Origin of the sequence: Kocuria sp. p3-SID1428, assembly GCF_025149945.1 — a bacterium.
Taxonomy (GTDB): domain Bacteria; phylum Actinomycetota; class Actinomycetes; order Actinomycetales; family Micrococcaceae; genus Kocuria.
The window spans coordinates 1-46,828 of record NZ_JALXVH010000020.1 but is presented as its reverse complement, the minus strand read 5'-3'; the positions used below and the strand labels follow the sequence as shown (position 1 = coordinate 46,828).

The window sequence follows — 46,828 nt, the reverse complement described above, 5'->3', positions numbered from 1 at the left end:
GCGAGGCGGTCGGGGTGCTGGACTGCCCAGCCGAGTCGCCAGGTGGTGCGCAGCGCGGTCGAGTCGTTGCGGAAGGCCGCGTGCTCGCTGACGGCGACATCGACCTGCGAGACCACGGACGCGATGGAGTTCTTGTCGATGATGACCATCTGGTCTTCGGGCACTGCGGCGCTGGTGATGACCTCGATGCCGAACAGGCGCTTGCCCTGGTCCTCGGTGCCTGCTCCCAGCAGCGAGGTGTTCGCGTTGGTCGCGGTCTTGAGGTTGCGCAGTCGTCCCCACGCGATCGGATTGGCGAGGATCACGCTCGGGGCGCCGCCGTTGGCTTCGATCTGCGCGATGGAGTCAGCGAGCGGATCGAGGCTGGTGGTGATGTTCCCGCCCTCGATGATGCCCTCGGTGTTGGCGATGCCGACGAGCGGGTTGGCTGCGGTGGCGACGCCCTGCACGAACGCGGTGTTCGCGGCCTTGGTCACGGCGCGCATCGAGGAGGTGGACAGCACCTCGGGGTTGTTGGCTGCCTCGGCGTTCCACAGCTCGTTGGAGACGGTGAAGAACTGAGTGACCTTGCGGACGTTGATCTGCACCTGGGAGAGGCCGGGGGGTGTGAGGTCGAGCTCGGCGCCCTCGGCTGCCCAGGTGGCGGACTCTTCTCGGACCCAGGGGACCAGGACGGAGGGGGCGTCTCCGATGCCGGACTGCGAGACGACGGTGGATGCCTTGAGGATCAGGGCCTCGGGGACGGCCTCCTGGGGGGTGAAGGCGACCAGGTCGGGGGCGAACGCCTTGGCGGCGTCGCGGGTGGTGGTGGGATTCAGAGCCATGATCGGGCTCCTTCCTGGTGGCGCACGAAAGGCCACCGTTGAACGAGTGTTGCTTCGTTTCAGCGGTGGCCCTTGGCCTGCCGTTGCGCCCCCTGGGCGGTGTCATCGCCGGGAGTGGGAGCCCCTGGCCCCGGTCTCACGGCTACTCACCATGATACCGGGGCCAGGGGCGGCGGGCTACTAGTGCTCAGCCGTGCCGGGGGCGGAAGGCATCGGCCAGGGTCGTGCCGCCGCCGTACTTCTCGGGGCTCTTGCCCTGGCTGGGGATCACGGGGCGGGGCGGGGTGATCTTGTACTGCTCGGCGAGTGCCTGCGCGGCTGCCTGCACGGCGTCGTCGTCGGGCAGCCCGTCCTCGGTGAGCAGCGGGTCCAGGTCGGGGGTGAGTTCCCAGAACAGGTCCGCAGTGATGTGGGCGGGCAGCTGCCGGCTGATGGAGTCGCGCAGCACGGCATCGCGGCGTTCCTCCGAGGCGGCGAGGCGCTGCTGCAGCTCCTCGTTCTCGGCCCGCGCTTCACGGATCTTCTCCCGGTACTTGTGGCCCTCAGCGGCGAGCTTGGACTCCTGTGCGGTGTCCTGGGCGTCCGTGGTCTCCTGGGCATCCTGCGGGGCCTGTGCGGCGTCCTGCGGGTCGTCCGTGGGCTGCTGTTCGGTCTGCTGGTCGTTGGCGCTCATGGTGGGGTTCCTCAGTTCTGGTCGGTGGTCGGGAGGTGCTCGAGGTCTGCCGCGGCGTGGCCCACGACAATGAAGACGCTGTAGTCGTGCGCGGCCTCGGCGCACGCCTTGCAGGTGCGCGGCGGCTCGGAGGTGAGCGGTTCGGGCAGCTCGTGGGGCCAGTACCAACCGCACATGGCGGCGTGTTCGGTGCGGGTGTCGCCGCCGTCTGCGCTGTGGACGGTGGTCGCGATGATGTGCCGCACGGCGACGGGCCGATCGTTGGTGGTGGTCACGGTGGTGTCCTTCCGGTTCAGGCCGCGGTGTCGCGGCTGTCGAGTGGTTTGGGGGCGGTGGCTTTGCGGCGCTGGGCGTTGAGCTGCTTGCGCTGCGCGACGGTGAGCCCGCCCCACACTCCGGCGGGCTCGTCGGCAGCGAGGGCGTACCCGCCGCACGCCGCCTTGGCAGGGCACTTCTCGCAGTGCAATTGCGCGTACCACGTGTCCTTGGGGGTGCCGGTGATCCAGGCCGTCCCGTTGGCGCGTCGGCACGGGATCGCGGTGGGGTCGGCGCGCTGGATGTCCTCGAGCTCCCGCAGGAGCCGGTCATGGAGATCGATCACTGGCCGGCCTCCGAGTCGATGAAGTTCGCGAGGGCTTCGCAGAGGTCCCAAGCATCAGCATCGCTGATCCAGGTGGAGCCCTTCAGGGAACCGCCGATGAGGTACCCATCCCAGACGTGCTCGCCTTCGCGCCAGTAGTAGCGCCTGATGTTCGCGGTCACGATTCGTTCCTCCCGTTGTTGTCGATCTGATCGGCCATCGCTCGCAGCTCGGCGGCGATAGCGAGGGCGGTGTCCCCGTGGGGTGTCCCGCTGGATGCGATCTGCCTGAACTCGGCTGTGGCCTGCCGGGCGGCCCCGGCTGGGATCTGCCGGGACTGGCCGGCGATCGTGAACTGGATCCAGTCCGGGCGCCGTGGGGGTGCATCGGGCACCACCGCACCGGCGTGCACGAAGCTCGCGCGCCACGGAAGCGTCATGCGTCTGTCCTCGCGTCGTTCTCAATGCGGTCCGCGAGGTCGTGCAGCCGGTCAGCGATCGCTCGGGCATCAGCCGGTGAGAAGTCCCTGAAGCGATTGCCGAGCTTCACTCGGATCTGCGTGGGGTTCTCGGTGCCGCGGGCCGGCGCGAACCGGACCCTCCATGCGGGGGTGCTCATGATGTAGCTCCTTCTGTGGGGTGTTGTAGGACGACTAGAGCCGGCCCCCTGGTGGTGGCCGGCTCGTCGCATAGCGGGTGTAGGTCGCCGTGGTCTGGATGGGTTGGGTAGGAACAGGCGCGGCACCACGTCCCCGTGATGGGGATGGAGTGGCCGTCCTTGTCGGTCACGCGGGGCAGGTCGCCCCAAGGGAGCTGCGTCATGCCGCACCGATCCGCTCAGCCTGACAACGGATGCATCCGGCCGGATCGAAGCCGTGAGGACAGCCGATCGAAGGTGCCGAAGGTGCCGAAGGTGCCGAAGGTGCCAACACGTGGACACCTGGCTCCTTCGTGGCACCTTCGACCGAAGGTGCCGAAGGTGCCGTCCCTTCTCGTGTGCTGGCACCTTCGGCACCTTGGGCACCTTCGGGGGTTCCCGTGGCACCTTCGACATCCTCCGGGTCGATCTGCCAGATCCAACCCGCCTTGAACTTCGACTTCGCCGTGACGATCTGCGGATCGCGTGATCGTTTGCGCGCGTGCTTGATCTCGTCCTTCGAGAAGCCAGCAGCGATGCCGGCCTTGATCACGTCGCCAGCACTGGCCTCCTGTGCCTGGCACCCGCGCAGGTAGTCGAGGATGAACACCTGGGCGGCGTTGCGGTCCTCGGCGTCATCATCGGAGGCGGCTTCTCGGTTGATGATGTCGTTCACGCTGACTTCGGACAGGCCCAGGAACCGTGCTCGTCCGACTTCGGCGGTCTCGCCGTCGTCGGTCTGCACGGTCACGGATTCAAGGTCGAAGGTGTACGACTTGAGGCCCGTGCCGTAGTTGTTCTTGTCCTGGGAGAGCACCCGCTCCCCGGTCTCGGGGTCCAGCGCGAAGGCGAGATAGGAGCGCGTCAAGTCTCGCCAGGCCTGGGAGCCGGACAGCTTGTTGCGGACGCTGCCTGCGCCCTTGCCGAAGTGGTTGATCAGGATGACCGCGAGGTCCTTCTGCTGGGCCAGGGCCATGAGAGGTTCATAGGAGCGGCGCACGTCCTGGACCTTGTTCATGTCCCCGTCCATCAGCGACGGCGCGGGGTCGATGACGATCATGCGGGCATCGGTCTGCTCCACTGCGTCACGCAGCATTGCCACGTCGAGCGGGAACTTCAGCTCACGCTCCATCGTCGTGAAGTCCGTCCAGGTCTCCACCTGGACTTGGTACACGCGGTCGAGGTCGGCGCCGGCTCCCTTGAGCCGGGGGATGGTGACGGTGGCCCAATCGTCCTCCGGTCCCAGGAACAGGACGCTTCCGACGACGCCGGCGAGATCGCCCTCGAGCTCTCCGCGGGTGAGGTCGGCGGCGAGGCGCTGCGCGAAGGTGGTCTTGCCCTCACCCCCGTTGCCGGCGAACATCGTGCCGACACCGAGCGGGATGATCCCGGACCCGTCCGGTGCCCAGAACCACCGTTGCCGGCGAGACTTGATCTGAGAGGCGGCGGTGATCTTGAGCCGGGTCTCGATGTTCGGTGCGGTGGGATCGCTCATGCGGCCACCTCCGAGACGATCGCGCCGGAGGCGTACAGCTGCCGCCATGCGGCCACCGCGGCGTCACGGACAGCCCTCCCGGCCTCCGGAGAGCCCTGGTCCGGTACGGCGCGCAGGCGGGGCTGCAGGGCCGGCGAGGGGCCGAGGTCGGTCCCGAAGTCCGCAGCGAGAAGCTGAACGCGGGCGCGCTCAGCGGAGACACCGGCGCGGTGGCCGCACCACCAGATGTTCGTCGCCACGGGGTCGTCGGCCTCGAGCAGGTCTGCGGTCATCTGCGAGACAGAGCGCCCTGGTGCCGCTACGCTGGTCGTAGTCATTCAGATTTTCCTCTCAGTCGCCGTGGTGGGCGACGGGATGAAGCAGCCCCGCCGGTTGGTCCCTGGCGGGGCTGCTTGCTGTGGAAGTTGTGTTAGAAGGTGACGAGGGCGTGCGCGCCCAGCGTGTTCAGCCAGAAGATCGCGGCGAACGCGAGCACGGTCAGCGCAGAGTCACGGAGGTCGCTCACTTGCGGGCCTCCTGTCGGGCTGCGAGTTCGTGCTGCCGCTGGGCGCGGCGCAGCACGTCGTGGATCCGGAGCAGGCGGCACGCGTACCGCAGCAGCTGACCGGTGGGGATCATGTTGCCGTCGGCGTCATAGGCGTGCGGGCCGTGGTGAGCATCGGTGGCGGTGTAGATGTCGATGCCGGGTGCCCAGATCGACGGGCCCATGGCGAAGTGCTCGCCGGTCTCCGGGTCGTACTCTGGCGCCCACTCGGGCTCTGCGCGAAGGAAACGGGTAGGATTGGCGGTAACGCTCATGCTGTCCTCCTGGACGGTGTTGGGTGCTGCGGCGGTCTCCACGTTCTTCTGCCAGGAATGCGTGTGGAGGCCGTCGTTCTTCGTCTGCGGGCCGGTGATGTGGTCGCGCCCGGTGTCGAGCGTGTCGAACGGCTCCGGCGGGGTATCACCGCGGCGCCGGATCATCGGGTGAACTCCCGCAGGACGTTTCGGATCGCCTCGGCGGGGGTGGGGTCGGCGTAGGTGAGCGTGGTGCTCTCCCCGCTGCCCAGGTGCCTGCCGGCGTCCAGCAACAGCAGCTTCTTCGCGGCCTTGTCGAGCTTCCGATTGGACAGGTGGACCCCTTCCCGTTCGGCGTGCTCGAGCAGCTTGGTCTTGGCTTCCATGAATGGTGTTGCGGGCATGGTGATTCCTCTCCGGCCTCCCCGTGGTGGAGGGCCTTCTGCCCCTTGCGGGACGAGCCGTAGTGACTACGGGTTTCGGATCAGGCTGCGGAGCCCGTGATGGTCCGGGTCTGCGCCTGGACGTACTTCTCCACGGCCTCGGGCGTGTAAAAGACCTTCTTGCCGACGCGGAAGAACTCGGGGCCGGTGCCGCGGTAGCGCATCTGCGCCCAGGACCCTCGGGTGGTTCCGGGGAACATCTGGATCATGTCCTCGATGGTGTAGGGCTTGGTGCTCATGTCGCCTCCTTGGTCTCAGTCACCGAATCTCGGTAACTGATCTGAGACTACTTCAATCACGCCCGGTAGGCAACAGTTTCCGTAATCGGATGACTGAGGTGTCCCGTACGATGCCCGCATGACCGAGACAATCGCCACCGTCGTGGGAAAGAACGCACGCGCCATCCGGCTATCCGCGGGTCTCACCATCGAAGGTCTCGTGCAGGAAGCGCGTAAGAACGGGCTCCGGTGGTCGGCTGGACGGATCAGCCACATTGAACGCGGCGACCAGACTCTCTCGGTGGACACGTTGCTCATGCTCGCCAACCTGCTCACCGCTGCTACGGATCAGGAGGTTCGACCCGTCGATCTTCTGCGGACAGATGAAGATGTGCAGCTGTCGTGGGAGCCGGCTGTAACCGGGGCCGGCCTCCGAAAGATGTTCACGGGGGAGGACGGCGGCTTCAGCGTGCTCATGACGCCCGGGGGATCCAGCCGGGTTGCTCATATGCTCGAGGCGGTCAGAGCGAGCCCGGCCAGGATGTCGGCCGCTGCGGGTGGGTCGCTGACTTACGGGCAGATGGAGGATCTGTCGACGGCTGCATCTCCGGCTGATCGTCGGCATGCCGAGAAGCTCGGGCTGGATAGCAGCGAGTACCTGGGGTGGTGCTACAGGCTGTGGGGGCACCCGCTCTCCCAGGAGACGGAACGCCGCGCCCCTGCCGGTGCCACGCCGCAGAAGAAGGGGCGCATCACTCGGGAACTGCTGGACGAGCTGCGCCAGCGCATCGCCGAGGATCAGCGGCATGGCAACGATTGAGTCCTACGAGACGAAGGCGGGCCGTCGCTACCGGGTCCGCTACCGCACCCCGGATCGACGGCAGACAGACAAGAGGGGCTTCACCACCAAGCGCGACGCCGAGCGCTTCGCCCGTACCGTCGAAGTGTCGAAGGACAGAGGCGAGTGGATCGACCCCGCGGACACCCGCGTCACGATAGGGGCGCTGGGGGAGCGTTGGATCGCCAGCCGCTCGAGTTTGAAGCCGTCCACGCTGCGGACAGTGGAGTCCGCGTGGCGGAACCATGTGCAGCCGCGTTGGGGCACCACGGCGGTCACGGATGTGCGGTTCTCCGCCGTCGAGGAATGGGTCGCGGAGCTCGCCCGGGAGAAGTCGCCCACGACCGTGAAGCGCGCCCACGGAGTGCTGTCGTCCATCCTGGCCAGCGCAGTCCGGGACCGCCGCATCCTCGCCAACCCCGCCGAGGGTGTCGCGCTGCCCCGGAAAGTGGCGAAGGCTCACGTCTACCTGTCGCATGACCAGCTGCACGCCTTGGCCGCCGCCTCCGACCGGCCGGCACTCGTGCTCGTGCTTGGGTATGCCGGGCTGCGGTGGGGCGAGGCGATCGGGCTGCGCGTGAAGGACGTGGACACCACCCGCCGGCGCATCCGAGTCGAGCGGAACGCCGTGCAGATCACCGGCTCCAAGTTCGAGGTGGGCACCCCCAAGAGCCATAAGCAGCGCAGCGTCCCGTACCCGGCCTTCTTGGCCCCGCTGATCGTCCAGCAGCTCGAGGACAAGGCCGGGGACGATCTGGTGTTCCCAGGCCGTGACGGGGGATTCCAGCCGCGCCCCAACCTGTTCACCGGCGACGGCGGCACCCGCTCGTGGTTCACCGCGGCCTTGCAGCGCGCCGGCCTGCCCAAGATGACAGTGCACGATCTACGGCACACTGCGGCGTCGCTGGCGGTGGCCTCTGGGGCGAACGTGAAGGCCGTGCAGCGGATGCTCGGACACGCCTCAGCCGCAATGACCCTCGACATTTACGCCGACTTGTTCGACGACGACCTTGAGGCCGTGGCGACCTCGCTGGATCACGCGTTCTCGCAGACGAATGTGGGCAAAATGTGGGCAGACGGCCCAGCCTAGGCATGAAGAAGGCCCCTACTCCCGCGTGATTCCGGGGAAGTAGGGGCCGATCTGAGGGTGCCCAAGGTGGGACTCGAACCCACACTCCGAAGAACCGCATTTTGAGTGCGGCGCGTCTGCCGATTCCGCCACTTGGGCGCGCGAGGCGCAGGAAGAACCATACCGCAGGGATCCGGCACGCCGCGGCGCGGATGACTAGGCTGGGAGCATCGCCTGTCGGGGCGCTGCCCTGCGCCTCCGACACGTCCTCGAGGTCTCCGACGCACTGCTCGGAAGGCCTCCGCCCGAGCAGGCCTGCCTGCCGCCCACGCTGAAGGAGCCACCGCCGTGACCGAGAACCCCGAACCGCTGGATCTCCCCGTCTCGGGCAAGTCCGAGGCCCAGGCCGCAGCGCCGGAGGAAGCCGCTCAGCGCCGTCGCGTCGTGGTGGCCGAGGACGACTCCATGATCCGCATGGACGTGGTCGAGATGCTGTCAGCCGAGGGCTATGAGGTCGTCGGGGAGGCCGCGGACGGTCGTCGCGCCGTCGAGCTGGCCCGCGAGCATGAGCCCGACCTGGTGCTCATGGACGTGAAGATGCCGGTGCTCGACGGCATCTCGGCGGCGGAGGAGATCGCCGCCGAGCGCATCGCCCCGGTGGTGCTGCTGACGGCCTTCAGCCAGAAGGAGCTCGTGGAGCGAGCCCGCGAGGCCGGAGCCATGGCCTATGTGGTCAAGCCCTACACCGCCGCGGATCTGATCCCCGCGATCGAGATCGCCGTCTCGCGCTTCGATGAGATCGTGGCGCTCGAGGACGAGGTCACCGAGATGAAGGACCAGTTCGAGACCCGCAAGCTGGTCGAGCGTGCCAAGTCGCTGCTGATCTCGCGCATGGGCCTGTCCGAGCCCGAGGCCTTCCGCTGGATCCAGAAGACGTCCATGGACCGCCGCCTGTCCATGCGAGAGGTCGCCGAGGCGATCCTGAACCAGGTCGGCTGAGCGCTCAGCCGCCGCCCGTGCTCCGATCGAGGGCGCGGCTGCGAGACCTGCAGGGCGTCGTCGTGCTGTCCGGGCCCGCCCCTAGGATGGGCCCGTGAGCACGAAGCCCAGCACCGAGACCGCCGCCCCCGCCTCCGTCACGATCGGGGTCAAGACCGAGAATCCCGTCGAGATCCCGCTGCCGCAGCGGATCGAGCGCCCGGAGCGCCGCCTGCTGCTGATCGACGGCCACTCGCTGGCCTTCCGCGCGTTCTTCGCGCTGTCGCGGGCCGCCGAGTACGGCAGCGGTCCGTCGTTCGTGACCTCGGACGGCACGCACACGGAGGCCGTCTACGGCTTCCTGAACACCATGGCCAAGATGCTGCGCGAGCAGAAGCCCACGCACCTGGTGGTGACCTTCGACCTCGAGGGCCCCACGCACCGGTCCCAGGAGTACGGCGAGTACAAGGGTGGCCGCGATGAGACCCCCGAGGAGTTCCACGGCCAGGTCCCGCGCATCCAGGAGATCCTGCAGGCGCTGAACATCCCCATCGTGACCAAGGAGGGCTACGAGGCGGACGACCTCCTGGCCACCCTCTCAGCGGCCGGATCCGCCCAGGAGTTCGAGGTCCTCGTCTTCTCCGGGGACCGCGACGCCTTCCAGATGGTCGATGAGAACGTCACGATCGTCTACCCGGGCCGCACGCCGTCGGATCTGCGCCTCATGGACGCCGCGGCTGTCATGGACAAGTACAAGGTCGCCCCGCAGAACTACCCGGACCTCGCCGCGCTGACCGGCGAGCAGGCGGACAACCTCCCCGGCGTTCCGGGCGTGGGCCCCGGCTTCGCGGCCAAGTGGATCGAGGCCTACGGGCGCGTCGAGTCGATCATCGACAACGCGGAGAAGATCACCGGCAAGAAGGGCGAGGCCCTGCGCGGGAACCTGGATCTGGTTCGGCGCAACCGCAAGCTCAACCGCTTGGAGACGGACCTGGACCTGGGCTTCGATCTGGCGGATGCCGCCCTGCCCGCCCCGGATGTTGAGAAGGTCGACGAGCTGTTCGACACCCTCGAGTTCGGCTCGGGCCTTCGCGGACGCCTCTTGGACGCCCTGGCCGCAGACGATGACGCCCCCCGCGCCGCCGCGCCCACGATCGAGTCGGTCCAGGAGGCCGAGACCGCAGCCGAGCTCACCTCCTGGCTGGACGGCGTCGACGGCGAGGTCGTCGTGCACCCCATCCGCCACGACGACGACGCCCGCCTGCCCGGTGCCCGCGACATCACCGAGCTGCTGCTCGTGCGCGCCGGCTCCGAGGAGCAGGCCCCGTCCGCACTGCGCCTGGACCTCACGGCTTCGGACGCGGACCTGGACTCGGCCCTGGCCGCCTGGCTGGGCGACACCGAGCGGCCCAAGGTGGTCGTGGGCCTCAAGGAGCTGTGGAAGTCGCTGAGCGTGCGCGGGCTCGAGCTCGCCGGTGCGGTCGATGACGTCCAGCTCTCCGCCTACCTGCTGGAGCCCGCGCGGACCCACTACGACCTCGAGGGGCTGCTGGCCACCCACCTGGACGTCGAGGTCGAAGACGTCCAGGAGGATGCCTCCGCCGCCGCGGGTCAGACCGCGCTCGACGTCGCGGCGGGGGAGCCGGGCACTGCCGCCGGCACCTCTCCGGCGCGGCTGCTGCACGAGGCCTCGCTGGCGCTGTCGGCGCTCGAGCTTTCGCGCGTGCTGCGTCAGAAGCTGGAGGCCGATGACCAGCTCGGGCTGCTCACGGACATGGACCTCCCGCTGGCTCGGATCCTGGGGCAGATGGAGCTCACGGGCGTGGCCGTGGACGGGCAGCGCGTCACGGAGCTGATCGAGGACCTCGACGGCCCCATCCAGCAGGCCTGGGACACGGCGCAGGAGATCGTGCCCCGTGAGGACGGCGCCCCCGAGATCAACCTGGGCTCCACCAAGCAGCTGCAGAGCGTACTGTTCGAGACCCTGGGGCTGCCGCCGACCAAGAAGATCAAGACCGGATACACGACCTCCGCCTCGGCGGTGGCCGACCTGCTCGGGAAGGTCGACCCGGACTCCGAGGGCGCCCGCTTCCTGCTGGCGCTGATGCGCTGGCGCGACTTCACCAAGCTGCGACAGATCGTGCAGGGGCTGCGCCAGGCGGTGGCCGAGGACGGTCGCATCCACACCGACTACCAGCAGACGGTGGCCGCCACCGGCCGGCTCTCCTCGACCGATCCCAACCTGCAGAACATCCCGGTGCGCAGCCAGGAGGGGCGGCGCACCCGTGCGGTGTTCGTGGTGGGACAGGACGACCAGGGCCCGTTCGAGACCCTGGTGACCGCTGACTACTCCCAGATCGAGATGCGTGTGATGGCGCACCTGTCCGGCGACGAGGGCCTGATCCAGGCCTTCCGCCAGGGCGAGGATCTGCACCGCTACGTGGGCTCCAAGGTCTTCGGCGTCCAGCCGGAGGACGTGACGCCTGAGATGCGCTCCAAGGTCAAGGCCATGAGCTACGGCCTGGTCTACGGCCTGAGCTCCTACGGGCTCTCCCAGCAGCTGCAGATCTCCGTGGACGAGGCCCGGACCATGATGTCCGATTACTTCAAGCGCTTCGGCGGCGTGCGCGACTTCCTGCGCGGCGTGGTCGAAGAAGCCCGAGAGGTCGGCTACACCGCCACGATCGACGGCCGCCGCCGCTACCTCCCGGACCTGGCCAGCGACAACCGCCAGGCCCGCCAGGGAGCCGAGCGAGCCGCTCTGAACGCGCCCATCCAGGGCTCGGCCGCGGACATCATCAAGCGCGCCATGATCAATGTGGACGCCGAGCTGGCTCGGGAGGGCCTGCGCTCCAGGGTGCTGCTGCAGGTCCACGACGAGCTCGTGGTCGAGGCCGCCGCCGGGGAGGTGGACCGGGTCACCGAGATCCTGCGCGAGCAGATGGGCGCCGCCGCTGAGCTGACCGTGCCGCTGGAGGTCAATGTGGGCACCGGCCCGGACTGGAACGCGGCAGCGCACTGAGCGCCGCGGTGGGTGCCTGCGACTTGACACGATGGAGCGGATGCGTCCAGACGTGTTGAAGGCCGCAGGCCAGGCGGTTAGACTCCTTCGGGCGCGTAATGCGCACCTGTACGAACTGCAAGCCATCGGCGCATGCGCTCCACAGGCGAGCAGCAGCCCGAACAGACCATCATCAATTCCATCGGAGTCCCTACTACATGACCACCACCACCCCGCAGGTTGCCGTCAACGACATCGGAACCGAGGAGGACTTCCTCGCCGCCGTCGATGCGACCATCAAGTACTTCAACGACGGCGACCTGGTGGAAGGCACCGTCGTCAAGGTCGATCGTGACGAGGTCCTCCTCGACATCGGCTACAAGACCGAGGGTGTCATCCCGTCTCGCGAGCTGTCGATCAAGCACGACATCAACCCCGACTCCGTCGTGGCCGTCGGCGATGAGATCGAGGCCCTGGTCCTCACCAAGGAGGACAAGGAAGGCCGCCTGATCCTCTCCAAGAAGCGCGCGCAGTACGAGCGCGCCTGGGGCGACATCGAGAAGATCAAGGAGGAGGACGGCGTCGTCAACGGCACCGTCATCGAGGTCGTCAAGGGCGGCCTCATCCTCGACATCGGTCTCCGCGGCTTCCTGCCCGCCTCGCTCGTCGAGATGCGCCGCGTGCGCGATCTGGCTCCGTACATCGGTCAGCAGCTCGAGGCCAAGATCATCGAGCTCGACAAGAACCGCAACAACGTCGTGCTCTCGCGTCGTGCGTGGCTCGAGCAGACCCAGTCCGAGGTCCGCTCCGACTTCCTCAACAAGCTCCAGAAGGGCCAGGTCCGCACGGGCCACGTGTCGTCGATCGTCAACTTCGGCGCCTTCGTCGATCTCGGCGGCGTCGACGGCCTCGTGCACGTCTCGGAGCTGTCCTGGAAGCACATCGACCACCCGGGCGAGGTCGTCGAGGTCGGCCAGGAGGTCAAGGTCGAGGTCCTGGACGTCGACATGGACCGCGAGCGCGTCTCCCTGTCGCTGAAGGCCACCCAGGAGGATCCCTGGCAGCTCTTCGCCCGCACCCACGCCCTGGGCCAGGTCGTGCCGGGCAAGGTCACCAAGCTCGTCCCCTTCGGCGCGTTCGTGCGCGTCGAGGACGGCATCGAGGGCCTGGTGCACATCTCCGAGCTGGCTCAGCGCCACGTGGACATGGCCGAGCAGGTCGTCTCCGTCGGCGAGGAGCTGTTCGTCAAGGTCATCGACATCGATCTGGACCGCCGCCGCATCTCGCTGTCGCTCAAGCAGGCCAACGAGGGCGTGGATCCGGAGTCGACCGAGTTCGATCCGGCTCAGTACGGCATGGCCGCCGAGTACGACGAGCAGGGCAACTACAAGTACCCCGAGGGCTTCGATCCCGAGACCAACGAGTGGATCGAGGGCTTCGAGGAGCAGCGCGCGGCCTGGGAGCAGCAGTACGCCGAGGCCCAGTCGCGCTGGGAGGCTCACAAGGAGCAGGTGCGCCGCCACATCAACGAGGATGCCGAGGCTGCTGTCGCCGGCGCCGGTGTGGCCACCTCCTCCTCCTCGTCCAGCTCGCCCGCGTCCGCATCGTCGGCTCCGTCGTCCTACTCGTCGGATGCTCCGGCGGAGGATTCCGGCACGCTGGCTTCGGACGAGGCCCTCGCCGCACTGCGCGAGAAGCTCACCGGCAACTGATCACCCGCTGATCGGCATCGCCACCGGCCCGGGGCAGCGCCCCTGAGCTGAGCGGCACCACAGACGGCCCCCGTCATGATGACGGGGGCCTTCGTGCTGTCCGGGGCAGGCCTCACTGAGACACCTGGCATCATCAGATCACTGGGCATCGTGACGCTGCCCGATAGGGTGTTCTGCGGCCCCGTCCGAGATGCTTGCGCATCCTGCGCCTGCGGCCTCCCCCTGCCCATCCCACCGGGAGATCCCTCCATGCTCACCAGGCTCCACGACCGACTGGGGCTGCGGACCAGCCCGCAGATCTTCTTCGCCACCTCCGGATTCGTGGTGGTCTTCGCGATCATCATGGTGGCCTTCCCCGACGGCGTGGCCGGGGTCTTCGGCACCCTGGCCGCCTGGATCACCGCGAACCTGGGCTGGTTCTACGTCATGGCCATCACGTGCATGCTGATCTTCGCCTTCTACCTGGCGATGAGCCGGTACGGGCGGATCAAGCTGGGCGATGACGACGCCGAGCCCGAGCACTCCGGGCTGGCCTGGTTCGGGATGCTCTTCGCCGCCGGCGTCGGGGCGGTGCTGATGTTCTGGGGCGTGGCCGAGCCCGTGACCCACTACGCGCAGCCGCCCATGTACGGGGTTGAGCCGGAGTCGGTGCAGGCGGCCTCGGATGCCCTGGGCATCGCCAACTTCCACTTCGGGCTGCACATGTGGGGCATCTTCATCGTCCCGGGGCTGGCCTTCGCCTACTTCACGTACAAGCGCAAGCTGCCGCCGCGGGTCTCGTCGTCCTTCCAGCCGCTGCTCGGCGACGGCATCCACGGGCCGATCGGCAAGATCATCGACTCGGTGGCCGTGATCGCCACGATCTTCGGGCTGGCGGTCTCCATCGGCCAGGGCGCCATGCAGATCAACGGCGGCATGGGCGTCATGTACGGGATCCCCATGTCCGGGTGGCTGCAGGCGCTGATCGTCGCGGTGATCACCGCCGTGGCCCTCGTCTCGGTGGTCGCGGGCATGGACAAGGGCGTCAAGCGGCTGTCCTACGCCAACATCTTCCTGGCGATCGCGCTGCTGCTGTTCCTGCTGATGTTCGGCGCCACGACCGAGGTGCTCAAGGGCACGGTCGAGTCGGCCGGACGCTACCTGGCCATGCTGCCCACCCTGTCGTTCTTCAACACGGCCTGGGGCGGCAGCGACTGGACCGGCACCTGGACGGTGTTCTACTTCGCGTGGACGGCCACCTGGGCGCCGTACGTGGGCATGTTCATCGCCAAGATCTCGCGCGGGCGCACGATCCGCGAGTTCGTGATCGCCGTGCTGATCATCCCGTCGCTGTTCGTGCTGAGCTGGATCGGCATCATGGGCGTCAACGCCTTCCGGATCCAGCGCGAGGGCGGCGATCTGGTGGAGACCATCGTCGAGGAGGGGAACGTCCCCGCCTCGCTGTTCGAGTTCCTGGGGCACTTCCCGTTCCTGGAGCTCACGGCCGTCGTGGCGCTCGTGCTGATCACGGTCTTCTTCATCACCTCGCTGGACTCCGGCGCGCTGGTGCTGGATGCCATGGCCTCGGGGCACGAGGACGAGGCCCCGGTGCGCCAGCGCGTGTTCTGGACCCTGGCCGTGGGCGGGATCTGCGTGACCCTGCTGCTCGGCTCGGGCAAGGATGCGCTGGGTGCGCTGCAGGAGGTCATCAAGGTCATCGGCCTGCCGATCACCGCCATGATGTTCGTGCAGGCGCTGATGGTCATCCAGGCGGTGCGCGAGGACTTCGGCGGTGCCCGGCCGATCCGCACCCGGCAGTGGAAGCAGGTGCTCCCGCTGGAGGAGTACCACCGCCGCTCCCAGGAGGACGACGCGGACATGAGCGAGTACACGATGCGCCCGGACTTCGAGCCAGGGACCGAGCCCGAGTATGAGACGCATCAGCCCCGGACCTGGCGCACCGAGCGCGAGGCCACCGGCCGGATGCCCGTCGTGCAGCCCAGCGAGCCTCAGCAGAAGGCTTTCGGTTGGGACTGAGCCCAGGCCCGTCGGCGGGGACCGCGGGGCGCGGGTCCTCAGTCCAGGTCGATCCAGCCGGTCCCGCCGTCCTGGAGCCGGCCCTGACCCGAGGTGACCTCGGCGACCACGGCGCGCAGGTGCTCCACGGCCTCGTCGCGGTCGGGGACGCCCGCGTGCAGGACGGCCACGGAGGCTCCGTAGTCGGTGTCCATCACGACGATGCCCGAGGCCCGCAGCTCGTTGTCCACCTTGCCCGCGAAGGCGGGGGAGACGCTGACGCTGATGTGCCGCCGACGCTCCCGCACCAGGGTCGGCGCCGATTCCAGGGCCTCCGTCACGGCCTGGGAGTAGGCGCGGACCAGGCCGCCGGCTCCCAGCAGCGTGCCGCCGAACCAGCGCACGACGACCGCGCAGACATCCGAGAGATCCGCACCGTCCTGCCCGGGGTCCTCGGCCTCCTCCTGGGAGGACGCTGCGCCGAAGCGGTGCTGGGTCAGGGCCTCGAGCATGGGCGCTCCCGCGGTTCCCGAAGGCTCGCCATCGTCGTTCGAGCGCTGGATCATCCGATCCGGGCCCAGCACGAACGCGCTGCAGTGATGGCGGGCGTCGTGGTGGCGGCGGCGCAGCTCGGTGATCAGCTCGCGGGCCTCCTGCTCGGAGTGCACACGACGCAGCACGCACAGGAACCTGGAGCGCTTGATCTCGATCTCCGCGGAGATCTCGCGGTGATGGGCCAGGACGGTGTAGCGCTGGGGCATGCGACCGATCCTAGAGGCATGTGGAACCGGTGGGGCGGGGCTAGCCTGGAGCCATGACGACGATCGGGCTCACAGGAGGCATCGCCTCCGGCAAATCGACCGCGGCCGAGCGGCTTCAGGAGCACGGGGCAGTGCTGATCGACGCGGATGCGGTGGTGCGTGAGCTGCAGGCTCCCGGCGGTGCCGCGATCGCCCCCATGGTGGAGGCCTTCGGCCCGGGGATCCTTGACGACGACGGCGCCCTGGACCGCACCGCGCTGGGACGTCGGATCTTCGCGGAGTCGCAGGCGCGCGAGCGGCTCAACGCGATCGTGCATCCGCTGGTGCGCGAGCGCTCGGTCGAGCTCGTCGAGCAGGCACGGGCGCAGCACGGCCCCGATGTCGTGATCGTGCGGGATATCCCCCTGCTCGTGGAGACCGGGCAGGCGCGGGAGATGGATCTGGTGCTGGTGATCGAGGCCCCGAGGGAGCACCGGATCCGGCGCATGATCGAGAACCGGGGGATGACCGCTGAGGAAGCGGCAGCGCGCATCGATGCTCAGGCCAGCGATGAGCAGCGCCGTGAGGTCGCTGATGACGTGCTGGTCAACGACGGGTCCGTGGCCGAGCTCGAGGCCGCAGTGGACGCATGGTGGCAGAGGAGGATTGTGTGACGTGGACGAACCCCCAGGTCAGACCGGCGTTTTCCGTGCGGCCTGGGGTCCGCGCCGTCGTCGGCCTACTGTAGAAGTGCGCTCGAGGCGGCTAGAGTCCGTGCTTCATCGATGCTGGTGAGCACACATGGGCGACCTCCGCACTCGTCATCCACCACCCCCGCCGACGCAGCGGCGCATGCGAGTCGGCCCTGGACCCTCTCATGCTCGACAGACTCCACGACGCTCTGCGTCTGCGCACCAATCCGATCATCTTCTTCGCCACCGTCGTCATCGTGCTCGGCTTCGTCCTGTGCTCGCTGCTGTTCACGGAGACGCTGAACGCGGTCTTCGTCGCCGGAGCGGACTGGGTGATGTCCAACCTCGGCTGGTTCTACATCCTCGGCGTCTCCGTGTTCCTCATCTTCCTCATCTACGTGGGGATCAGCAGGTTCGGGGGGCTGCGATTGGGGACGCAGGACTCCCGCCCCGAGCATTCGACTCTTGCCTGGTTCGGCATGCTCTTCGCAGCCGGCATCGGCACGATCCTGATGTTCTGGGCGGTCGCCGAGCCGATCTCCCATTTCGCGGCCCCGCCCTTCCGCGGTGTGGAGCCGGAGTCCAAGGACGCCGCGCGCAGCGCGATGGCCATCACGCTGTATCACTTCGGCCTGCACACCTGGACGATCTTCGCCCTGCCGGCGCTGTGCTTCGGGTACTTCATGTACAAGCGCAACCTGCCCCCGCGCGTGTCCTCGATGTTCCAGCCCCTGCTGGGGGCCAGGATCCACGGTCCGATCGGCAAGACCATCGACATCATCGCTCTCGTGGGGACGCTGACCGGCGTGGCGGTCTCGATCGGCCTGGGCACGCTGCAGATCAATGCGGGTCTGGCCAGTCTATTCGGGCTCTCCGAATCCGCGCTGAGCCAGATCCTGATCATCGCCGCCGTGACGATCGTGGCCTCGGTCTCCGTGGCGCTGGGCCTCGACCGGGGGATCAAGGTGCTGTCGAACACCAACATCCTGCTGGCGATCGGACTGCTGGTCTTCATCCTGGTCTCGGGTCCCACCGTGCTGCTGCTGCGCGGCACCATCGAGTGGGTCGGCGTCTACCTGCAGGAGCTGCCGGGGCTCATGTTCTGGAACGACACCCTCGATGACACCGGCTGGCAGAACGGCTGGACGGTCTTCTACTGGGCCTGGACGATCACGTGGTCGCCCTTCGTGGGCATCTTCATCGCGCAGATCTCCAAGGGGCGCTCCCTGCGGCAGTTCATCGGCGGCGTCCTGGGGCTGCCGGTGCTGTTCTCCGTGATCTGGTTCGGGATCTTCGGCACCGCGGTGTTCGACATCGAGTTCCGTCAGGGCGGCGGCCTGGTGGAGACCGTCGTGGGGGAGGGCGACATCCCCGGGGCCATCTTCGCGTTCCTGGAGCACTTCCCGCTGACCGAGGTGTTCTCGGTGCTGGCCGTCGTCATCGTGACGCTGTTCTTCATCACCTCCATGGACTCGGCCGGACTGGTCATGGACAACATGGCCAGCGGGCACGACGACGTCGCCCCGGCGCACCAGAGGGTGTGGTGGGTCGTGGCCATCGGCCTGGTGGCCGCCACGATCCTCGTGGGCGCGGGCGAGACGGGCCTGAGCGCCCTGCAGAACGTCGCGATCCTGATCGGGCTGCCGTTCTTCGTGCTGGGCTACTTCCAGATGTGGGCGCTGCTGCGGGCCATGCGGGAGGACGCCGGCGAGGTGGCACCGCTGAAGAGCCGCCGCTGGCGCCGCACGCTGCCCCCGGAGGAGTACGAGCGCCGGGCCGAGACCGGGCAGCTGGATCCCGAGTACGTGATCGCTCCCGATCACTACGACGGCACGGAGCCGGAGCACTCGCCCGAGCTCGAGCACCCGGAGCAGCCCGACGTGGTGCAGGACTACCGGCGCCGGACGGGCGAGCTGCCCGTCGTCGACGACGGCGCAGCCGCCGAGGGCACCGAGGCCGAGCAGCACACGCCCTCCGGCCGGTGAGCCGATCCGGACGCCTCAGCGGGGACCCGTCGACACGGATTCCCGCTGAGGCGTCCTCTGCCGTGGCGGGGCCGCCTCAGCGGCACACGACGACACACCTCGACCCACTGTGCTGTCGGTGCCCGGCCGTATTCTGGCGGGCATGAGTCTTGCCCAGGAGATCCACCGCGTCGTCGCCCCGTTCGAGGTCATCTCGCAGTTCCAGCCTGCAGGCGATCAGCCCAAGGCGATCGCCGAGCTGACCCGGCGCGTGGAGGACGGGGAGAAGGACATCGTCCTGCTCGGTGCCACCGGCACGGGCAAGTCGGCCACTGCGGCATGGCTGATCGAGTCCGTGCAGCGCCCCACGCTGCTCATGGTGCAGAACAAGACCCTGGCCGCCCAGCTGGCCAGCGAGCTGCGCGAGCTGCTGCCGAACAACGCCGTCGAGTACTTCGTCTCGTACTACGACTACTACCAGCCGGAGGCCTACGTCCCGCAGACGGACACCTTCATCGAGAAGGACTCCTCGATCAACGAGGAGGTCGAGCGGCTGCGCCACTCCGCCACCAACGCGCTGCTGACCCGTCGGGATGTCGTGGTGGTCTCCACCGTGTCCTGCATCTACGGCCTGGGCACCCCGGAGGAGTACATTCAGCAGATGGTCACCCTGCGGGTGGGCGATGAGCTCGATCGCGACGACCTGCTGCGCCAGTTCGTGAACATGCAGTACGCCCGCAACGACATGGACTTCCACCGCGGTACTTTCCGGGTGCGCGGGGACACGGTGGAGATCATCCCCATGTACGAGGAGCACGCGATCCGCATCGAGTTCTTCGGCGATGAGATCGAGGCCATCTACACCCTGCATCCTGTCACCGGCGAGATCATCCGGGACGAGCAGGAGATGTACGTCTTCCCGGCCTCGCACTACGTCGCCGGTGCGGAGCGAATGGCCCGTGCCATCGGCCAGATCGAGGACGAGCTGCGCGACCGGCTGGAGGAGCTCGAGTCCCAGAACAAGCTCGTGGAGGCCCAGCGGCTGCGCATGCGCACCACCTACGACCTCGAGATGATGGAGCAGATGGGCTACTGCAACGGGATCGAGAACTACTCCCGCCACATCGACGGCCGCGATCCCGGCTCGGCACCGCACTGCCTGCTGGACTACTTCCCGGATGACTTCATGCTCATCGTGGACGAGTCGCACGTGACCATTCCGCAGATCGGCGGCATGTACGAAGGCGACATGTCCCGCAAGCGCACCCTGGTGGATCACGGCTTCCGGCTGCCGTCAGCCCTGGACAACCGGCCGCTGACCTGGGACGAGTTCCTGGAGCGGATCGGGCAGACGGTCTACATGTCCGCCACCCCCGGACCGTACGAGCTCGGTCAGGCGGACGGCTACGTCGAGCAGATCATCCGTCCCACGGGGCTGGTGGACCCGGAGATCGTCCTCAAGCCCACCAAGGGCCAGATCGACGACCTCATGGACGAGATCACCACCCGCACCGAGCGCGACGAGCGCGTGCTGGTGACCACGCTGACCAAGCGCATGGCCGAGGACCTCACCGACTACCTGCTCGAGCACGGGGTGAAGGTCCAGTACCTGCATTCGGACGTGGACACGCTGCGGCGGGTGGAGCTGCTCTCCGAGCTGCGCCAGGGCGTGTTCGACGTCCTCGTGGGCATTAACCTCCTGCGTGAGGGCCTGGACCTGCCGGAGGTCTCGCTGGTGGCCATCCTGGATGCGGACAAGGAGGGGTTCCTGCGCTCCACCACCTCGCTGATCCAGACCATCGGCCGCGCGGCGCGCAACATCGGCGGGCAGGTGCACATGTACGCGGACAAGGTCACGGACTCCATGCGCACCGCGATCGACGAGACCAACCGCCGCCGCGACGTACAGATCGCCTACAACAAGGAGCACGGGATCGACCCCACGCCGCTGCGCAAGCGGATCGGGGACATCACCGAGCAGCTGGCCCGCGAATCTGAGGACACGCACGAGCTGCTGGCGGCCCGCGCCGGGGCCAGCGGGAAGCTGGCGCCCACCAAGGGCCGTCGGGACGAGCGCACCAAGGAGGCCGATGCCGAGGCCGCCAAGCTGCGAGAGACCCGCTCCGAGGTCCCGGCGGACAGCCTGGAGGATCTGGCACAGCAGCTCACGGAGCAGATGAATCAGGCGGCCGCCGACCTCAAGTTCGAACTCGCCGCGCGCATCCGCGATGAGCTGCACGACGTCAAGCGGGAGATCCGCCACGTGCGGGAGGCCGGCGGCTCCTGAGCCGCCGCCACCACGGACGCCGTCGGTGAGGCGCGTGGTCGCATGAGCCGCATGCTGCGGCTCGGCACAGGCCGTATCCGCTGGTGCTTCCTGCCGTCTGACCAGCGGCGGAAGGGGAGCTTCGCAGTCTGCGGTGTACGATGCAGGTCAGCGTAGGGGAGTATCCGATCGCACTGTGCACGTCAGCACGCGGGGCGCCTAAGCCCCGCCGGGTGCAGTGATCGGGCCGCCGTCGACCAGCGTGCTCAGCGCGCAGGCCGGGCCGGACCGATGGAGAGACTTGCGTTTCCGCCCCGATCTGCCATCGAGAGGAACTCCCCATGGACGTCTCACCCCTGGTCTGGGGGCTGACCATCGCCGTGATCATCGGCATGCTCGCCTTCGACTACGTCTTCCACGTGCGCAAGGCGCACGAGCCCCACATCAAGGAAGCCGCCATCTGGTCGGCGATCTACGTGGGCGTCGCACTGCTGTTCGGCCTGTTCGTGCTGATCGAATGGGGCGGGGTCTACGCCACCGAGTACTACGCCGGGTACATCACGGAGAAGGCGCTGTCGGTCGACAACCTCTTCGTCTTCCTGATCATCATGGCCTCCTTCAAGGTGCCGCGTGAGGACCAGCAGAAGGTGCTGCTGTTCGGCATCACCTTCGCCCTGGTGGCTCGCACCGCGTTCATCTTCATCGGGGCGGCCGCGATCAATCAGCTCGCCTGGCTGTTCTACATCTTCGGCGCGTTCCTCATCTTCACGGCGGCAGGGCTCATCAAGGGCGAGCTCTCCGGCGAGGACGATGATGAGGCGGACAACTTCATCGTCCGCACCGCCAAGAAGTACATGCACACCACCGACTACTACGACGGCGACAAGCTGTTCACCTATGAGAACGGCAAGCGGGCCATGACGCCCATGCTGCTCGTGATGGTCTGCATCGGCGGCACGGACATCCTGTTCGCCTTCGACTCCATCCCGGCGATCTTCGGCCTCACGCAGGAGACCTACCTGGTCTTCACCGCTGTGGCCTTCTCGCTCATGGGCCTTCGCCAGCTCTACTTCCTGATCGACGGCATGCTCGACCGCCTCATCTACCTCTCGTGGGGCCTGGCGATCATCCTGGGCTTCATCGGCTACAAGCTGATCGTCCATGCCCTCCATGAGAACGACCTCCCCTTCATCAACGGCGGCGAGGCGGTGCACTTCCCGCCGGAGGTGACCATCGGGCAGTCGCTGGCGGTGATCGTGGGCGTCCTTCTGGTGACCGTCGTGGTCTCGCTGCTCAGTCCCAAGGGCCGGGCGCTGCGCGTGGTCGACGGCCTGCGCCGGGTGTCCAAGGAGTACGTGGCCCTGCCGGAGGACGCCTCGGACGAGCAGCGGCAGAAGCTCGCCGCCAAGGGCGCGGCGCTGGTCGAGAAGATGCCGAACATCCCGCAGAAGCACCGCGAGGAGCTCATCGACGATCACCGCGCCTACGAGGAGCTGGTGGAGCGCGCCCGCGGCGCCCACCAGCAGTACCAGAGCACCGGTCGCGCGCCGCAGCCGGTGTCCGTGCAGAAGGACAGCGACGTCGTCGTCGAGGCTCCTGCCCCGGACAGCGACTCGTCCAAGGCAGAGCGCGGCGCCGAGGACTGATCCCGTGGTGCTGCGGCTCTCGCCGCGGATCTGACAGGGCCCCATCCACCCATCGTGTCGCCCCGGACGGATCCGATGCGTGTCTCAGGCGGGGGCGGACAGCAGCAGGATCGCCCCGGCCGTTCCGGCGGCCCACAGCAGTGAGGCCAGCGTGCCGATGATGAACTGCTCGCGCTGCGCGGCGGTGGACAGCTCCCCGTATCGGGCAAGCCCCTTGATCGCCACGACCACGACGATCCCGGAGGCGTACCCGCTGACCACGGACACTGTCACGGCCAGGCGCTCCAGGACGCCGATCATGAGGCCTCCGCGCAGCGGAGGCGCCTCGTCCTCGTCGCGGATCGGCTGTTCGCGGGAGTTGCGACCGCTGGCTGCTGCTTCACGATCCGCCGTCTGCGGAGCCGTGAGCACGGTGTCCGCTCGGATCTGCTCCAGGTGAGCGTTCCGGGCGTGCTCTGCCGAGGCGGTGTCACGCGCGATGGCCAGCATGAGGCGCACGGCCGGGTCACCCAGCAGTGCTCCGGCAGCGGTGAGTGCGCCGGCGCTCCACCACAGGGGCACGGGCCCGTGTGCTGCGAACCAGACCATGGTGGTCACCAGCAGCAGGACCGGCAGCCAGACCGTCAGGCCGCCGCGCAGCCCGGTCAGGGAGCTGCGCAGCTCGGGGGCCCAGGTGCGGCGTGCCCCGGCGGTCCCGGTTCCGCTCGCAGCGCCACGGCGATGGAGGCTCATGCTGATCGCTTCTGCGGCGCATCCAGGGAGCGGGTATGGGCGAGCTCGAGCAGATCGACCAGCACCTTGCGCGCCTCCGACTCCTCCAGCCACATGGCGGTGCGCAGGCGTCGGGAGACGGAGGACTGATCGATCCCCAGTCGGTGGGAGATCTGCTCCTGGGTCAGGCCCTGATCGGCGAAGGCGGCGGCTTCCCGAGCGGCGTCGGTGCGGCGCTGGCGCATGACGGACAGCAGGGCCAGCAGGGCGTCGGCGTCGCGAGCGGCCCTGGCGGCCCGTCGGCCTCCGCGCACCGCTGTGCGGCAGGACAGCTTCTTGGCGGCCTCCACGGCTTCACGGGCGAGGACCAAGCTGGACCCGGTGGCCTCGGCGACCGTCTCCGGCAGCGGCTCCTCCACAGCTCCCAGGCCGATGCCCACGTGCCACCTTCCGGTCTCTGCCAGGGCCAGGGCAGCTTCAGCGACGGGCTCCGGATCCCGGAACAGGGCCTGGAGCTCGTCTCCGGCGGAGAGATGCCAGGCGAGCACGGCCTCCGGAAACTGCTGATTCAGCCGATCGCGGCTGCCCGCCATGTCCAGGGCGGGACCCTCATGGCGGGAGCGGCGACGATCGACCGTCAGTGCGTACATGCGATTCCCCTATGCGTTTCAGAGTGCATTAATGACGACCATGCACTCTTGAGTACATCATCTGCCGGTCTGGGTGATAGGTCCCACATTGTCCACCCGAACCACCGGGAAGCCGTCGGCATCCGAGGCGGCCAGGTCGATCCGCGCGTTGATGCCGAAGTCATGGTGCCCGGCGGGATCGTCGAAGACCTGCTGCACCGTCCAGAATCCGTCGAGGCCCTGGGGGGACTCGTCGATGCGGATCAGCGCGGGTCCGCGCGACTGTGCGTCAGTGTAGATGTCCTGGTACTCCCCGAAATAGGCGTCCATGGCCTCCGCCCAGCGATCCCGGTCCCAGCCGGTATCGCCGTCAAGGGCCCCGAGGACCTTCTCCTTCTCGTCAGCGAACAGCTCCACGCGCTGGAACATGGCATTGCGGACCATGACTCGGAAGGCTCGGGGGTTGCCGGTGATGGCCGGGGCCTGCTCCTCGAGCAGCTCCTCGACCGAGTCCTGCGGCGTGCCTGCGGGAGAGCCGCCCTCGGTGAGCTTCTCCCACTCGTCGAGCAGGGAGTTGTCCGTCTGGCGGATGGTCTCGCCGAGCCACTCGACGAGGTCGTCGAACGGCTCGGTGCGCATGTCCTGGGGCACGGTCTGGCGCAGCGCGCGGTAGGCGTCCGAGAGGTAGCGCAGCAGGATGCCCTCCGAGCGGGCCAGCCCGTAGTGCTGGACGTAGTCGCCGAAGGTCATGGCGCGCTCGAACATGTCGCGCACGACCGATTTGGGCGTCAGCTCGTGCTGGGCGACCCAGGGTGCGGAGGTGCGGTAGGTCTCGAACGCGTCCTCGAGCATCTCCCGCAGCGGCATGGGCCAGGTGATCTCATCGAGTTCGCGCATGCGCTCGTTGTACTCCAGGCCATCGGCCTTCATGGTGGCCAGGGCCTCGGTCTTGGCCTTCTTCTCCTGCATGATCAGCACCTGGCGCGGGCGATCCAGGGTGGCCTCGATGACCGAGACGATGTCCAGCGTGTACTCGGGCGACTCCGGATCCAGCAGGGTCAGTGCAGCGAGGGCGAAGGGCGACAGCGGGCTGTTGAGCGCGAAGTTCTCCTGGAGGTCGATCGTGAGCCGGTAGCGGCTGCCGTGCTCATCCGGCTCCGACAGCTTCTCGACGACCTCGGTGGCCAGCAGCTCGCGCAGGATCGAGAGGGCATCGCGGACCATCTGGCGCCGCTCGGGAGCGGGTGCGTCCGTGTGGGCGATCAGGTGCGCGGTGGCCTGGACCGGGTTGCCGGGGCGCTGCAGCAGATTCAGCAGCATGGCGTGCGTGATCTGGAACGACGCCCGCAGCGGCTCCGGCTGGGCCTCGATCAGGGTCTCGAAGGTCTTGCGGGACCAGGCCACGAAGCCCTGCGGGGGCTTCTTGCGGGGGATCTGACGCAGCTTCTTCTCGTCGTCGCCGTGCTTGCGCCGCGCCTTCTCGAGGGCGCGCTTGTTCTCGATGTCGTGCTCGGGCGCCTGGACGACGACGGTGCCCTGGGTGTCGAATCCCGCGCGACCGGCGCGGCCTGCGATCTGATGGAACTCGCGTGCGTTGAGTCGCCGCGTGCGGCTGCCGTCGAACTTGGACAGTGCCGTGATGAGCACCGTGCGGATGGGGACGTTGATGCCCACGCCGAGGGTGTCCGTGCCGCAGATGACCTTGAGCAACCCGCGCTGGGCCAGCTGCTCCACCAGGCGCCGGTACTTGGGCAGCATGCCCGCGTGATGCACACCGATGCCGTGGCGCACGAGCCGGTTGAGGGTCTTGCCGAAGCCGGCCGCGAAGCGGAAGCCGGCGATCATCTCGGCGACCTGCTCCTTCTCCTCCTTGGACAGCACGTTCACGCTCATCAGCGCCTGCGCCTGATCCATGGCCTGAAGCTGGGAGAAGTGGACCACGTAGACGGGGGCCTGATGGGTCGAGACGAGCTCGTCGATCTGCTCGTGGACGGGAACTTCCGAGTAGTAGTAGCTCAGGGGAACCGGGCGCTCGGCGTCATCGACGACCGCGGTCTCCCGTCCTGTGAGCTCGCGCATCCGGTCGTCGAAGCGGGTGACGTCGCCCAGGGTGGCGGACATGAGCAGGAACTGGGCCTGCGGCAGCTCGATCAGGGGGACCTGCCAGGCCCAGCCGCGCTGCGGGTCGGCGTAGAAGTGGAACTCATCCATCACCACGGGGCCGAGATCGGCGTCCGGACCCTCGCGCAGGGCGATGTTGGCCAGGATCTCGGCGGTGCAGCACACGATGGGCGCGTCCGCGTTCACGGCGGAATCGCCCGTGACCATGCCGACGTTCTCGGCCCCGAAGGCCTGGCACAGCGCGAAGAACTTCTCTGACACGAGTGCCTTGAGCGGAGCCGTGTAGTACGAGCGCTGCCCGCGCGCCATGGCCGCGAAGTGCGCGCCCATGGCCACGAGCGACTTCCCGGAGCCGGTGGGGGTGGCCAGGATGACATTGGCCCCGCCGGCGAACTCGAGCACCGCCTCGTCCTGATGCGGGTACAGCTCGATCCCGGACTCGGAGGCCCAGCCGTGGAATCCCTCGTAGATCTCATCCGAGGTCAGGGGATTGCGCGCGAAGTCTCCGCGCAGGTAGCGGGAGCCGGCGGCGGCGAGGTCGGGGGAGAGGGCGCTCAGCAGTGTCATCGTGGCCCAGCCTAGCCAGCGGCGGCGACAGCGCAGCGCTGTCGGCGGCCGGGGTCGTGCGGCTGCTCAGCCCTGCTGCGGTCGGTCCATCGCGTGGATCGTGCCGAGCTGGGCCCACTCGTTGCGCCCGAGCCGGCTCATGGGATCGAGCAGGCGCGCCTCGGGCAGCGTGCGCCCCCGGGAGTCGGTGCGCAGCACGGCCTCCGCAGCACTGAGGTGCACCACGCGCCCCAGGACGAGGAAGCTGTCCCCGACCGGGATGACCTGCTCGCAGCGGCACTCCATGACGGCGGGGGAGTCAGCGACTGCCGGGGCGGCGACGACAGCCGAGGACAGGGACTTCACCTGAGCGGCGTCGAACTCGCTGACCTCGGCGGCGTAGGGCGCAGAGGTCTGGTTCGCGGCCTCGCGCTGAGCGGCGCTGACGATCGAGACCGTGAACTCGCCTGTCTGCTCGACGGCCCGCACGGTGTCCTTGCGGCCGGTCGAGGTGAAGACCACGATGGGCGGGTCCTCGGAGGCCATGGTGAAGAACGAGTGCGGTGCGAGATTGTCGATGCCGTCGAGATCCCGCGTGCCGACCCACGCGATGGGGCGGGGGATCAGCATGGACTTGACCAGCAGCGTGGTCTCCCGCGCGCCGAGCTGCTGCGGGTCGAAGGACCTGCGACGGGCGTCCATCTCAGCGGGTCCGGACCGTGGCCTGTCGGCTCACCAGCCGCGCTCGCGCCACTCGTCCAGGGACGGGCGCTCCCGCCCCAGTGTGGTGGACTCGCCGTGGCCGGGATGGATGACGGTGTCGTCGTCGAAGCGCTCGAAGATCCGCTCGACGACCGCCGAGTACGCCTGCTGGAAGGCCTCCGGCGAACTGGTCTTGCCGACGCCGCCGGGGAAGAGGGCGTCTCCGGTGAAGATGCGCACCGGGCCCTGGGGATCGCGGTAGACGACCCCGATCGAGCCGGGGGTGTGCCCGGGCAGGCCGATGATCTCCAGATCGAAGCCCTCGAATTCGGCGACGTCGCCGTCATCGAGGGTCAGGTCCATCTCGACGTCGATGGCGTCCTCGTCATCGGTGCCGCAGGCCGTCACGGCCTCGGAGCGGGACTTGACCTCCTCCAGCGCACCGACGTGATCGTGGTGGGAGTGTGTGGTGATGATCATCTGCAGGCTGCCCGACAGGGAGCAGTCGCTGCAGCCTGCGCCCACGAGCCCGGCGATCGCACGGGCGTCGTCCGCGGCATCGATCAGCACCTGGGAGCCGTGCTCCTTGGAGGTGAGCAGGTACACGTTGTTCTGCATCTCGCCCACCACGATGCGGCGGATGGTGATCTCCGCCAGTTCGATGGTGTCGGTCTCGGTGACGTTCATGGCGCCCACTGTAGAGATTCCTGCGCCCTGCGGCACCCCGGCGTGTCTCGTGACGGCGACGGTGTGAGGCCCCTCTCACCTTCACGGCCTGCGAGTGCCGGGGCATCCGCAGATACGCTGGCCGGGAGCGCCCGACGCCTGCTGCGTCCTGCCGGGCGCATGACCGCCGAGCTCAGGAGCCCACCGTGCGCCAGATCCTCCCGCCCGCCGACGAGGCCTGGGAGGCCCGGCGGCCGCCGCGGCTGATCGTCCTGAGCCTCGCCTCGCTGCTCAGCTTCCTGGCCATGATCTACGTCCAGAGCCACGACGCCGAGATCGTCGAGGCCTCCTCCCTGCCAGAGGTGCAGGGGACCGAGCCGGGCCCCTCGCTGACCACAGCCCTGGGCCTGACGATCCTCTACGTCGTGCCGCTGCTGATCTGGCTGTGGGGCCAGCACTGGATGCTGCACGTCATGGCGGTGCTGTGCTTCCTGGGGCTGGTGGTTTTCGCGCTGTCGGCGGCCACGGGCCTGCTGTGGAGCTTCGGGGTCGCGCTGCCGGCGATCATCGGGATCTTCGTGAACGTGGGCTGGCTGCTGGTGGCCTACCGGCGCGGCCTGCACTGAGTCGCCTCGAGGAGGCTTCGCCGTGGGCTGACGCATGCCTGCGGTGTCGGGGCCGGCCGATAGCATTCGGGGCGTGTCCGAACGAGTCCTCACCCCCAGCCAGCCCGCACCTGTCAGCCCCCGCGGCACCGTGCAGGGAGCCGATCTGAAGGAGATCGTGATCCGCGGCGCACGCGAGCACAATCTCCAGGACGTCGACCTCACCATCCCGCGCAACTCCATGGTCGTGTTCACCGGCCTGTCCGGGTCCGGGAAGTCGTCCCTGGCGTTCGACACCATCTTCGCCGAGGGCCAGCGCCGCTACGTCGAGTCGCTGTCCTCCTACGCCCGCATGTTCCTGGGGCGGGTGGACAAGCCGGATGTCGACTTCATCGAGGGCTTGTCTCCGGCGGTGTCGATCGACCAGAAGTCGACCTCGCGCAATCCCCGCTCCACGGTCGGCACGATCACCGAGATCTACGACTACATGCGTCTGCTCTGGGCGCGCGTGGGCCACCCCCACTGCCCGCAGTGCGGAGAGCCGATCACGCGACAGACCCCGCAGCAGATCGTGGACCGCGTCATGCAGCTGCCGGAGCGCACCCGCTTCCAGGTGCTGGCCCCCGTCGTCCGCCGTCGCAAGGGCGAGTTCGAGGACCTGCTGTCCTCCCTGACCACGTCCGGCTACTCGCGCGCCGTGATCGACGGCGAGCAGATCTCGCTGGACGATCCGCCCAAGCTCAAGAAGCAGATCAAGCACGACATCGAGGTCGTCGTCGACCGCCTGGTCATCAAGGAGGGCGCCGAGCGCCGCCTCACCGACTCCGTCGAGACCGCGCTGGGGCTGGCCGACGGCCGCGTCGTCATCGAGATCGTCACCCGCGAGGGGGAGGAGCTGCCGGAGGGCGTGGAGCGTCGGCACACGTTCTCGGAGCACCTGGCCTGCCCCAACGACCACCCCATCGGGGCCGCGGAGATCGAGCCCCGGTCGTTCTCCTTCAACGCTCCGTTCGGCGCGTGCCCGGAGTGCGACGGCATCGGCTCGCGCCTGGAGGCGGACGAGACCCTGGTCGTGCCGGACGAGGACCTCACGCTGGTCGAGGGCGCCATCCAGCCGTGGTCGCAGGGCAAGGCCCATAGCGACTACTGGAACCGCCTCATGGCGGGACTGGGCGAGGAGATGGGCTTCGATCTCGTCACTCCGTGGAAGGACCTGCCCAAGGCGGCGCGCAAGGCGCTGCTCGAGGGCAAGGACTTCCAGGTCACCGTCTCCTACAAGAACCGCTGGGGCCGCGAGCGCCGCTACACCCAGGGCTTCGAGGGCGTCTACGGCTACATCCGCCGCAAGCGGGAGGAGACCGAGTCGGACTCGGCCAAGGAGCGCTACGAGCAGTACATGCGCGTGGTGCCCTGCCCGGCCTGCGACGGCAAGCGACTGAATCCCACCATGCTCAGCGTGACCGTGGGCGGGCTGTCCATCGCCGATGCCACGCGCCTGCCCATGCGCGAGGCCCTCGAGTTCTTCCAGTCGCTGGATCTCTCCACCCGGGAGGCGCAGATCGGCGACCAGGTGCTCAAGGAGATCCACGCCAGGCTGAACTTCCTGCTGGACGTCGGACTGGACTACCTGGACCTCGAGCGCCCGGCCGCCACGCTCTCCGGCGGCGAAGCGCAGCGCATCCGCCTGGCCACGCAGATCGGCGCCGGCTTGGTGGGAGTGCTCTACGTCCTCGACGAGCCCTCGATCGGGCTGCACCAGCGCGACAACCGCCGGCTGATCCAGACCCTGATCAAGCTGCGGGACATGGGCAACACGCTGATCGTCGTCGAGCACGACGAGGACACCATCCGGGAGGCCGACTGGATCGTCGACGTCGGCCCGGGCGCCGGCGAGCGCGGCGGCAGGATCGTGCACACCGGCGGCTATGACGAGCTGCTCGAGAACCGCGAGTCGATCACCGCCGACTACCTGGCCGGTCGCCGGGAGATCGCGGTGCCCGCTCAGCGCCGTCCCATCGATCGGAAGCGGATGCTCAAGGTTGTCGACGCCAAGGAGAACAACCTGCGCGGCGTGGACGTGGAGTTCCCGCTGGGAGTGCTCACCGCGGTGACCGGGGTGTCCGGATCGGGCAAGTCCTCGCTGGTCAACGACATCCTTTACACCCGCCTGGCCAATGAGCTCAACGGCGCCAAGCAGGTTCCCGGGCGGCACAAGCGCATCGAGGGCATGGACCGGCTCAAGAAGATCGTCCACGTGGATCAGTCGCCTATCGGGCGCACGCCGCGGTCCAACCCGGCCACCTACTCCGGTGTCTTCGACCGGATCCGCAAGCTGTTCGCGGACACGCAGGAGGCCAAGATCCGCGGCTACCAGCCCGGCCGGTTCTCGTTCAACATCAAGGGCGGACGCTGCGAGGCCTGCGCCGGCGACGGCACCCTGAAGATCGAGATGAACTTCCTGCCGGACGTCTACGTCCCATGCGAGGTCTGCAAGGGGGCCCGCTTCAACCGCGAGACCCTCGAGGTCCAGTACAAGGGCAAGAACATCGCCGAGGTCCTGGACATGCCGATCGAGGAGGCGGCCGAGTTCTTCTCCGCCTACACCGCGATCGCCCGGCACCTGAACACGCTCGTGGACGTCGGGCTGGGCTATGTCCGCCTGGGCCAGCCGGCCACCACGCTCTCGGGCGGCGAGGCCCAGCGCGTCAAGCTGGCCGCGGAGCTGCAGCGCCAGTCCAGGGGCCAGTCGATCTACGTGCTCGACGAGCCCACCACCGGCCTGCACTTCGAGGACATCTCCAAGCTGCTGCAGGTCCTGCACGCGCTGGTGGACAAGGGCAACACGGTCATGGTGATCGAGCACAACCTGGACGTCATCAAGACGGCGGACTGGGTGGTCGACATGGGGCCCACCGGCGGCTCCGGCGGCGGCACGGTCGTGGCCCAGGGCACCCCGGAGGACGTCGCCGCGTCGCCGGACAGCTTCACGGGCGAGTTCCTGCGGGAGATCCTGGACGGCGCCGTTATCGAGGGCCAGGCCGAGGCCGTCGGGGCGGGGGCCGCACGATGAGCGCGCTGGACAGGCTGCGTGCGGTCCCCTCGCAGATTGGGCTCTACCGCACTACGCAGCGCGCCGTGGCCGCCGCCTTCATGGTCCTGTGCCGCGCGCAGATCCGCGGCAAGGAGAACTTCCCGGCCGAGGGGCCGGTGATCGTGGCCTCGAACCACCGCGCGCTGATCGACAGCATCATCCTCTCCGCGATCTTCCCGCGACGGGTCTCCTTCATCGCCAAGGCCTCGCCGCTGAACACGCCGGGGATCCGCGGCTGGGCCATGCGCCAGGTCTACGAGCTGCTGGGCATCATCCCGGTGGACCGCTCGTCGCGTCGCGATGCGGCGGCCGCCATGGATCCGGCGATCGAGCTGCTCGAGGCCGGGGGAGTCTTCGGCGTCTTCCCGGAGGGCACCCGCTCCCGCGACGGACGCCTCTACCGCGGCCGCACCGGTGTGGCGCACGCCGCGCTGAGCACGGGGGCTCCTATCCTCCCCGTCGCCCTGGAGGGCACGCAGGACGTCCAGCCGCTGGGGACCACGTGGCCGCGCCCGCGCCGGTTCACCGTGACTCTGGGCGAGCTGATCCAGGTCCCGTGCGCCGAGGGCCGCCAGACCGGCAGGCAGCGCCGTGAGCTGACCGACCGGGTCATGGAGGCGATCGGGCAGCTGTCGGGCCAGGAGCGCGCGGAGACCTTCAACACCTCCACGACCTTGGAGGGGGATGCCCGGCGTGGCTGATCCGGTCTCCTACCGCCCCCAGCGATCCGAGATACCGCAGGACCCCGGCGTCTACCGCTTCCGCGACGAGACCGGGCGCGTCATCTACGTCGGCAAGGCCAAGAACCTGCGCAACCGGCTGTGGTCCTACTTCGCCCCGCCGTCCACGCTGGCCCCCAAGACCCGAGCCATGGTCACCACGGCCGCCGGCGTGGAGTGGGTCGTGGTCGGCTCGGAGATGGAGTCCCTGCAGCTCGAGTACACCTGGATCAAGCAGTTCCGCCCGCGCTTCAACATCGCCTACCGGGACGACAAGTCCTACCCCTACCTGGCCGTCACGCTGGGGGAGGAGGTGCCCCGGGCCATGGTGACCCGAGGCGCCAAGCAGAAGGGCACCCGCTACTTCGGCCCCTACTCCCAGGCCTGGGCCATCCGCGAGACCCTCGACGCCGTGCTGCGCGTCTTCCCGGTGCGCTCGTGCTCCAAGGGCGTCTACCGCCGCGCCGAGTCCTCCGGGCGGCCCTGCCTGCTGGGCTACATCGGCAAGTGCGCAGCACCGTGCGTGGGGCAGATCTCGGTGGAGGACCACCGCGATCTGGTCGATGACCTCTGCCGCTTCATGGCCGGTCACGCCGAGCCCTTCATCCGCGAGCAGGAGCGGCTGATGAAGCAGGCGGCGGCCGAGATGGACTTCGAGACCGCCGCCGCACGCCGCGATGACGTCGAGGCCCTGCGCAAGGCCTTCGAGCGCAACGCGGTCGTGCTCTCCGACGCTGTCGATGCCGACTTCTTCGCCCTGGCCGACGACGAGCTCGAGGCGGCCGTGCAGGTCTTCCACGTGCGCGGCGGGCGCATCCGCGGGCAGCGCGGCTGGGTCACGGAGAAGGTCGAGGAGACCGACGCCGGGCACCTGCTGCAGGTGCTGCTGCAGCAGGTCTACGGCGAGACGGAGTCAGCGGCCGCGGAGCAGCGCGAGGTGCAGCAGGCTCGCGAGGCCGCTGAGGGCAGCCACCATCGCCCCCGCAGCGCCGAGCTCGACTACCGGGAGGACGCGGTGCCGCGCACCGTGCTGGTCTCCCAGGAGCCGGAGGACCGGGAGCAGATGGAGCAGTGGCTCACGCAGCTGCGCGGTTCCCGAGTGAGCGTGTCCACCCCGCAGCGCGGTGAGAAGGCCCAGCTCATGCAGACGGTGCAGGAGAACGCCCGTCAGGCCCTGGCCCTGCACAAGTCCCGCCGGGCTGGGGACATCACCACGCGCTCGGCCTCGCTGCAGCAGCTGCAGGAGGCCCTGGACCTGCCCGATGCCCTCATGCGCATCGAGTGCTACGACATCTCCCACGTGCAGGGAAGCAACGTGGTGGCCTCCATGGTCGTGTTCGAGGACGGGCTGCCGCGCAAGGCCGAGTACCGCAAGTTCTCCATCACGGGGGAGGCCGCCCGCGATGACACCGCCTCCATGTACGACGTCATCCACCGCCGCTTCCGCCGCCACCTGGAGCAGCAGCAGGAGCAGGAGCAGGAGGCCCCGCGCACCGGCGAGCTCGACCAGGACGACCTGGCCGAGGACCCCGCCCAGCGCAAGCGCTTCGCGTACCCGCCGAACCTCGTCATCGTCGACGGCGGCCCGCCCCAGGTCGCCGCGGCTGCACGGGCGCTGGCGGATCTGGGGATCTCGGACATCGCCGTCGTGGGCCTGGCCAAGCGCCTCGAGGAGGTCTGGGTCCCGGACGACGACTTCCCCGTGATTCTCCCGCGCGCCTCAGAGGCCCTCTACCTGGTCCAGCGCGTGCGCGACGAGGCCCACCGGTTCGCGATCACCTTCCACCGCGCCAAGCGCGGCCGAGCCATGACGGCCTCCGTGCTGGACGATCTGCCGGGCGTGGGTCCGGCCAAGCAGAAGGCCCTGCTCAAGCACTTCGGCTCCGTCAAGAAGATCAAGCAGGCCAGGGTCGAGCAGCTCGAGGAGGTCCCGGGCTTCGGCAGCGCCCTGGCGCTGAAGGTCTTCGCCGGGCTGCACGGGCAGCAGGACGAGGCCGAGACATCGCTTCCCGCCGTCGATATGGACACCGGCGAGATCCTCGACTGACAGGCCCGAGCCTCGGGATAGGCTCTGGAGAAAGGAGGCGGATCATGACGGAGAACACTCACTCGATTCCGGGCGCCGATCACGCGCGACCGGAGCGTCCGCGCACGGCCGAGCTGCTCGTCGTCACCGGCCTGTCCGGGGCGGGGCGCTCCACGGCGGCGAACGCCTTGGAGGACCAGGGGTGGTACGTCGTCGACAACCTGCCGCCGCAGATGCTGCAGACGCTGGCGGATGTGGTCTCCCGCTCGCCGGAGGCCATCCCGCGCCTGGCCGTCGTGATCGATGTCCGCGGCAAGGCCCTGTTCGATGACATGCACGACACGCTCTCGGCCCTGGAGGCCAACGGCGTGGAGTTCTCGATCCTGTTCCTCGAGGCCTCGGACGAGGTCCTGGTCGCGCGCTACGAGCATCAGCGCCGCCCGCACCCGCTGCAGGCGGGCGGGCGGATCCTGGACGGCATCGCCGCCGAGCGTCGGCTGCTCGCCGCGCTGCGGGAATCCGCCGACGTCGTGCTGGACACGTCGTCGTTCAACGTCCACGGTCTGTCCAAGGCCGTTGCGGACCTGTACTCCACGAACGGGCCGGTGGTCCTGCGCCTGACCGTCATGAGCTTCGGCTTCAAGTACGGCGTGCCGGCCGATGCCAACTACGTCGCCGACGTCCGCTTCATCCCCAACCCGCACTGGGTGCCGGCGCTGCGTCCGCGCACAGGCCGGGACAAGGAGGTGCGCGACTACGTCTTCCAGGGGGAGGGCGCCCGCACCTTCCTGGAGCGCTTCACCTCCATGCTCGAGCCGGTCTTCGAGGGCTACCGCACGGAGAACAAGCACTACGCGACCATCGCGATCGGCTGCACGGGCGGCAAGCACCGCTCGGTGGCCATGACCGAGGAGGTCGCCAAGCGGCTGTCCAAGCTGCCGCGCGTCGTGGTCAACGTCGAGCACCGGGACGTGAGCCGCGAGTAGCACCTCGCCGAGCCACGATCGCCACGAACACCTGGACCGCACCATGACCGAGAATCCCCTCTCCGCCGTCCCGCCGCTGGGACGCTCGCCGCACAGCCCCCGCATCGCCGGTGCCGCGCCCCGCCCGCGGAGTCAGACCGGCCGCTCCGTCGTCGCGCTGGGCGGCGGCCACGGCCTCTCCGCCTCCCTGTCCGCGCTGCGACTGCTGACCAAGCAGCTCACCGCAGTGGTCACCGTCGCCGACGACGGCGGCTCCTCGGGCCGTCTGCGCCAGGAGCTCGACGTCCTGCCGCCCGGAGACCTCCGGATGGCGCTGTCCGCGCTGTGCGATGACTCCGACTGGGGGATGACCTGGCGCGACGTCATGCAGCACCGCTTCGACTCAGGGCCGGAGCGGCTCAGTTCACTCGACGGCCACGCGCTGGGCAACCTGCTGATCGTGACCCTGTGGGAGCTGCTCGGCGATCCCGTCGAGGGTCTGCGCTGGGCCGGTGCCCTGCTCGAGGCCGAGGGCACGGTGCTGCCCATGTCGCTGACTCCGCTGGTGATCGAGGGCGACGTCCCTGATGAGAACGCCCCCGACGGACTGCGCACCGTGACCGGTCAGGTGGATCTGGCGCGGGAGCCGTACATCCGCGACGTCCGCCTCCTGCCGGTCGATGCCGAGCCGTGCCTGCAGGCCCTGAGCGCGATCGAGGCCGCGGACTGCGTGATCCTGGGGCCGGGCTCGTGGCACACCTCGGTGCTGCCGCACCTGCTCCTGCCGGAGATGCGACAGGCGATCCGTGCGACTGAGGGCATGAAGATCGTGACCATGAACCTCTCCCGCGATTCGGAGACCCAGGGCAAGACGAGCGCCCAGGAGCTCGAGATCCTGCGCCACTACGCATCGGATATCGGCATCGACGCCGTCGTGGCCGATCCCACCTCGGTGGAGGACCGCCAGGCCCTGGAGCGAGCGGCGGCGCGGATGGGCGCGATCGTGCACTTCGCGGATCTGCGCAGGGCCGAGGGCCTGGCGATCCACTCCCCGCTGAAGCTCGCGGCCGCGTACCAGGAGGTCATGGAGCGCTGAGCGGACAGCCTGCTCGCGCGGTCAGCGGGCTCCGTGCGAAATGGGCGGTGTCCAGGGGCTGCGGCTATGGTGTCTCGGTGCCTCCGGCGCCGGTGAGGCGCTTGGGGAGCACCCCGACACCTTCCGCACCGAAAGGAATCTGATGTCCCTCACGGCATCGGTCAAGGACGAGCTCGCCCGCACCGAGGTCACCAAGGCCTCGGAGCGCCGCGCCGAGCTCTCCGCCGTCCTGCGCTTCTGCGGCGGTCTGCACATCGTCTCCGGGCGCATCGTCATCGAGATCGAGCTGGACACGGCGGCGGTCGCCCGGCGCATGAGGGCCATCGTCATCGAGGAGTTCGGCCACGCCTGCGAGCTCGGCGTGATCTCGGGCGGCGGGGGTCTGCGCCGCGGCAGCAACTATGTCCTGCGCGTGGTGCGCGACGGCGAGGCGCTGGCACGTCGCACCGGTCTGCTTGATGCGCATGGACGCCCGGTGCGCGGACTGCCGCCGATCGTGGTCAACGGCTCGGTCGGCGATGCAGCCGCCGTCCTGCGCGGCGCGTTCCTGTCCCACGGCTCGCTCACCGAGCCCGGGCGCTCCGGAGCCATGGAGTTCACCTGCCCCGGCCCCGAGGCTGCGCTCGCCCTCGTGGGCGCGGCGCGTCGGCTGGACGTCATCGCCAAGGCGCGGGAGGTCCGCGGCGGGGACCGCGTGGTGATCCGCGACGGCGACGCGATCGCCGCCGTGCTGACTCGCATGGGCGCCCACGACTGCCTCATGACCTGGGAGGAGCGGCGCATGCGCAAGGAGGTCCGTGCGACCGCCAATCGTCTGGCCAACTTCGACGACGCCAACCTGCGGCGCTCGGCGCAGGCCGCCGTGGCGGCAGGAGCGCGCGTGGAGCGGGCCATGGAGATCCTGGGCGAGGACATCCCCGAGCATCTGCGCATGGCCGGTGAGCTGCGCCTGGCCAACAAGCAGGCTTCCCTGGATGAGCTGGGGCGGCTCTCGGAGCCCGTGCTGACCAAGGACGCGATCGCCGGTCGCATCCGCCGTCTGCTGGCCATGGCAGACCGACGGGCCGAAGAGCTCGGGATCGCCGGCACCGAGGGCGGGGGGCCCGAGGAGCACGCCCGCGGCTGAGGCATGCCGGTAGCGACCAGCCGCCGACGGTGATGTTGCTTCGTGTGGGTTTGTCTGCCGCAGTGGCCTCAGGAACCCGCGCATTTCTCTGCGACCCTCTGGGATTCTGCGTCCTATGCCATTAGACTGAAAGGGACGAGAGGCTGGAGGGCCCGGAGCGGCACGATGGATCCGGGAGCACCGATCGGAACGTGTGATCAGTTGCGTTCCCTCGGAAACCCACTCAGCCTCGAACGATCAGACGAATGCCCCGCTCTCAGCGCCGGGACGGACTGGTCGGGGCCTCGTCGCACGACGTCACCTCAGAAAAGGAGATCGATCGCAGTGACCATCAAGGTTGGCATCAACGGCTTCGGCCGCATCGGACGCAGCTTCTTCCGCGCAGTCCGCGAGCAGGGCGAGAACATCGAGATCGTCGCCGTGAACGACCTCACCGAGGCGCAGACGCTGGTTCACCTGCTGAAGTACGACTCCATCAACGGCCGCTTCCCGGGTGAGGTCTCGCTCGAGAACGACACCCTCACCGTGGACGGACACGAGGTCAAGCTGCTGGCCGAGAAGGATCCGGCGAACCTGCCCTGGGGCGAGCTCGGCGTGGACATCGTCGTGGAGTCCACCGGCTTCTTCACCAACGGCGACGCTGCCAAGGCCCACCTGGAGGCCGGCGCCAAGAAGGTCGTCCTGTCCGCTCCGGGCAAGAACATCGACGGCACCTTCGTGTTCGGCGTCAACGCGGACTCCTACGATCCCGCCACGCAGAACATCGTCTCCGGCGCGTCCTGCACCACGAACTGCCTGGCTCCCATGGCCAAGGTCCTCAACGACGAGTTCGGCATCGAGCGCGGCCTGATGACCACCATCCACGCCTACACCTCGGATCAGCGACTGCAGGACGCCCCCCACAAGGACCTGCGCCGCGCCCGCGCCGCCGCCCTGAACATGGTCCCCACCACCACCGGTGCGGCCGCGGCCGTCGGCCTGGTGCTGCCGGAGCTGCAGGGCAAGCTGGACGGCTTCGCCGTGCGCGTTCCCACCCCCACCGGTTCGCTGGTGGACCTGACCATCGACGTCGAGAAGGACGTCACGGTCGAGTCGGTCAACGCCGCCATGAAGAAGGCGGCCGAGGGCTCCATGAAGGGCATCATCGAGTACAGCGAGGATCCCATCGTGTCCAAGGACATCGAGGGCTACCCGGTCTCGACCGTGTTCGACGCCCCGCTGACCAAGGTCATCGACAACCAGGTCAAGGTCATCGCCTGGTACGACAACGAGTGGGGCTACACCTCCCGCCTGGTCTCCCTGACGAACCTGGTCGCCTCCAAGTTCTGATCCGGCCTCGGCACGACCGCCTGCTCGGCCCCGGCCGGCACCTGGTCGTGAGGCACCTCGCGCGCGGGGCACTGCAGCTGATCGCTGCGGCGCCCCGCGCGCTGTCGTCTGCGTCTTCGCGCGGCGACTTCCGATCCGCTGCGCCATTCGGCCCCGCACACGGGATACTGGAGGCAGTCCGCGTCACGGACCCGCCGAACCCCGTGCGGGGGCCGCACCTGAAGCCACAAGAAGGGAACACCGCCATGGCCAAGTCACTGGATGATCTGCTCGCCGAGGGCGTCTCCGGACGCCGCGTCCTGGTCCGCTCCGATCTCAACGTGCCGCTCGACGGCTCGACCGTCACCGACGACGGCCGCGTCCGGGCCTCGCTGCCCGTGATCACCAAGCTTTCCCAGGCTGGCGCCCGTGTCATCGTCTGCGCCCATCTGGGCCGTCCCAAGGGCCAAGTCGACCCGCAGTACTCGATCGCCCCGGCCGCGAAGAAGCTGGCCGAGCTCTCTGATCTCGACGTCAAGGTCGCCTCCGATGTCGTGGGCGAGGGCGCCCGGGCCAAGGCGGAGGCTCTGACCGACGGTCAGGTCCTGGTCATCGAGAACGTGCGCTTCGACCCGCGCGAGACCTCCAAGGACGAGGCCGAGCGCCAGCAGTTCGCGCAGGAGCTCGCTGCGCTCACCGGGCAGGACGGCGCCTTCGTGGGCGATGCCTTCGGCGCCGTGCACCGCAAGCACGCCTCCGTCTACGACATCGCCAAGATCCTGCCCTCCTACCTGGGCGATCTGGTCAAGACCGAGGTCGATGTCCTGACCAAGGTCGTCTCCAACCCGGACCACCCGTTCGTCGTGGTCATGGGCGGGTCCAAGGTCTCGGACAAGCTCGCCGTGATCGAGAACCTCATCGGCCGAGCCGATCAGCTGCTGATCGGCGGCGGCATGGTCTTCACCTTCCTCAAGGCGCAGGGCTACTCGATCGGCTCCTCGCTCGTGGAGGACGATCAGCTCGACACCGTGAAGGGTTACCTCGATCGCGCGGCGGGGGAGGGCACGGAGATCGTGCTGCCCACCGACATCGTCTACTCGGCCTCGTTCAGCGCCGACGCCGAGCACGAGGTCCGTCCCGTCGAGGACATCGAGGGCGGCTCCATCGGCGACTCCGGCATGGGCCTGGACATCGGACCGGACTCCGCCAAGGCCTTCGCGGAGGCCATCCGCGCCGCCAAGACGATCTTCTGGAACGGGCCCGCGGGCGTGTTCGAGATGGAGGCGTTCTCCGGCGGCACCCGGGCGATCGCCGAGGCGCTGGCCGAGGGCTCGGGCATGTCCGTCATCGGCGGCGGCGACTCCGCAGCCGCCGTGCGCACGCTCGGCTTCTCGGATGACCAGTTCGGACATATCTCCACCGGCGGCGGCGCACCCCCGCACCGACAGGCCCCGTGGGCCGCACACGAAGGAGACTCCCATGACCTCGCAGACCAATGGCGCATTCGATCGCACTCCGCTGATCGCCGGCAACTGGAAGATGAACCTCGACCACCAGCAGGGCGTGGCCCTGCTGCAGAAGCTGGCCTGGACGCTGCAGGACGCCAAGCACGACTTCGACCGCGTGGAGGTCGCCGTGTTCCCGCCCTTCACGCACCTGCGTTCCGTGCAGACCGTCGTGACCGGCGATGACCTGCCCGTGCGCTTCGGCGGCCAGGACCTCTCGGATCAGGACTCCGGCGCCTACACCGGCGACATCTCCGGTGAGATGCTGACCAAGCTCGGCTGCACCTACGTGCTGGTCGGGCACTCCGAGCGCCGCACGATCCACGGCGAGACCGATGAGCAGTGCCTGGCCAAGATCGAGGCCGCCCACCGCCACGGCCTGACCCCGGTACTGTGCGTCGGCGAGGGCCTGGAGGTCCGGGAGGCCGGCCAGCACGTGGAGCACACCCTCGAGCAGGTCCGCGGCTCGATCAAGGGCCTGTCGGCCGAGAAGGTCGCCGAGCTGGTCATCGCCTACGAGCCCGTGTGGGCCATCGGCACCGGCAAGGTCGCCGGCCCGGAGGACGCCCAGGAGATGTCCGCGGCCATCCGCGCCGAGCTCGGGAAGCTCTATGACGAGCAGACGGCCCAGTCGACCCGCATCCTCTACGGCGGCTCCGTGAAGTCCAAGAACGTGGCGGAGATCCTGCGCGGCAAGGATGTCGACGGCGCCCTGGTCGGCGGCGCCAGCCTCGATGCGGACGAGTTTGCTAGCATTGCGAAGTTCGAGCAGCACCTCACGACCGACTGATCCGACTCGGTCGGCTGCACGGATCACGACTTCAGAGGGAGATCCATGGAGATCCTGCAAGACATCCTGCTGGGGATCATCGTCCTCACCAGCGTCCTGGCGGTCGTCCTGGTCCTGCTCAACAAGGGCAAGGGCGGCGGACTGTCGGACATGTTCGGCGGCGGCATGACCCAGTCGCTGAACACCTCGGGCGTCGCGCAGAAGAACCTCGTGCGGCTGACCACCACGGTGATCATCGTCTGGGCCCTGTGCATCGCCGCCTACGGCATCTCGATGCGATTCGTGGACTCCGCCTCCGGCGTCCCCGGTCTCTGAATCAGCGGTCACCGGCAGAAGAAGCCCCGCCTCCCCGTGAAGGGGAGGCGGGGCTTCTGCCATGTCCGGACGCGGCCCGGAAGCTCTCAGCTGTCGGGAAGGGCGTCCGCCGTTCCGTAGAGCCGCGTGCTCACGGTGCCCGTGGCACCACAGGCCGGGGTCTGCTCGCGCGGACCGCCTGCCAGCAGACGACCCACGGCCTCGGCCTTGTCCGCACCGGCCACCACGAACCACACATGCTCCGCGGTGCGGATCAGCGGCAGCGTCATGGACACCCGCAGCGGAGGGGGCTTGGGGGAGTCGTGGACGGCGACGACAGTGGCCTCCTCGATCTCCAGCTCCGGGTGGCCGGGGAAGACCGAAGCCACGTGGCCGTCCGGGCCGACGCCCAGCAGGGCCACGTCGATCGGCGGCAGCTCGGCGGTGCCCTGATCGGCGGCCGCGGCGCGCAGCTCCTCGAGATAGTCCAGGGCCGAGGCCTCCGGGGTGGCGAACTCACTGGAGCTGCCGATCACGTGGACGTTCTCCGGCGGCAGCTGCAGCTCGGGGGCTGCGGAGGTCACGGCATCCATGGCCTGCTGGACATTGCGCTCGGAGTCGCCGCGCGGCACGAAGCGCTCGTCCGACCACCAGAAGTCGATCCGGGACCAGTCGAGCTGCTCCTGCGTGATCCGCGACGCGGCGGCCAGGGCGGCGATCGTCTTGGTGCCCATGGTTCCGCCGGTGAGCGCGATCGAGGCGCGCCCGCGCTGGGCCTGGGCCTGCGCCAGGACGCCGATTACCTCACGGGTCACCAGCTCGGCGAGCTCGTCCTTGGATGCGCAGACGCGGATCTCGGGTGCGCTCATGACTGCTCCTCCTCGCTGTGCTCCTGCTCGGAGTCCTCCGCGCCGTCGGTCTCGGTGTCCGAGTCCTGTGCGCCGTGCTGCTCGGCGCGCGTCAGAGCCTCGAAGTCGACCACGGAGCACAGGACATCGCCGTAGACCTCATCCGGGTCCAAGCGGCGCAGCTCCTCGGCCAGGCAGGCGCTGAGGGTGCGGTGCGGCAGTGCGACCTTCTGGTCCCGCTGCCCCGGCTGGCTCAGCGTGGCCAGGGTGTCGCCGGGGCGGTCCAGGACGATCTCGCCGTCCTCGCGGACCAGGCGGACCGTGTCCAGGCCGTGCTCGGAGTGCTCCGTGTGCTCCAGGCGCACCGGGCAGTCCAGCCGAGAACCCAGCCAGGACCCCAGCAGCCGGACGCGGGAGGAGTCCTCGGCGCCGGTGATGACGACCTCGACCATGGGGCTGGCCGGGGCCTGCTCGTAGGCCGCCGAGAGCTGGACGCGCCACATGGTCAGCCGCGTCCAGGAGATGTCGGTGTCGCCGGGACGGTAGTTGGCCGCCAGGTCCGCCAGCGTCTGCACGACGTCCTCCGCGGTGGTGGAGTCGGTGATGCGGCGGTGGGCGATCCGGCCGATCGATGACTCGGCCGGGCAGACCGGCACGCGGTGCGGCCACCAGACCACGATGGGGGCGTCCGGCAGCAGCAGCGCCGAGACCAGGGTCTCGGTGGGCTCGGCGAGCTCGCCGTAGCCGTGCAGCACGACGACCTCCGAGGCGCCGGCGTCGCCGCCGGCGCGGACCTGGGCGTCCAGGCGCGTGGAGTCGTTCACGGAGTGCGCCACGTGCATGATGATGCGGCACGGGTGCTCGTGGGAGGCCTCGATCGCAGCATCCAGGGCCTTCTCGGAGTGCCCGGCTTCGGCCACGATCACGAGCGTGAGGACGCGGCCCAGGGTGACGACCCCGCTCTCCTCGCGCAGGCGCTGCAGGGTCTTGTCGACGTCTGTGGTGGTGGTGTTCTCGAGGGTGATGATCACGGTCGCCTCCAGGTCCTTCCTTCTCGCTGCATCAGCCGGTCCGCCGATGCGGGTCCCCAGGAGCCGGGGGCGTAGGTCTCGGGGCGGACGTCGTGGTCGGCCCAGTACTGCTCGAACGGGTCGAGGATCTTCCAGGACAGCTCGACCTCCTCGTGATCCGGGAACAGCGGCGGCTCGCCGAGCAGCACGTCCAGGATCAGACGCTCATAGGCCTCGGGGGAGGACTCGGTGAAGGCGTGGCCGTAGCCGAAGTCCATGGTGACGTCGCGGATCTCCGACTGCGTGCCCGGGACCTTCGAGCCGAAGCGGATCGTGACGCCCTCGTCCGGCTGGATGCGGATCACGACAGCGTTCTGGCCGAACTGCTCGGTGTCGTGCGGGGTGAACAGGCGATTGGGGGTGCGCTTGAAGATCACCGCGATCTCCGTGACGCGCCGGCCCAGGCGCTTGCCGGCGCGCAGGTAGAACGGCACCCCCTGCCAGCGGCGGTTGTCGACCTCCAGACGCAGCGCAGCGAAGGTCTCCGTGCGCGAGTCGGCCGGGATGTCCTGCTCCTCGAGGAAGCCCTTGACCTCCCCGCCGCCCTGCAGTCCTTCGCCGTACTGGCCGATGGCCGAGGACTCGCCGAGGTCGTCTCCCAGCACGACCGCCGAGAGCACCTTGGCCTTCTCGTAGCGCAGCGCGCGCGCGGTGAAGCTGCCGGGCTCCTCCATGGCGGTCAGCGCCAGCAGCTGCAGCAGGTGGTTCTGGATGACGTCGCGGGCGGCGCCCACGCCGTCGTAGTACCCGGCTCGGGTCCCGATGCCGATCGACTCCGCCATGGTGATCTGCACATGATCGATGTGATCGGCGTTCCACAGGGGCTCGTACATGGCGTTGGCGAAGCGCATGGCCAGGATGTTCTGGACCGTCTCCTTGCCGAGGTAGTGGTCGATCCGGAAGATCGCGTCGTGGGAGAACACGGACTCCACGATCGAGTTGAGCTCCTTGGCGGATTCGAGATCGTGGCCGAAGGGCTTCTCGATGACCACGCGGCGCCAGCCCTCGGCCTCGGGGTTCTCCGCCAGGCCGTGCTCGGCCAGCTGCTGGCACACGAGCTCGAAGGCTTTGGGCGGGATCGAGAGGTAGAAGGCGTGGTTGCCCCGGGTGCCGCGGTCCTCGTCGAGCTCGGCGAGGACCTCGGCCAAGCGGTCGTAGGCGGCGGAGTCGTCGAACTCGCCCTGCACGAAGCGCAGGCCAGCGGCGAACTGCTGCCACACGGTCTCCTGGAACTCGGTGCGGGCGTTGGCCTCCACCGACTTGCGGGCGTAGGCGGCGAAGTCCTCATGGCTCCACTCGCGGCGTCCGAAGCCGACCAGCGAGAACGACGGCGGCAGCAGGCCCCGGTTCACGAGGTCGTACATGGCGGGCAGCAGCTTCTTGCGGGCGAGATCGCCCGTCACGCCGAAGAGCACGAGGGCCGACGGTGCGGCAACGCGGGCCAGGCGGCGATCGCGGGGATCGCGCAGCGGATTGGTCGAAGGAGGTGCGGAATGCGGCACGGGGCTCCTCTGGAGAGCAGGCGGTGGAGTGCGGGCACGTCGCTGGGTGCGCGCGGCACCCGGGCGTCGGGCAATGACGAGACTACTCCTGCCCGACGACGGCCGAGACGCGACGGCGGGAGAGGAGTCTCGGGGCGAGAGCCGGGCCTGGAATCAGGCAGGCACGATGGCCGGACTCCCGATAGAGACGTCCCGCTGCGCCATCGGCGACAGGGCCTGCCGGCGCAGCGGGACGAGTGTGATTCAGCCCGGCCGATCAGCGGCCGAGGATCGCGTGCAGGACGTCGAGGATCTGGCTCACACCGGTCTCGCGATCGGTGAGTCGCAGCTGCAGAACCGGCCGATCGTGCTCGCGCAGGACCTGGGCGTCGCCGTCTGCCTGCGCGGAGATCAGCTCGCCGAAGGTGAAGTCGCCTCCCGGGATGTCCAGGTCGGTGTCCGAGGCCGCGGTGATCTGCAGGAACGATCCGACCGGGGTGCCGCCCTTGTGGAACTGACCGGTCGAGTGCAGGAAGCGCGGGCCCCAGCCGAACGTGGTGGGACGGTGGGTGATGCTGGCCAGCAGCGGACGCGCGTCCTCGAGCTCGGTCCAGGTCAGGCGGTCGAAGTACGCCTGCACGGCCAGATAGCCGGACTCCGGCAGGGTCTTCAGCAGCGCCTGGATGGCACCGCGCAGATCCTGAGCCCCGCCCAGCAGATCGGCTGCCCCGCGGATCTCCACGGAGCCGTCGACCAGATCGGCCTGCGTGGGCTCGGGCTTGTCGGCCAGCAGGGCGCGGGTGGCGATCTTGGCGGACTCCACGTCCGGCTGATCGAACGGGTTGATGCCCAGCAGGGCACCGGCGACCGAGGTGGCGGCCTCCCACAGCAGCATCTGGGCGCCGAGCGACCCGGCGACGGCAACTGCGTCGACGTCCCCGGTGAGCACGGACTCGTCATCGGAGCCGACCAGCAGCGCGGGCAGGACGTCGGCGGCCACGGGAGCCTCGAGCTCGGGGGCATCCTGGCCCACGACGACCGGAAGGATCCCGGTGCCCAGCTTGCCCGTGGACTCGGCGATCAGCTGCTCGGCCCAGTCGGCGAATCCGACGATGCCCGAGCCGCGGTCCTGCAGCACGATCTTGTCGCGCAGCGGAGAGGTGCCGCCCAGCGCTGAACCCAGGCGCAGGGCCAGGTTGTCGTCGGCGTCCTCGCGCAGCATCTCGGCGGCGGCCTCGGCGTCATCCAGCAGACCGGCGATGTCCGCACCGGCCAGACCCGAGGGGACCAGGCCGAAGGCCGTCAGCGCCGAGAAGCGCCCGCCCACGGTGGGATCGGCGTTGAACACGGCGCGGTAGCCGGCCTCGCGAGCGGTGCTGTCGAAGGGGGAGCCCGGGTCGGTCACGACCACCAGTCGGCGTGCGGGGTCGATCCCGGCGTCCGAGAACGCCTTCTCGAAGGCCCGGCGGGCAGAGTCGGTCTCCACCGTGGAGCCGGACTTGGAGGAGATGATCGCGGCGGTGCGCCCGATGCGATCGGACAGCGCCGCCTGGACCATCACAGGATCAGTGGAGTCGAGCACGAACAGCTCGACGCCTGCCGTGCGTGTGATGACCTCCGGTGCCAGGGAGGACCCGCCCATGCCAGCGAGCACGAAGCGGTCGACGCCCTCGGCCTCGAAGGAGGAGCGCAGGGAGAGGATCTCCTCCACGAGCGGGCGGGAGACGTCGTGGGCATCGACCCAGCCGAGGCGCTTCGAGGCCTCGTCCTCGGCCTCAGCACCCCACAGCGTGTGGTCCTTGGCGAAGAGCCGGGACGCGAAGCGGTCCTCGACGAGCTGCGGGATGTGACGGTCGATGGCCTCGCGGGCAGCGCCCGCGGCGGTGACGGAAAGAGTGCTCATGATGTCCTCTCGCTGAGCGGGGCTTCCGGGGCGGCCACCGGGGCCGTCCTGCCTCGCGGTCCAGTGCTTGAAGTCCTGC

At 68.8% G+C, this 46,828-nt stretch carries 42 protein-coding genes, 1 tRNA gene and 1 pseudogene; 21 read left to right on the top strand and 23 right to left on the bottom strand.

Features of this window, described 5'->3' with window-relative positions; all coding sequences use genetic code 11:
• The 12 genes from M3E84_RS06205 to M3E84_RS06150 form a co-directional block, all read right to left on the bottom strand.
• Positions 1-824 (bottom strand): phage major capsid protein (locus M3E84_RS06205; protein ID WP_259895354.1); only part of this gene is annotated, 824 nt, incomplete at its 3' end.
• Between the two features lie 187 nt (positions 825-1,011).
• Complete coding sequence (locus tag M3E84_RS06200) at positions 1,012-1,497, bottom strand: hypothetical protein (protein WP_259895353.1); 486 nt, start codon at positions 1,495-1,497, stop codon at positions 1,012-1,014.
• An 11-nt stretch (positions 1,498-1,508) separates the two neighbouring features.
• Positions 1,509-1,772 carry a hypothetical protein gene (locus M3E84_RS06195; protein ID WP_259895352.1) on the bottom strand — a complete coding sequence of 88 codons (264 nt, stop codon included), beginning with the start codon at positions 1,770-1,772 and terminating at the stop codon, positions 1,509-1,511.
• Between the two features lie 17 nt (positions 1,773-1,789).
• Complete coding sequence (locus M3E84_RS06190) at positions 1,790-2,098, bottom strand: WhiB family transcriptional regulator (protein WP_259895351.1); 309 nt, start codon at positions 2,096-2,098, stop codon at positions 1,790-1,792.
• On the bottom strand, positions 2,095-2,259 hold the full coding sequence (locus M3E84_RS06185) for a hypothetical protein (RefSeq protein WP_259895350.1): 165 nt from the start codon (positions 2,257-2,259) through the stop codon (positions 2,095-2,097). Before M3E84_RS06185 ends, M3E84_RS06190 begins: the two co-directional genes overlap by 4 nt.
• Positions 2,256-2,516, bottom strand: coding sequence for a hypothetical protein (locus tag M3E84_RS06180; RefSeq protein ID WP_259895349.1), 261 nt, complete (start codon positions 2,514-2,516; stop codon positions 2,256-2,258). The genes M3E84_RS06185 and M3E84_RS06180 overlap by 4 nt, the downstream gene beginning before the upstream one ends.
• The gene (locus M3E84_RS06175; RefSeq protein WP_259895348.1) at positions 2,513-2,695 is read right to left on the bottom strand and encodes a hypothetical protein; all 183 of its coding nucleotides are present in this window, start codon (positions 2,693-2,695) and stop codon (positions 2,513-2,515) included. The genes M3E84_RS06180 and M3E84_RS06175 overlap by 4 nt, the downstream gene beginning before the upstream one ends.
• Positions 2,696-2,894: 199 nt before the next feature.
• Complete coding sequence (locus M3E84_RS06170; protein WP_259895347.1) at positions 2,895-4,208, bottom strand: AAA family ATPase; 1,314 nt, start codon at positions 4,206-4,208, stop codon at positions 2,895-2,897.
• Positions 4,205-4,525, bottom strand: coding sequence for a hypothetical protein (locus tag M3E84_RS06165; RefSeq protein ID WP_259895346.1), 321 nt, complete (start codon positions 4,523-4,525; stop codon positions 4,205-4,207). Before M3E84_RS06165 ends, M3E84_RS06170 begins: the two co-directional genes overlap by 4 nt.
• Positions 4,526-4,709: 184 nt before the next feature.
• Positions 4,710-5,171, bottom strand: a complete 462-nt coding sequence (locus M3E84_RS06160) for a hypothetical protein (RefSeq protein ID WP_259895345.1) — start codon at positions 5,169-5,171, stop codon at positions 4,710-4,712.
• Positions 5,168-5,389: a hypothetical protein gene (locus M3E84_RS06155; RefSeq protein WP_259895344.1), complete on the bottom strand. Its 222-nt coding sequence runs from the start codon at positions 5,387-5,389 to the stop codon at positions 5,168-5,170. Before M3E84_RS06155 ends, M3E84_RS06160 begins: the two co-directional genes overlap by 4 nt.
• A gap of 80 nt (positions 5,390-5,469) precedes the next feature.
• On the bottom strand, positions 5,470-5,667 hold the full coding sequence (locus M3E84_RS06150; RefSeq protein WP_259895343.1) for a DNA-binding protein: 198 nt from the start codon (positions 5,665-5,667) through the stop codon (positions 5,470-5,472).
• Between the two features lie 118 nt (positions 5,668-5,785).
• On the opposite strand from M3E84_RS06150, the gene M3E84_RS06145 reads away from it, so the two are divergent.
• The gene (locus M3E84_RS06145) at positions 5,786-6,466 is read left to right on the top strand and encodes a helix-turn-helix domain-containing protein (protein ID WP_259895342.1); all 681 of its coding nucleotides are present in this window, start codon (positions 5,786-5,788) and stop codon (positions 6,464-6,466) included.
• Positions 6,453-7,574 carry a site-specific integrase gene (locus M3E84_RS06140; protein WP_259895341.1) on the top strand — a complete coding sequence of 374 codons (1,122 nt, stop codon included), beginning with the start codon at positions 6,453-6,455 and terminating at the stop codon, positions 7,572-7,574. The genes M3E84_RS06145 and M3E84_RS06140 overlap by 14 nt, the downstream gene beginning before the upstream one ends.
• Positions 7,575-7,632: 58 nt before the next feature.
• On the opposite strand, the gene M3E84_RS06135 is transcribed toward M3E84_RS06140, so the two are convergent.
• Positions 7,633-7,712 (bottom strand) — tRNA-Leu (locus tag M3E84_RS06135).
• Between the two features lie 189 nt (positions 7,713-7,901).
• Between M3E84_RS06135 and M3E84_RS06130 the strand changes: the two genes are divergently transcribed.
• The 4 genes from M3E84_RS06130 to M3E84_RS06115 all read left to right on the top strand — a co-directional run bounded on the left by M3E84_RS06130 (position 7,902) and on the right by M3E84_RS06115 (position 15,260).
• Entirely contained in the window at positions 7,902-8,552 is a 651-nt protein-coding gene (locus M3E84_RS06130) for an ANTAR domain-containing response regulator (RefSeq protein WP_396415574.1), read from the top strand.
• 94 nt (positions 8,553-8,646) lie between these two features.
• Complete coding sequence (gene polA, locus M3E84_RS06125; protein WP_259895340.1) at positions 8,647-11,553, top strand: DNA polymerase I; 2,907 nt, start codon at positions 8,647-8,649, stop codon at positions 11,551-11,553.
• A gap of 197 nt (positions 11,554-11,750) precedes the next feature.
• On the top strand, positions 11,751-13,244 hold the full coding sequence (gene rpsA / locus M3E84_RS06120) for a 30S ribosomal protein S1 (RefSeq protein ID WP_259895339.1): 1,494 nt from the start codon (positions 11,751-11,753) through the stop codon (positions 13,242-13,244).
• Between the two features lie 249 nt (positions 13,245-13,493).
• Complete coding sequence (locus M3E84_RS06115) at positions 13,494-15,260, top strand: BCCT family transporter (RefSeq protein WP_259895338.1); 1,767 nt, start codon at positions 13,494-13,496, stop codon at positions 15,258-15,260.
• 38 nt (positions 15,261-15,298) lie between these two features.
• On the opposite strand, the gene M3E84_RS06110 is transcribed toward M3E84_RS06115, so the two are convergent.
• On the bottom strand, positions 15,299-16,000 hold the full coding sequence (locus M3E84_RS06110; RefSeq protein ID WP_259895337.1) for a YigZ family protein: 702 nt from the start codon (positions 15,998-16,000) through the stop codon (positions 15,299-15,301).
• A 53-nt stretch (positions 16,001-16,053) separates the two neighbouring features.
• Here M3E84_RS06110 and coaE point away from each other — a divergent pair, with 53 nt between their 5' ends.
• The 4 genes from coaE (at position 16,054) to M3E84_RS06090 (ending at position 22,547) form a co-directional block, all read left to right on the top strand.
• Complete coding sequence (gene coaE / locus M3E84_RS06105) at positions 16,054-16,653, top strand: dephospho-CoA kinase (RefSeq protein WP_259895336.1); 600 nt, start codon at positions 16,054-16,056, stop codon at positions 16,651-16,653.
• Between the two features lie 203 nt (positions 16,654-16,856).
• Positions 16,857-18,656, top strand: a complete 1,800-nt coding sequence (locus tag M3E84_RS06100) for a BCCT family transporter (RefSeq protein ID WP_259895335.1) — start codon at positions 16,857-16,859, stop codon at positions 18,654-18,656.
• Positions 18,657-18,798: 142 nt separating this feature from the next.
• Positions 18,799-20,922 (top strand): excinuclease ABC subunit UvrB, encoded by a 2,124-nt coding sequence (uvrB, locus tag M3E84_RS06095; RefSeq protein WP_259895334.1) that lies wholly within the window; start codon positions 18,799-18,801, stop codon positions 20,920-20,922.
• A 320-nt stretch (positions 20,923-21,242) separates the two neighbouring features.
• The gene (locus M3E84_RS06090) at positions 21,243-22,547 is read left to right on the top strand and encodes a TerC family protein (protein ID WP_259895333.1); all 1,305 of its coding nucleotides are present in this window, start codon (positions 21,243-21,245) and stop codon (positions 22,545-22,547) included.
• Positions 22,548-22,631: 84 nt separating this feature from the next.
• Here M3E84_RS06090 and M3E84_RS06085 read toward each other — a convergent pair whose 3' ends face one another.
• The 5 genes from M3E84_RS06085 to M3E84_RS06065 form a co-directional block, all read right to left on the bottom strand.
• Entirely contained in the window at positions 22,632-23,279 is a 648-nt protein-coding gene (locus M3E84_RS06085) for a hypothetical protein (RefSeq protein ID WP_259895332.1), read from the bottom strand.
• Entirely contained in the window at positions 23,276-23,908 is a 633-nt protein-coding gene (locus tag M3E84_RS06080; RefSeq protein ID WP_259895331.1) for a transcriptional regulator, read from the bottom strand. The genes M3E84_RS06085 and M3E84_RS06080 overlap by 4 nt, the downstream gene beginning before the upstream one ends.
• Positions 23,909-23,965: 57 nt before the next feature.
• Positions 23,966-26,575, bottom strand: coding sequence for an RNA helicase (locus M3E84_RS06075; protein ID WP_259895330.1), 2,610 nt, complete (start codon positions 26,573-26,575; stop codon positions 23,966-23,968).
• Between the two features lie 66 nt (positions 26,576-26,641).
• A complete protein-coding gene (locus tag M3E84_RS06070; protein WP_259895329.1) occupies positions 26,642-27,256 on the bottom strand; it encodes a flavin reductase family protein in 615 nt (204 codons plus the stop codon).
• A gap of 30 nt (positions 27,257-27,286) precedes the next feature.
• Complete coding sequence (locus M3E84_RS06065; protein WP_259895328.1) at positions 27,287-27,943, bottom strand: MBL fold metallo-hydrolase; 657 nt, start codon at positions 27,941-27,943, stop codon at positions 27,287-27,289.
• Between the two features lie 185 nt (positions 27,944-28,128).
• On the opposite strand from M3E84_RS06065, the gene M3E84_RS06060 reads away from it, so the two are divergent.
• From M3E84_RS06060 to secG, 11 genes and pseudogenes are all read left to right on the top strand, one after another.
• On the top strand, positions 28,129-28,548 hold the full coding sequence (locus M3E84_RS06060) for a hypothetical protein (RefSeq protein WP_259895327.1): 420 nt from the start codon (positions 28,129-28,131) through the stop codon (positions 28,546-28,548).
• A gap of 34 nt (positions 28,549-28,582) precedes the next feature.
• A complete protein-coding gene (gene uvrA, locus M3E84_RS06055; RefSeq protein ID WP_396415573.1) occupies positions 28,583-31,597 on the top strand; it encodes an excinuclease ABC subunit UvrA in 3,015 nt (1,004 codons plus the stop codon).
• A complete protein-coding gene (locus M3E84_RS06050; protein ID WP_259895326.1) occupies positions 31,594-32,319 on the top strand; it encodes a 1-acyl-sn-glycerol-3-phosphate acyltransferase in 726 nt (241 codons plus the stop codon). Before uvrA ends, M3E84_RS06050 begins: the two co-directional genes overlap by 4 nt.
• Positions 32,312-34,384: an excinuclease ABC subunit UvrC gene (gene uvrC / locus M3E84_RS06045; protein ID WP_259895324.1), complete on the top strand. Its 2,073-nt coding sequence runs from the start codon at positions 32,312-32,314 to the stop codon at positions 34,382-34,384. Before M3E84_RS06050 ends, uvrC begins: the two co-directional genes overlap by 8 nt.
• Before the next feature lie 44 nt (positions 34,385-34,428).
• A complete protein-coding gene (rapZ, locus tag M3E84_RS06040) occupies positions 34,429-35,349 on the top strand; it encodes an RNase adapter RapZ (RefSeq protein WP_259895322.1) in 921 nt (306 codons plus the stop codon).
• A gap of 43 nt (positions 35,350-35,392) precedes the next feature.
• The gene (gene yvcK, locus M3E84_RS06035) at positions 35,393-36,424 is read left to right on the top strand and encodes a uridine diphosphate-N-acetylglucosamine-binding protein YvcK (protein WP_259895320.1); all 1,032 of its coding nucleotides are present in this window, start codon (positions 35,393-35,395) and stop codon (positions 36,422-36,424) included.
• Positions 36,425-36,566: 142 nt separating this feature from the next.
• The gene (whiA, locus tag M3E84_RS06030; RefSeq protein ID WP_259895318.1) at positions 36,567-37,550 is read left to right on the top strand and encodes a DNA-binding protein WhiA; all 984 of its coding nucleotides are present in this window, start codon (positions 36,567-36,569) and stop codon (positions 37,548-37,550) included.
• 324 nt (positions 37,551-37,874) lie between these two features.
• Complete coding sequence (gap, locus tag M3E84_RS06025) at positions 37,875-38,879, top strand: type I glyceraldehyde-3-phosphate dehydrogenase (protein WP_259895316.1); 1,005 nt, start codon at positions 37,875-37,877, stop codon at positions 38,877-38,879.
• Between the two features lie 245 nt (positions 38,880-39,124).
• Positions 39,125-40,291: pseudogene (locus tag M3E84_RS06020) on the top strand (phosphoglycerate kinase); the annotation flags it as partial.
• A 46-nt stretch (positions 40,292-40,337) separates the two neighbouring features.
• A complete protein-coding gene (gene tpiA / locus M3E84_RS06015) occupies positions 40,338-41,153 on the top strand; it encodes a triose-phosphate isomerase (RefSeq protein WP_259895314.1) in 816 nt (271 codons plus the stop codon).
• Positions 41,154-41,198: 45 nt separating this feature from the next.
• Entirely contained in the window at positions 41,199-41,468 is a 270-nt protein-coding gene (gene secG, locus M3E84_RS06010) for a preprotein translocase subunit SecG (protein WP_259895312.1), read from the top strand.
• An 86-nt stretch (positions 41,469-41,554) separates the two neighbouring features.
• On the opposite strand, the gene pgl is transcribed toward secG, so the two are convergent.
• The 4 genes from pgl to M3E84_RS05990 all read right to left on the bottom strand — a co-directional run bounded on the left by pgl (position 41,555) and on the right by M3E84_RS05990 (position 46,749).
• Positions 41,555-42,316 carry a 6-phosphogluconolactonase gene (gene pgl, locus M3E84_RS06005; RefSeq protein WP_259895310.1) on the bottom strand — a complete coding sequence of 254 codons (762 nt, stop codon included), beginning with the start codon at positions 42,314-42,316 and terminating at the stop codon, positions 41,555-41,557.
• Positions 42,313-43,326 carry a glucose-6-phosphate dehydrogenase assembly protein OpcA gene (locus M3E84_RS06000; protein ID WP_259895308.1) on the bottom strand — a complete coding sequence of 338 codons (1,014 nt, stop codon included), beginning with the start codon at positions 43,324-43,326 and terminating at the stop codon, positions 42,313-42,315. Before M3E84_RS06000 ends, pgl begins: the two co-directional genes overlap by 4 nt.
• Positions 43,323-44,834: a glucose-6-phosphate dehydrogenase gene (gene zwf / locus M3E84_RS05995; RefSeq protein ID WP_396415575.1), complete on the bottom strand. Its 1,512-nt coding sequence runs from the start codon at positions 44,832-44,834 to the stop codon at positions 43,323-43,325. The genes M3E84_RS06000 and zwf overlap by 4 nt, the downstream gene beginning before the upstream one ends.
• Positions 44,835-45,123: 289 nt before the next feature.
• Positions 45,124-46,749 (bottom strand): glucose-6-phosphate isomerase, encoded by a 1,626-nt coding sequence (locus tag M3E84_RS05990; RefSeq protein ID WP_259895305.1) that lies wholly within the window; start codon positions 46,747-46,749, stop codon positions 45,124-45,126.
• Positions 46,750-46,828 lie beyond the last annotated feature (79 nt).

Bases quoted from the DNA above. Each gene is read 5' to 3' on its own strand.
- M3E84_RS06200 (WP_259895353.1), bottom strand. From the start codon at position 1,497: ATGAGCGCCAACGACCAGCAGACCGAACAGCAGCCCACGGACGACCCG.
- M3E84_RS06180 (WP_259895349.1), bottom strand. From the start codon at position 2,516: ATGACGCTTCCGTGGCGCGCGAGCTTCGTGCACGCCGGTGCGGTGGTG.
- M3E84_RS06175 (WP_259895348.1), bottom strand. From the start codon at position 2,695: ATGAGCACCCCCGCATGGAGGGTCCGGTTCGCGCCGGCCCGCGGCACC.
- M3E84_RS06170 (WP_259895347.1), bottom strand. From the start codon at position 4,208: ATGAGCGATCCCACCGCACCGAACATCGAGACCCGGCTCAAGATCACC.
- M3E84_RS06165 (WP_259895346.1), bottom strand. From the start codon at position 4,525: ATGACTACGACCAGCGTAGCGGCACCAGGGCGCTCTGTCTCGCAGATG.
- M3E84_RS06160 (WP_259895345.1), bottom strand. From the start codon at position 5,171: ATGATCCGGCGCCGCGGTGATACCCCGCCGGAGCCGTTCGACACGCTC.
- M3E84_RS06155 (WP_259895344.1), bottom strand. From the start codon at position 5,389: ATGCCCGCAACACCATTCATGGAAGCCAAGACCAAGCTGCTCGAGCAC.
- M3E84_RS06150 (WP_259895343.1), bottom strand. From the start codon at position 5,667: ATGAGCACCAAGCCCTACACCATCGAGGACATGATCCAGATGTTCCCC.
- M3E84_RS06145 (WP_259895342.1), top strand. From the start codon at position 5,786: ATGACCGAGACAATCGCCACCGTCGTGGGAAAGAACGCACGCGCCATC.
- M3E84_RS06140 (WP_259895341.1), top strand. From the start codon at position 6,453: ATGGCAACGATTGAGTCCTACGAGACGAAGGCGGGCCGTCGCTACCGG.
- rpsA (WP_259895339.1), top strand. From the start codon at position 11,751: ATGACCACCACCACCCCGCAGGTTGCCGTCAACGACATCGGAACCGAG.
- M3E84_RS06115 (WP_259895338.1), top strand. From the start codon at position 13,494: ATGCTCACCAGGCTCCACGACCGACTGGGGCTGCGGACCAGCCCGCAG.
- M3E84_RS06110 (WP_259895337.1), bottom strand. From the start codon at position 16,000: ATGCCCCAGCGCTACACCGTCCTGGCCCATCACCGCGAGATCTCCGCG.
- coaE (WP_259895336.1), top strand. From the start codon at position 16,054: ATGACGACGATCGGGCTCACAGGAGGCATCGCCTCCGGCAAATCGACC.
- M3E84_RS06100 (WP_259895335.1), top strand. From the start codon at position 16,857: ATGCTCGACAGACTCCACGACGCTCTGCGTCTGCGCACCAATCCGATC.
- uvrB (WP_259895334.1), top strand. From the start codon at position 18,799: ATGAGTCTTGCCCAGGAGATCCACCGCGTCGTCGCCCCGTTCGAGGTC.
- M3E84_RS06090 (WP_259895333.1), top strand. From the start codon at position 21,243: ATGGACGTCTCACCCCTGGTCTGGGGGCTGACCATCGCCGTGATCATC.
- M3E84_RS06085 (WP_259895332.1), bottom strand. From the start codon at position 23,279: ATGAGCCTCCATCGCCGTGGCGCTGCGAGCGGAACCGGGACCGCCGGG.
- M3E84_RS06080 (WP_259895331.1), bottom strand. From the start codon at position 23,908: ATGTACGCACTGACGGTCGATCGTCGCCGCTCCCGCCATGAGGGTCCC.
- M3E84_RS06075 (WP_259895330.1), bottom strand. From the start codon at position 26,575: ATGACACTGCTGAGCGCCCTCTCCCCCGACCTCGCCGCCGCCGGCTCC.
- M3E84_RS06070 (WP_259895329.1), bottom strand. From the start codon at position 27,256: ATGGACGCCCGTCGCAGGTCCTTCGACCCGCAGCAGCTCGGCGCGCGG.
- M3E84_RS06065 (WP_259895328.1), bottom strand. From the start codon at position 27,943: ATGAACGTCACCGAGACCGACACCATCGAACTGGCGGAGATCACCATC.
- uvrA (WP_396415573.1), top strand. From the start codon at position 28,583: ATGCCTGCGGTGTCGGGGCCGGCCGATAGCATTCGGGGCGTGTCCGAA.
- M3E84_RS06050 (WP_259895326.1), top strand. From the start codon at position 31,594: ATGAGCGCGCTGGACAGGCTGCGTGCGGTCCCCTCGCAGATTGGGCTC.
- rapZ (WP_259895322.1), top strand. From the start codon at position 34,429: ATGACGGAGAACACTCACTCGATTCCGGGCGCCGATCACGCGCGACCG.
- yvcK (WP_259895320.1), top strand. From the start codon at position 35,393: ATGACCGAGAATCCCCTCTCCGCCGTCCCGCCGCTGGGACGCTCGCCG.
- whiA (WP_259895318.1), top strand. From the start codon at position 36,567: ATGTCCCTCACGGCATCGGTCAAGGACGAGCTCGCCCGCACCGAGGTC.
- tpiA (WP_259895314.1), top strand. From the start codon at position 40,338: ATGACCTCGCAGACCAATGGCGCATTCGATCGCACTCCGCTGATCGCC.
- secG (WP_259895312.1), top strand. From the start codon at position 41,199: ATGGAGATCCTGCAAGACATCCTGCTGGGGATCATCGTCCTCACCAGC.
- pgl (WP_259895310.1), bottom strand. From the start codon at position 42,316: ATGAGCGCACCCGAGATCCGCGTCTGCGCATCCAAGGACGAGCTCGCC.
- M3E84_RS05990 (WP_259895305.1), bottom strand. From the start codon at position 46,749: ATGAGCACTCTTTCCGTCACCGCCGCGGGCGCTGCCCGCGAGGCCATC.